This window comes from Pelovirga terrestris, from assembly GCF_014773365.1.
Lineage (GTDB): Bacteria > Desulfobacterota > Desulfuromonadia > Desulfuromonadales > Geopsychrobacteraceae > Pelovirga > Pelovirga terrestris.
Genome location: NZ_JACWUN010000017.1, coordinates 1 through 57671, shown reverse-complemented (window position 1 = coordinate 57671; position 57671 = coordinate 1). Strand labels below are relative to the sequence as shown.

Genomic DNA, 57671 nt, shown 5'->3' with positions numbered 1-57671 from the left:
TTAAAGGGTTACTCCGGAATCTGCTCCAGTTCCTGCCAGCGTCCGTAGGTTGCCTCCAACTCCTTTTCCACTGTTTCCAGTCGATGTTGCGCTGCAGTGATTTTTTCGCTGTTGCCCTGCTGGTAAAGGCCCGGATCAGCCATCGTGGCGTGCAACTCGGCCTGCTCGGCTTCGAGGGTCTCAATGGTCAAGGGCAATTCTGCCAGCTCCCTTTTTTCCTTAAAGGTCAGTTTGCGCGGCCGCTCTTTACGCGCGGGTACTGGTGTTTTTGGTTTTGGTTCGGTGTCAGCCCGTGGCGCCGGCTTCTGCGCAAGCCAATCGTCATAGCCACCGATAACCTCTTCCACCCTGCCGTTACCGGTAAACACCAGGGAACTGGTCACCAGATTATTGATAAAGCTGCGGTCGTGACTGACCAGCAACACGGTGCCCTGGTAATCAAGGAGCAATTCCTCCAATAGTTCCAGGGTTTCCATGTCAAGATCATTGGTCGGCTCATCAAGAATGAGCAGATTCGCCGGGCGGGTAAAGAGTTTGGCCAGCAACAGACGATTTTTTTCCCCACCGGACAGGACCCGAACCGGCGTTCGCGCCCGTTCCGGGGTGAAGAGAAAATCCTGCAGGTAACCATAGATATGACGGGGCTGGCCATTGATGATGACCTGATCATGATCGTCAGCAAGGTTCTGCTTGACGCTGCGATCACCATCAAGCTGCTCACGCAATTGATCAAAATAGGCGATTTCCAGATTGGTTCCCAGGCGCAGGGTGCCGGCAGTCGGCTGCAACTCACCGGTCAGCAGCTTGAGCAGGGTGGTCTTGCCACAACCATTGGGACCGAGCAGGCCGATACGATCACCGCGCATGATCCGCAAATCGAGGTTGTCAATCAGCGGCGGGTTGTCAGGATAGGCAAAAGATAATCCTGCGGTCTCAACCACCATGCGCCCGCTGCGCTGTGCCTCATCGATATTCAGGCGCACCTTGCCGATGCGATCACGACGCTGGCGTCGTTCTTCGCGTAGTTTCAGCAGATCGCGCACCCGCCCCATGTTACGGGTACGGCGGGCCTTGATCCCTTTGCGGATCCATACCTCCTCTTCGGCCAACTTTTGATCAAAACGCTCCCAGGCTTTTTCTTCGGCATGCAGAACATCCTGTCGACGCTCCAAAAAGGTGCCGTAATCACAGCGATAATCATGCAAGTGGCCGCGATCGAGCTCAACGATCCGCGTCGCCAGACGGCGCGCAAAAGCGCGATCGTGACTGACGAACACCAGGGTCTTGCCCAATCTTAACAGCAGTTCCTCGAGCTTGATGATCGCTTCGATATCCAGATGATTGGTCGGTTCATCGAGCAAAATCAGATCAGGTTCAAGAATCAATGCCGCCGCCAGCAGGGTGCGGCGCTGCTGACCACCGGAAAGATCGGTCGGTGGCTCATCCAGCAGCAGTTCCAACCGCCCGGCGAGCTGGTCGATCCGCACCTGCAGGGTGAGGTCATCGAGCCCGTGGGCCTGGCCACTTTGCTGCAGATAGTCACGCACCGTCCCCGGCCAATGGGCAGGGAAGTCCTGCGGCACGTAAGCAGTGTGCACTCCCTGGCGGCGCTGGATTTCACCAGCGTCAAGCGAAATGTCACCGTTGAGCAGGCGCATCAGTGATGATTTGCCGGCACCGTTACGTCCGAGCAGACAGATACGATCACCGGCTTCGATCTGCAAGTTGACAGCATCAAGCAGCTTAGGGCCACCGAACGCCAGACTGACCTGATTAAGAGAGAGAATATTCATGGAACGTGGCGGGAATCCTGACAAAAAGACAAAAAGAAACGGCCGGACCGATCACTGCAGAGCAGTCCGGTCGTTGTAAAAAAGTATCATTGCTGCAACGTGAACACCATCAAGGCAGAGTGACCGCGCTGCAGGATATTTTTCTCCTGAAAACGCATGGCTATCAACAGCTCAAGTTCTCCGTTATCATCCAGATCAGCGACGATAAAATCAGCGATATAACCTTTTTGTGCCGGAGTACGCCAGCGTTCAAGCAACTGCCGGCTGCTAGCGTCCCATTCAAAAGCCACCAGTTGTGCATCGGTAAAGGTACGTAACCCTTTCAGCAATCGAGAGCCCTGATTCTGAACGGTCAGAAGGTCTCCTGCGGCCAGGCGCCCCAGACGCTGCTGGATAGCCACCGGTACCCGATTGGTCGCTTCAGATCCCGGACGATGATAGAAGCTGGTATCCGATCCGCCAAAATAGTCGCTGGATCGCCACAGGCGGTCATTGCTGCCGTTAACCAACTGCAGTCGATCATCAGCCGATAAAGAGACATAGATAGTTTCGCCTGAGGCGGCGGTCACCGGCAACATGCTGAACAGATTGATCCGTGCCGGCAGATCGAGAGCCTCCCCGCGCACCAGTCGATCACGATTGCGCGCAATGCGAAATACCGGTGGGGCAAAGGGCTCATCACTGCGACTCAGACGCTGGCCAAGGAGAACCGGGCCTTCGCCCGGCAGATCAACCACCCGCATGAACCAGTTGACCATGGTAATAACCCGCTCAAAACGACCATTACGGTACTCAACAACCTGGCTGCGCAGATCGCTATCAATAACCGCAGTGAGATAAAGCTCGGCCCGGCCATTGCCATCCAGATCATGAGCATCAATAGCAAGCAAGCGCGTCCCGGCAGGGAAATTGACAACCCCGGCGGCGACAAACCGGCCATCCTCCATGCGCATGATCCGCAGTTCATTCTCAAGGGCTACAGCCACCTCCGTGCGTCCGTCACCGGTCAGATCACCGCTCGCCAGTCCCACTGGATTCTCACCTAAGGGCGGGCTGATCCAGATACCATCGGACTGCTGATGACGAGCAACCCCCGGCGCCTCCAAACGGGTATCGCCACGCGTCAGGCCGACGGTACCAAGCAGCGAATCAACACCGCGATTAAGGGCACTGCGCTCGGGATCAACCGGAGCGACCGGCTCAGTCTGACGAATGGTCGGGGTCAACGGGGCCAACACCTGCCCCTCGCTGTAACGATAACTGCCGACAAACACCCCACCCCGTCCACTGACGCTCAAACGTTCATCCTGCAGACGAAAAATCAGGCCCGTTTCAGCTGTTTCGAGCGGCTGGTCAAACCACTTAAAATGATTAAGGTTACGTTTGAGCTCCTGGGTCAGCGACGCAGGAACAGAATCATCCATATAGGCAGGGACCTGCTCGAAGCGGCGCACCTGATCTCCTGCCTGCAGGCTTAATCCTTCGGTCAACAGCTCAGCATAGGAATAGCCGGATAAAACCCGCGTTACTTCCAGAAAACCCGCTACATGATCAATGCGGCCGACAATATCACGGGTCTGCGGATGGATGATGGTTTCGCCGGCGGTCATAACCGCAAGGATGTCGCCGGGCCGCAGGTTCTGATTGGCATCCAGATCCACCAGCCAGGAGTCACCCATGGCCATCAACACAACCCCATCGACCGGGGCCAGGTCCTCTAACAACTGACCCGGCAGCTGGGCCAGGGCAACAGTCGGCAACAACAGTAAAAACAAAAGGGTACGATACAGCAGCGTCATAGAATCAACCTGTGCTTAGGTTACAAGTTTGAGGAAGCAAACATATAGATAAAAAGAGTCATTCTGCCATCAATCCCCTGATCTAGCCAAGTAAAACCTTGCCGATGCCAGGTAAAACAGCTGATGAAGATGATTGCCCGGCGACCCCTTGCAACCCTTCGAGCAATCTGAGCTGCGTCATGGCATCAGAACAACCGGGATATCCGCCCCAGCGCAGCAATTCGCTAACCAAAGGGATGGGATCGCCGCCACCCTGTCCCAGGCGCGTCAGGAGCTGACGGGTACGCAGCGCGTCAAACCAATGATGAAAGGCACGCAAACGTTGTTCGCTACCGGCGTGATTGCGCTGCAACAGGGCCCAGATAGTGGCAAAATTGCGGTCTTTCAGAAAAGCCGCCAGCTCTGGGGAAATCAGCTGTGCCCGTCTCAGCAGATCATCAACCGAGCCATCGGGCTGCGCTGCTACCACCAGCAACCACTCCCTCAATATGGCAAATGCTTGTGTATCAATAAAACGGTACGCTGGTTTCTCCCCCAACTGATGCTGGGCGACAATGCGCCCGGTACCAAAAGGTACACGAACTGAACAACGGGGCGCGGGATGCACCACCGTTCCTTGTAACGGCACAACCCCACCAACCTTGTTGAGTTGCTGGAGAAAATAGAAATCCTCCCCGGCCAGCCGCCGGTTCATTCCACCGGCCGCAATATACCCCGGCGCCCGACAGGCAAAAGCGCTACCGATGCTGTGATAGGCATAGGGGGATCCGGCCTGCTGTAAGCCGAACTGGTAGCTGCGCAGATAGAGTTCATAGGCGCGGATCGCCTCTTCTTCACCACCATCAGCCCCCGCCTGATGGCGAAAGGGGAGCACCGTGCCGTCTTGTTGTACTGTGGCAAAATGACGGAACAGGGCGGTGAGATAAGACTGATCCACCAGGGTGTCAGCGTCGAGGGAGATCAGGAAGGGCGCGTTGTTCCAGTTAAGCCGGTGCAATGCCGCATCAAACCCGATTTTGCGCGCCAGCCCCACCCCCTGACCGGTCGGCAGTTCCAGTCCGGGGGCTGCAGCATCAATCCAGGCCAGCTGCAACCGTGGACGGGACCGGGATGCCAGCCAGGACAAGGTGGTTGCATTGTTGCGTCGCAGTGCCGATGATGCATCGCTGCGATGATTGACGACAACGATCACCAGGGTACGTTGCAGCAGTTCAGGATCGTTGGACCCAAGCGACTGCAAGGTTGCCGGCAGAGTCTCCGCTTCCGCCAAGGCGGGGATAACAATGGCCGCATCAACCTCCGACGCACGGTGGCCTGCCAGCTGCCAGGGAGTCAGCACCGCCCGGCTATGCAGATATTTTTTCAGCCGACCTTGCATCTACAGGCTAATCCGGTACTGTTCTACCATGCGACACAGTTGGGCAAAAGGATCGTTCTGCGCATTAAGCCAGTTAATCCGGGTCCCGTGTTTTTCCATCCGCCGGAAAAAGGTTTCCTGACGCTTGGCAAACTGACCAATGGCATTGGCCAGCTGCTGAACCATCTCGTTACGGCGCAGCTTACCCTGGAGGTAATGGGCAATATAGCGATATTCGAGCCCATAAAACTCCAACTGTTCCCAGGACACCCCGGCGGCCTGAAGATTCTCCACCTCCGCAATCATCCCCTGCTCCAGACGCTGGTTCAAACGTTCGCGGATCCGGCGGCGCAGCATCTCCCGTGGCCATTTCAAACCAAACACCAGTGGTTGCCAGACAAAGGGATCAATCGGTTCAGCGCGGGCTTCGCCCAGAGCGATTTCGTAGGCCCGCAGCAGCCGCTCGCGCTCAACCAGGTCGGTACGATTGTGTTGCTGCGGCTTGATTTCCAGCAGCTTCCGGCGTAACTGCTCATCACTTAAGGTTGAAACCTGCTCACGCAGCTGCTGATTTAGCGGGACCTCGACCAGATGATACCCTTTCAGCACCGCATCCAGATAGAGCCCGGTTCCGCCGCAAATCAGCGGTAGCCGCCGACGCTGATGGATCGCTTTGATAGCTGCGTAGCAATCGCGCTGAAATTGAAACAGATTATACTCACTGCCGGCCTCAGCGATATCAATCAGGTGGTAGGGAATCTCGGCATATTCCGCCAGGTCCTTACCGCTACCCAGGTCCATGCCACGATAAACCTGACGGGAATCTGCAGAGATGATCTCGCCGTCAAAATGCCGTGCTGCTGCGATTGCCAGAGCAGTTTTGCCGCCGGCAGTCGCTCCCAAAATGACCAGTGCATCCATAGAATTATTCACCATGTTTCACCGTCTTGCTGGATGTTTGCAGCAGAATAATAAAAACCCTGCCATTTTCCCAATCAAAACAGTTTTTTTTAACCTGTTGAATTGCTATAGTCTACCGAATAAACGCAATCAAGCTCCTGACATTGGACCTCCATGGCTTCTGACCTGCCCATTATTCTCGCACGCGACCAGCACCCGATCTCACGCCGACAAGTCGATGAAGACTGCCTGAAGGTTCTTTACCGACTGCACCGTAACGGTTTCAAAAGCTACCTGGTGGGAGGCAGTGTGCGTGATTTACTGCTCGGACGCACACCGAAGGATTTCGACATCGGCACCGACGCCACACCCAACCAGATTAAACGCCTGTTCCGCAACTGCTTTCTGGTCGGCCGCCGCTTTCGCCTTGCCCATATCCGCTTTGCCGGTAACAAAGTCATCGAAGTCGCCACCTTTCGCCGTGAAGTCTCCCCGGAGGAACTGCCCGACGATCCCAGCGATCACCTGCATTTCGTCCAGAATCTTTTCGGTACCCCGGGCGAAGATGCTTTTCGGCGCGACTTCACCATTAACGCCCTGTTTTACAACATCGCTGACTTCAGCGTCATCGACCATGTTGACGGTCTTGCCGACCTTCAACAACGGCTGATCCGTGTCATCGGTGATCCGCTGGTGCGTTTTGTCGAAGATCCGGTGCGCATGTTGCGCGCCATCGAGTTTGCTGCGCGCCTTGATTTCAAGCTCTGCGACGACATCTTCCCGGCCATCGAGCAACATCGGGAGCTCTTGGCAACGGCGGCACCAGCCCGCATTCGTGAAGAGATCATGGCGCTGTTCCGTTACGGCATTGCCGCCCCGGTGCTGCACCAATGCCGCGAACTGGGAATGCTCCCACATCTGCTCGCCGGCTATCCCGGCACCGATGAGGGCATTTCCATGCTGGCACAGGTCGATGCCCGCACTCACAGCGGCATTATCATCGATGAAAGCTTTGCCCTTGCCGCCCTTTACCTGCGCTTGTTTATGGATAGTTGTCCACCAGGCCGCAGCACCCCTATGACCACCGCTCTACAATCCGCCAATGAGATCCTCACCCCTCACTGCCGCTATTTCAGTATCGCAGCAGGCATCCGCCTGCAGGCCCGCGACCTGCTCATCGGTTGTTTCCGGTTGGTTCGCGGCCGCGGCCAGCGCGGCGAACAGAAATTTCTGCGCCACCCTGCAACTGCCACGGCCATGGAACTCTTCACCCTCTGGACGCAAGTACGACCCGATCTGCTCCCGCTGTTGCAGGAATGGAACAGCGCAATCTCCACCTGCGGCAAACCGGTGGAAGCTCCCGTTCGTCGCAAACGCCGGCGGCGCAAAAAAAAGCCTGCTCCACTCATCTAAGCATGACAAAACACCTTTGTTGTCACAGCCCCTCTATTACCTGACGGCATGATTGCCAAACCTCACCATTATTGACAAACTTCCTTGTCTTTCTTTTTTTTGTTGTACTTATCCTGTCTCAATGATAGATTGCAAATGAACGTCAACTAATGCAAATTCATAGCCACTCCATGCAAAGGACGACACCATGAAGTTGAACAGCATTCAGACCAAAGTAGGGGGCGCCCTTGTCCTTATTCTGCTCATTATTCTGGGCATCAGCTTTAGTTTATCAGCACTGCAAACGCGTAAAATTCTAAAGCAGCAAGAAGACGAAGCCCTCGGGGCCCTACAAGAGACGATTATCGAGCAGGCACATGGTGTCTTCACCAGCCTGGAGGTGGGCACCAAGGGATCCCTCGAGCGTGGCGAAATGGATGTTTTTGATGAGCTTATTATGGGACTTGGTGACGTACCCGGGGTCATCGAAGTTGGGCTGACCAACGCGCAAGGGGTTTCCACCCACTCAAGCCAGCGGGACAAAATAGGCACCCGTCAGCCAACCATCAATATTACCCGCACCGACCAGAACTACAGCCTAAAGCAGGAAAGTGCGGAAAGTTATTTCATGGCCAATGGTCACATGTTTGAGCCCCGCTGTATGGGTTGTCATCCTGACGACCAGGAAGGAACCCTGTCCGGGGTTCTTTATGTCAATTTCAGTCTCGACAAGCTCAATCAGGAAAGGGAACATCTCCAACTGATGGCCGCCGCCGGCAATCGTAGCAGCCTGATCAGCAGCGTTGTCCTGGGGTTGAGCTGCCTGATCATCATCTGGCTGGCCCTGCTGTTGATGCTCAGAAAACTTGTTGTTACTCCCCTGACGCGGGTACGCCAGGTGTTGACCGACATCGGTCACGGTCACCTGGATGAGCGCCTTAACCTGACCCAGAATGATGAACTGGGCGAGACAGGAAGAACCCTCGATGCGCTGGCCGACAGCCTGCAACAGGAAGTCGTAACGCCATTGCAACAGCTGTCCAAGGGTGATCTGACCTTTGAGGTGACCCCCCATGATCATCATGACAGTCTACGCAATGCCTTAAAAAGCCTGGGAGAAGATCTTAACCAGGTCATCGCTGAGATCCAGGCAGCGGGGCAGGAAATCGACAGCGGCAGCGCCGAGCTGAGTGAATCGGCACAGCATTTATCCGACGGGGCATCGACCTCGGCAGCCTCGGTAGAAGAAATCAGCAGTTCGATGAACCAGATCGGCAGCCAGACCAATATCAGCGCCGAAAATGCCCGTCAAGCAAGTGAGTTGGCCAACTCTGCCCGAGCTGCAGCCAATGTTGGCAGTGAGCGCATGACGGAAATGATTGACGCGATGAAGGACATCAATGAAGCCGGCCACAATATCAGCAAAATCATCAAGGTTATCGATGAGATCGCTTTCCAGACCAACCTTCTCGCCTTAAATGCCGCCGTTGAAGCCGCCCGCGCCGGTCAACATGGTAAAGGCTTTGCGGTGGTGGCCGAAGAGGTACGCAACCTGGCAGCGCGCAGTGCTAAGGCGGCCGCAGAAACGGCAGAACTGATTGAGGGTTCAGTAGCAAAGACCGCCAACGGTTCCCAAATCGCAGAAAGAACCGCCAAAGCCCTAGCTGAGATCGTTAACTCCATCGGCAAGACATCCGACCTGATCAACGAAATTTCGGTCGCCAGTCAGGAACAGGCGCAAGGGGTTGGGCAAATCAATACCGGTCTGCAACAGATTGATCAAGTGATTCAACAAAACACCGCAACCGCTGAAGAGAGTGCCGCCACCAGTGCCGAACTTGCTGGTCAGGCCGCGCAGCTTAAACATCAACTGAGTCGATTTGTTCTCAAAGATCCTCATTCAAGCTCAAGAGAGATCTCCGGCAGCAGACATCAACTCCCGGAAAAAGCAGGTTAACATGTGATATTCAGCAAACTTGTGCCGATCCAGCTGGATCGGCGCAGGAAAAATCCTGTAATTAATAGCCAGACGCCATTAATACCTTTTCTTTCAAGCACCTGTTCGCTATTATTAGCCGTTGCTTAGCTAACTTTGCAGTTTTCTTTTTTTGGTGAGGGTCCGCCATGGGTATGCAGCTCGACGACGATCAGATCGAAATCATTCAGGAGTTTGTCACCGAAAGCCGTGACATGATCGAACAGCTTGAACCTGCAATCATTGAATTGGGGCAGAACAGCGATCCTGAAACCATGAACGCTATCTTTCGCCTCTTTCATTCGATGAAAGGCAGTGCCGGTTTTCTCGAATTCACCCATCTGACCCGGGTCGCTCATGCCGCCGAAAGCCTGCTTGATCTGGTCCGCAACAACGAAATCGAACTGCTTCCCGAGCATGTCACGCTCTTTTGTGCTGCTTGTGATTTCGCTAAAGATGCCCTCGATGCTGTTGACGCCAGTTTCAGCGACGATACGATGAGTGCTGCTGCCGATTCAATTTCTGCGCAACTCCATCTAGCCATCGATGGTCCTGCCACCAGCGCAGCTGATCCCCAGGAAGATCATCCGACGACACCTGTTGCCAGTGAGCCGGAACCGGTTTTCCCGGAGATGGAAATCACTGAAGAGATGCGCAACAGTTTTGTGCAGGAAAGTGGTGAGTTGCTGCAACATGCGGAACAGGGCCTGCTCGCCTGGGGAGAGCATCCTGAAGATGCTGATTCCATTGGAGATATTTTTCGTCATATCCATAGCTTCAAGGGCAACTGCGGCTTTTTTGGCTTTGCCCACCTGGAAAAACTCAGCCATCAGATGGAAAACGTCCTGGATCGGGTCAAGTCCGGCTCCAGACTTGCGGTGGACAACCCGACCGAACAACTCCTGGTAAGTCTCGATCTACTGCAGCAGGGGCTGAACAACATTGCCGAAGGCAAAGAAGATTTTATCGAGGATCTTGATTCCCACCTTGAGGCCCTGAAAAACCTCATGACCCCCCTGCTTGGTGATCTCCTGGCCGAAGAAGGGGTTGATAAACTGGCAATCTCTTCGGCCGTGGAGATCCAGAAAAAACCGGTCGGTGAAATTCTCATGCAACAGGGAAGCGCCACCCCGGAGCAGATTGCCAACGCTCTTAAACGCCAGCAGGAATCCAGCGATGAGGCCAAAGCCAAGGCCAAACCGGTGACCCGCTCCAAGGTTCCGGCCAAAAGGCAGGATATCCGCGTTGAGCTGGGTAAACTCGACAACCTGATCAACCTGATCGGCGAGATGGTGATTGCTGAAAACATGCTGATCCATAACCCCGACCTCAAAGGGCTGGAGCTGGAGAACTTCGGTAAGGCAGCCCAGCATATGTCGAAACTGGTGCGCGAACTGCAGGAAATGGCCATGTCGATCCGCATGATCCCGGTTTCCGGCCTGTTCCGGCGCATGATCCGGCTGGTTCATGATATCTCGGTGAAAGCTGGTAAAAAGGTCGATCTGCAACTGATCGGCGAAGAAACAGAAATTGATAAAACCGTCATCGAGACCATCACCGATCCCCTCGTTCACCTGTTACGCAACTCCCTCGATCACGGCCTTGAACCTCCCGCTGAACGGATGGCCAACGGCAAATCGGAAAAAGGAACGGTCAAGCTCTCGGCACGCCACGAAGAAGGGGAAGTCTGGGTCACCATCGAAGATGACGGCCGCGGCTTAAACCGCGAAAAAATCCTCGAAAAAGCCATCAGCAAGGGACTGATTGAAGGAGATGGCTCGGACCTGACGGAGAAACAGATCAACAATCTGATTTTTGCCCCAGGCTTCTCCACCGCCGCCCAGGTCACTGATATCTCCGGCCGTGGAGTCGGCATGGATGTGGTGAAAAGAAACCTTGAAAAGATCAAGGGCAAGATCGACATCACCAGCAAGCTCGGTCAGGGCACCCGCATCAATCTGCGCATTCCCCTGACCCTGGCGATCATTGACGGCATGATGGTACGGGTCGGAACCACGACCTGTATCGTTCCCACCTTGTCGATCCTGGAAGCCTATCGCCCTGAGATGGAACAAATCACCGTCACTCCTGACGGTGATGAATTGGCGCGGGTCAGAGAACACTTTTTTCCGGTTGTCCGCCTGCATCAGATTCTTAATAAAAGACCTGACTCAGAACAACTCTGTAATGGCATTCTGATCGTTCTTGAATACCAGGACAGTCGTTTCTGTCTGTTTGTTGACGAAATTCTCGGCCAGCAGCAGACCGTTATCAAGGGATTGTCTGATTTTATCGGTACTGTCCCCGGTGTTTCCGGCTGTACCATTCTCGGCGATGGAGGCGTCAGCCTGATTCTTGATGTCGGCACCCTGGTTGAATCATTTGACAGCAAAAAAGAACTGGCTGATGCCGCAGCAATCAGCAAAGGAGACGAATAAATGGCAGAAGATCTCTCCCTGAATGGCCCGGATAACGAAGATACTCAAAAGGACAAATACCTCACCTTTCACTTAGCTGGTGAAAACTATGGTATTGACATCTGTTATGTCATTGAAATTATCGGCATCCAGTCAATTACCGAAGTTCCCGATATGCCCGCCTTTATCCGTGGGGTGATTAACCTGCGTGGCAAGGTCATTCCAGTCATGGATGTTCGCGCCCGCTTCAAACTGCCGGCACGTGACTACGATGACCGCACCTGCATTATTGTTATCAATGTGGATTCCACCGAGGTCGGCCTGGTAGTAGACGAGGTCAGTGAGGTTGCCGACATTCCTGAAAGCCACGTGGAACCGGCGCCACGCACCAGCAAAAACAGTGACAACAGCTACATCCAGGGGATGGGGAAGATGAACAACCGCGTCATCATTCTACTTGATGTTCATAAGCTGTTATTCAGTAACGAGATGCAACGTCTGATTCAGAGTGACGGCGACGAAGAATAACCGGCCAGCGGATAACCCTCATGGACAACAACAGCCGACAGGCACCACCGTATACCAACACCATGTCGATCTCCGACCGGGAGTTCGCCCAGTTACGCAATTTGATCCACGAACGCTTCGGCATCAACCTGACCGACCAGAAACGTTCCCTGCTCGTCGGTCGCCTGCAAAAGCTGATGCGCAACCTCGGGCTGTCGACCTTTTCGGCGTATTTTGACTATCTGGTCGGCGATAAAACGGAACGGTCGCTGGGTGAACTGGTCGATCTGATCTCCACCAACCACACCTACTTCAACCGGGAAAAAGACCACTTCGACTATTTTGCCGAAACCGCGTTGCCCGCCACGATTAATAAACTCAGGCAGCAGAATTGTAAGGAGTTACGGATCTGGTGTGCCGGCTGTTCCAGTGGCGAAGAACCCTACACCCTGCTGATGTTGATGATGGAGCATCTGGGCACCGACTACAGCAAATGGGATGCAGGCATCCTGGCTACAGACATCTCCGATCGGGCATTGACCATTGCTCGGCGTGGCGTATATGCAACCGAGCGGGTCAAGCAACTGCCTGAGAATCTGCAGCGCAAGTACTTTACTCCGGCCGGGGCGGATAATATGGCGGTAATCGATAAAATCAAGAAAGAAGCGACCTTCAGGCGCTTTAACCTGATGAACACCTGTTTTCCTTTCAAAAAACCCTTCCACATGATCTTTTGCCGCAATGTCATGATCTATTTTGACCAGCCAACCCGGGAAGCCCTGGTCCGACGCTACCATCAGTGTACCGAGCCGGGCGGCTATCTTTTCATCGGCCATTCAGAAACCCTGGGGCGTAGTCAGACCCTTTACAACTATCTGAAACCGGCGCTCTACCAGAAGGGGACCCTGTAAATGAAACGCAAAGTTCGGGTGCTGATTGTTGATGATTCTGCCCTGGTCCGCAATATTCTCAGCCAGGGTCTTGCCCTCGATCCGGCCATTGAGGTGGTAGGGACTGCTTCTGATCCTTATATCGCCCGTGATCGCATCCTTGAGCTTGAACCTGATGTCCTGACCCTCGATGTTGAAATGCCGCGCATGGATGGGGTTGCGTTTTTGCGCAAACTGATGCCGCAATATCCGATCCCCGTGGTGATGGTGAGCTCCCTGACCCAGCGTGGCAAACAGATCACCATGGAGGCGCTGGACGCCGGTGCGGTTGATTTTGTTGCCAAACCGACCAGCAACGTCACGGCTGGGCTCAATTCCATGCTGATGGAGCTGCGCACCAAGGTCAAGATTGCCAGCGGGGCGAATGTTTCTCACTGGAAAGGTAAGCGTGTCGACCCTTTAGCCGGCGGGACGGTCGGCAAATCCACGGCCCTGGCGGAATCCACCGACAAGGTCATTGCGATCGGGGCCTCAACCGGAGGAACCGAGGCGATTCGACGGGTGTTGGAGGGCTTTCCAGCGACAACCCCGGGTACGGTTATTGTTCAGCACATGCCGAGCGGCTTTACCAAAATGTTTGCCGATCGCCTTAATCAGCTCTGCGCCATGCAGGTTAAAGAAGCCGAGCAAGGTGATCGCGTCCGTACCGGTCTGGTGCTGATTGCGCCCGGCGGGGTGCAATTTGAGGTGGTTCGTAGCGGCGGTTTTTACGTGGTACGCTTGGGGGGGCCGGAAAAAGTCAGCGGGCACTGCCCCTCAGTCAATGTCATGATGCACTCAGTGGCCAAACATGTCGGCGCCAATGCCATCGGTGCCATGCTCACCGGCATGGGGTCAGACGGCGCTGAAGGGATGCTGGCAATGCAGCAGGCAGGTGCCCGCTGTATTGCACAGGATGAGGCTTCATCTGTTGTTTTCGGTATGCCCAGAGTGGCCTATGAAAAAGGAGGAGCACAAAGCCTGGTGCCCCTCGATCACATTGCACCTTCCCTGTTGAAGCTGCTGGTGGAGAAAAAATAAGATGGGGCAAATCATACTGGGCGTCGGCGACTTCGGCGCATCAAATATCCCGGAAGACACCATCAAAACCTTTGCGCTGGGTTCCTGCGTCTCGGTGATTTTTCTTGATCCGAAAACACGTTGCGTCGGCATGGCCCATATTGCTCTGCCGGACTCCACCATCAACAAGGCAAAGGCCGCAGAAAAACCCGGCTACTTTGCCGACACCGCGATTCCGGCGCTGCTCGCGCAAATGGCGGAGTTGGGTTGCGACAAGCGTGGCAAGGGGATCATCGTCAAGCTCTGCGGTGGCGCCAACGTCATGGATACCAATGACACCTTCCAGATCGGCAAACGCAATGCGCTGTCCATCAAGAAGATCCTCTGGTCTTACGGCATGGGAGCCATCGCCGAAGATCTCGGCGGCAACTACAGTCGCACGGTATCTATTTCTGTTGCCGCAGGTCAGGTCATATTAAGCTCACCCGGCAAGCCGAATTGGCAGCTTTAGGAGGAACATTATGGTCCATAAAATTAATCCGGCTGAGCTGCAGAAAACTGTTTCATCCGTTCCCATGATCTCGGCCAGCGCCAGCCGTCTGCTGCAGATCACCTCGCAACCTGATCATGAAGTGATGGACGTGGTCAACCTGGTGAAAACCGATGCCAATCTGACCGCCAGGGTTCTCAAAGTGGTCAATTCTGCCGCCTATGGCCTGGTCAATCAAATCAGCTCTGTCGATCGCGCTGTTTCCTATCTGGGACAACAGGTGATCGTCAGTATTGCCATTGAAAGCTGTGCCGGTGAACTTTTTGCCAAGGAACTCTCGGGCTATGAAGCGGTGGGAGGCGATCTGTGGAAACATGACCTGCGTGCCGCCATTGCTGCCCGCGAGGTGGTGATTCAGTCGGGGGCAGACCTCAGCCCTGACCTGGCCTTTACCGCCGGGTTGCTGCACGATATCGGCAAAGCCCTGATCTCTGACTATCTGCGCGGCAGCGCACCGGAGGCGGTTGCGCTGATCAACAGCCACGACAGCCTCGATTATCTTGCTGCAGAAGAACACCTGGTTGGGGTCGACCATACCATTGCCGGTGAAGCCCTTGCCAAAGCATGGCAACTGCCGCCGGAACTGACTGCCGTCATTCGTCACCATCACCAGCCCTCCCAGGCGGAGGAAGCCTGGCGGCCGCTGGTCTACGCTGTCCATCTGGGTGACAGCATCGCCATGATGGGTGGCTTCGGTACCGGTTCTGACAGCATGCGCTATAAACTGGATCCACACTACGCCGACTTTATCCAAATCAATGCTAATATTCTGGCGAATGTTATGCTGGTGGTAGATACAGAGTTTAATAAACTGTCGGAGGGTTTATCCGACACAGGAGAGAAGAGCTGATGAAGCGAATAATTATTGCCGATGACTCCGCCACCGCACGGATGTTCATTAAACGTTGCCTGCAGATTGTCGGCCTTGGCGATGCTGAATTTGTTGAAGCTGAAGACGGCAAACAGGCGCTTGACGCCGCCAAGGAGCAACCGGCGGATCTGTTATTGACCGATCTGAACATGCCGGTGATGGATGGCCAAACCCTGGTCAAATGGGTCAAGGCGAGCCCTAAACTCTGCGGCATGCCGATCATTGTCATCACCAGCGCCGGCAATCCTGCCAAGGAGGCGCAACTCCTTGAACTCGGTGCTTATCGGGTGCTCAACAAGCCGGTTTCACCGCCGATAATGATGGACGCCCTGCAAGATTTTCTGGATTAACCTGACCCCATTGAGGAGACCAGCATGACTCAGGAGCATCAGTTTTACCCGGCCATGATTGAAGCTGTCCAGCAAACCCTGGAAAACATGGTTTTCATGGAGGTGATCGAGGAGCGCGGCGCACCGACCGAGATACCAGCGACGGACCTGACCTGGAGCAGCATGTTGATTAATGATCCGGTTCAGGGAGAAATTCGCCTGGCCATGCCCGCCGGGTTATTAAAAAAAATTTCCGGCAATGTTTTTGGTATTGATGAGGAGGAAGTCACCACATCGCAAGCTTATGACATTCTGAACGAATTACTTAATACCATTGGTGGTCTGTTTATGACCAAACTACTCCCTAACCAGGAATATAAGATCGGCCTGCCCACCCTGGAAGCTGGAAAGCTGCCGGAGGTGGATGAACATACGGTGGTCTGGCATCTGATCAATAGTGACGAGGAACCGATAAAAATTTATGCCGACGGGGAATCGCTGGCGGCCCTGCACCAAAAAGTCGAATAACAAATACTCCCCCAACAATTCATTCTCAAGGAGCTTAACAATGGGTAAAACTGTCCTGATTGTCGACGATTCAAACACCATGCGTAAAATTGTTTCACGGGCACTGCGCCAGGCCGGCATCGATTTCAGCACCATCCTCGAAGCAGGTGACGGCCAGGAGGCCCTCGACGTGCTAAGTGCCAACGACGTCGATGTGATTCTCAGCGATATCAATATGCCCAACATGAACGGCCTCGAATTTCTCAAGGCCAAATCGGAAATCGCCGCCATCAAAGACATTCCGGTGGTCATGATTTCTACCGAAACCGGCGCTGATATTATTGATGAAGCCAAATCCTACGGAGCCAAGGGAGCCATCAAAAAACCCTTTACTCCGGAATTGATCAACGAAACCCTGGGTGCCCTGCTCTAACGGCACACCCCCTTATGGTTGCTTTCTCCGCCGTGAGAGATCAACCGCTACCGCACAGAGGAGAAGATAGTGGAGCACGCACAGGAGATTATCAATTCCACCCAGGAGATTTTTTCCAGCATGATCATGCTGGACGTTACCCCCGGCGAGCCCTTTATTCGCAATAACGACAAATTGATCAACAGCATTTCCGGGATTGTCGGTCTGGCTGGAGCCACCAAGGGAATGCTTGCCATCCACATGACCAATGCTGCCGCCCTGGCTGTGACGACAGCATTTTTAGGGATGGATGTAGAAGAAATTGACGATGATGTCCGTGATGCTATCGGCGAACTGGCCAACATGCTGGCCGGAAGCATCAAGTCGATTCTTGATCCCAGTGGTAGCGACATCAAGCTGTCGATGCCGTCAGCAATCTACGGGGAGGACTATTCAGTTGATTGTCTGGCCGGTGCCGAGGCCGTTACTGTTCCCTTTGCTTTTGACGGATTGGGGTTTGTGGTCGAGCTGCAATTGCGTAAAGACAGCTGATCAGACTAAAAAACCAGGAAAACCACTAACATCAAGGACGTCCATGTGGATTTTGCTAAAATAATCACGGAAACAACCGAAGAGATCTTCAACTGCATGATCTTTATCGATATTGCTGCTTCGCCTCCGCTTGCAGCAGGCAAACAGGCGATGGGCTGTCATGTCTCCGCCATGATCGGTCTGACCGGTGGTCTTTCTGCCATGCTCGGCATTCACTGCCCCAGTGCTGTTGGTCTGGCAGTGACCGGGGCGATGCTCGGCATGGAACTGGAGGAGGTGGATGCCGACGTGAAGGATGCCCTCGGTGAGATTGCCAACATGCTGGCCGGCGGCATCAAGGAACGCCTAAGCACAGAGAATATCGCCCTGGAATTGGCCATTCCGACAGCAGTAACCGGGCAGTCCTACGTTATCTCTGCCCCTAAAGGCAGTCAGCGGGTTGTCATACCTTTTACCATCAGTCAGGGTCAGTTTTTTGTTGAGATCAAATACCAGCTCAACTAGCCCTGCTCTCATCTTCGCAACGCGAGGTTATTTTGAAGCAAAGGGCTCTCATAGATGTAGTCTGTAAAGCCGGCCTGCAAACCCTGGCCGGTGAGATCGGCGCCCTGTTGGGACAAATGCTGAGCTGTTCCGACATCAAGCTTCGCACCTGCTCAAAAGAACAACTGTTCAGCAATCCGGCGCGCCAGAAAACTGCCCTCACGCGCATGACGGTCAGCGGCGAGCGTGAGGGCAACTGCTTTTTGCTCAATCGCATTTCTGCTGCCGCCGTTCTGGCCGGCACCCTGATCATGCTCCCTCAGGATATCATCGAAGAAAATGTCCAATCCGGCAAACTCGACGGAGAATTAACCGATGCCTTTGGTGAAGTAGCTAATATTATCGCCGGTGTCATGACCCAGGCGTTTGTCGACAAATATCCAAAAACCGTACGTTTCGTAAAAAAAACGGTTGAAGAGCTGATTCCTACCAAAATTGACGTGGAAAGTGACGCTCCCTTCCCCCCGGGAGAGTATTATGTTGCCAGCTGTGAACTGACCATCGATGAAACCGATCTGGGAGTTTTTGAATTTGTCGTTCCTCTGCCCATTTTTGATCTGGAAGAAGCCGCGCCTGCTGCGGCAGCACCAACCGCCTCAGCAGCTACCCAAGAAAAAGTAACCGCCCCAACGCCATCCGATGCGGCTGTAGAGCCACCCCCTACCGCCGAACCATCCGCATCAGCTGCACCACCCGCACCAGCTGCACCAACTGCGGCACAAACACCCCCTGCCGCCCAAAAACCGAAGTTTGCCGATGCCAAAAAACTGGTCGATGTGGTCTTTAACACCACCATCGGCCAGATTGGCGAAGAAATCGGGGCCCTGCTCGGGCAGACCCTCAAGTGCAGCGATACCCAACTGGTCATGACCACCAAAGAGGACTTCTTTGCCACTCAATGTCAGGAAAAGTCGATCCTGACTCAGCTGAAGGTCAGCGGTGACAAAAAAGGGGTCGGCTATTTAATCACCCAGGTCCCAGACGCCATTGCCATGGGCGGCACCCTGATCATGCTTCCGGATGACCAGATCGCCGAGCAGATGGGAAAAGGGGAGTTCGACGGAGAAGTTTCCGATGCCTATGGTGAGATCGCCAATATCCTGGCCGGCAGCTTAACCCAGGTTTTTCTCGATCGCTTCCCGAAGCAGCTGCGTTTTGTCCGCACGGAAAGCCAGGCCGTTGTTCCAACCAAGATTGACCCCTCTTCTGATCAGCCGTTTGCTGAAGACACCTATTATCTGGCGTCCTTTGCCATCGCCATGGACGGCTACGAGCTTCATCGCTTGTACCTGATCTTTCCGGCTGACCTCTTTGATCTGGATGCTCCGGCCGCGACAATTGCCGAAGTTCAAGCTGCGGCGGCGGAACCGGTCCAGCCGACCGCAGTTCAACCGGGGGTACAACCACCAGCCGCCGGCGAGTGGGGCGGACCACCACCGGAGACCCCGGTCGGCTCAGCAGCCGTCGCAGCAACAGATGCTGCTTGTGTCGACGGCCCGCCCATTGTTCTGATTTTAAGTGATCAGCCCACTACGGCTCAACCCTTTGTTGACATTCTCACCGGTGCAGCCTACGACTGCCGGTTGCTAAGTTTTCAGGATGATATCAAGGGGCTGCTGCAACAACACCAGGTTCTGGGAATTTTTCTGGTCATGGCTCAGGTGGGGGAAAAAGGATTTGCCGCAGCGATCAAACTGCAATCGGCCGGTCGTACCCTGCCACCGCTGATTTTTGCCGGTGAAGAATGGACGCGTTCGGCAGTACTACGAGCGGTTAAATATGGCGCCAGAGATATTCTGGTAATTCCGGCCAGCACCGACGAAATTCAGGATAAGGTGACCCTTCATTTCAAGAAAGCAAGCTAGACCGGCAAATTCTTCTTCTTGATTTTCTCGATCAGGGTGGTGCGCTTAAGGTTCAGCAAACGTGCTGCTTCCTTCTTGTTACCCCCACTACGGGAAATCGCCTCGAGGATCAGTCGATCCTCAAAATCACTGATCAGCATGTTAAAATCAATCCCTTCATCCCCCCATTGAATTCCGGGGGCAGTAGACTGAGGATGTGCGGCCACCGTCGATATTTCTCCCCCTGGCCCAGCACAGCCGGCATCGGCGCCGTTCGCTACGACATGTTCACAACGATATTTCTCCGGTAATTCCTTCATACTGATCCGCTTGCCGCGATGAAGGATCACCAGCCGCTGAATCAGGTTTTCCAACTCGCGCACGTTACCGGGCCAGTCAAAAGCCATCAAGCTCTGCAGCGCCTGCGGATCCAACATGGTGCGTCGATCGGTTTTGCGCCGGGTAAAACGGTCAATAAAGCGCTCGATCAACAGAGTGATATCGCTACGCCGTTCCCGCAACGGCGGGGCAATAATCGGAATGACGGCCAAGCGATAGTACAGATCCTCACGGAAACGACCCGACGCGACCAGATGATCGAGATTTTGATGGGTTGCGGCGATAACCCGTACGTCGACCTTGGTCGGTCGCACGCCCCCGACCTGCTCTACTTCGCGCTCCTGCAACACCCGCAACAGCTTGGCCTGGAGGGTCGATTTCATGTCACCGATCTCATCGAGAAAAAGCGTGCCGCCATCAGCATGCTGAATCCGACCGATTTTTGACTGCATGGCCCCGGTAAAAGCCCCTTTGACATATCCAAATAGCTCGCTTTCCAGCAGCTCATCAGGGATAGCGGCACAGTTCACCGGCACGAAGTGCCCGGTTCTGCGGGGGCTGTTATCATGAACCGCACGAGCAATCAGTTCCTTCCCGGTGCCGCTCTCTCCCTGAATGAGAACCGTACTGCTACCTTCTTCGGCTACACAGGCAATCAGATCAAACAATTCCAGCATCTGCGGCGAATTGCCGATCATTCCACAATAATCGTCATTTGTTGCCATAACATGGGATCCAATGCGCAAAGGGGGGCAGCTCTTTTCCATCAATCTTTATTGACGGCTGAGTATTTACTTGGGGCCGATCAGTAGCTGAATATAATGATCTTTTGATAATGTGTCAATATTTAGACACATCTTTGTGAAAGTCGTCTAGACCCACAGGAAAGGACGCTGGATTTTTGACATCAATGGCTTGTTGTCATGGCTGCGCTGACTGCATCTTCTGTCACAGCAGGGCGCAAGACCCGTAGTGCTGCGTCACGCTGAGGTAAGGGTAAATCGGCAAGTTCTGTTGCCTTGCGGTAAAAAGCCTGCAAATCACCATCAGATTGCTCAAGGAGGGCAAAAAATGCCGGCACATAATCATGATAGGTTGCCACCAGAGCAAAGTGTGAGTTATTTAAGGGGCGATTGACCCAGGCGTCAAAACGTTCATCCCCGCCCCATTGTTGTTTTAAAAGAGTATAGCCCTGACGGAATTCACGCAACAGCTGCTCCTTGGATGTGAGTTGGACCGACGTTGCATCATTGCGGTGATACACAGCCTCAAGCTCCCGGCGCGTCTGCAATACCAGATCAATAAATTCCTGTTGACGTGCCCGCTGCTGCCGATAGCTGCTGATCTGGTCCTGTTGCTGACGAAATACGAGCCAGCGCTCTACCCCAACCAGCTCCACCATCCGGGCGAAGGATTCGTTAAAGGGACTATCATCCTTAAGGTACAGCTGCTGATGTGCCAGCTCATGAAAAATCAACCCGGCCAGATGGTCCTCCGGGTAGTGAATAAAGGTGTTGAGAACAGGATCATCGAACCAGTTCAGGGTTGAATAGGCGGACACTCCATAGACATGAACATCGTACCCCTTGGCTTTCAAGCCCTGAGCGAAATGGTGCGCCGCGGCCTCATCAAAATAACCGCGATAGGGTACGCAACCGGCTACCGGAAAACACCAGGTGAGCGGGTCAACGGACAGGGAGGGGGCAGCGACAACATTCCAGACCGCATAGGGGCGCTTAAGGTCCGCATAGGTACGATAGCTGCGATTGTCAGGCAACAACAGTTCGGTGCCGGCAAAATCACGGATGGACTGCACCAGTTCCAGACGCTGCTTCAGGTCAGCGGGCGTCTGATCCGCAGCGAGCAGTTCTTCAATATCATGCCGTTGAGCCAGCAAGTGCCATTGACCAAGAGCGGCCTGACGATAATAGTTGATTTCCCCGCAACCGATCAGCAGTAAGCACAAGAGAACAACAAGGCACCACAGTGTCCACCTGTGGCCAGCAGCTGCCTTTTGTAAGCGCCTCAGTTCGTGTTTTTTTGCCATTGCCAGCCCGTAATCATCAGTCCACAAAACTACATCATCAACAATAAACTCAAGGCCATCACCACCATACCAGCGACCAGCCCGATCAAACTGTCATGCCCTTTGCCATAAGCCCGGCTGGTAGGCAGCAACTCATCGAGACTGATATAAACCATAATCCCGGCAACGCCACTGAACAGGATCCCCATGACCTGTGGTGGCACCACGCCGTCAGTCCCACCAAAGAAAAAGATGATGCCCAGATAACCGATGATGGCTCCCAGGGGCTCAGCAAGACCGCTAAGCAATGAATACCAGAAGGCTTTGAAGCGACTGCCGGTGGCATAATAAATAGGGACCGAAACACTGATTCCCTCTGGGATATTGTGTAACGCGATGGCAATAGCGATAGCAACGCCCAGAGCTGGATCCTCAAGTGCTGCAAGAAAGGTTGCCAGCCCTTCGGGAAAATTGTGAATGGTGATAGCCAACGCAGTAAACAAGCCCATACGCAGCAGTTTTTTATTTCCCAGCCCATGATCCTTGATGAATTGTTTCGGCATAGGTTCCGATTCATCTTTAAGAGGGCTGACTTCCGCTTCAGAGTGAACTTCGTGGGGATTGGCTGCAGAGGGAATTAAGGTATCAATCAAGCCAATCAGCAACATGCCGCCAAAAAAACCTGCCGTATTGACCCAGTGTCCCCAATAGGCACCATAGGCCTGGGTTAAAACGTTGGCCCCTTTGACAAAAATCTCAACAAAGGAAACATAAAGCATAACCCCTGCTGAGAATCCTGTTGCTACCGATAAAAAACGATAATTTGTGCGTTTTGCCATAAACGCAATCAAACTGCCAACCCCGGTGGCCAGACCGGCAAAAACCGTTAAACCAAACGCAAACCAGAAGTTTTCCATCAACAAGTCCTCTTTATGTATAAGCGCCCCGTTAAAAAAAGCTCAGGACCATGCGTGTTCCCATCAACAACAGAAAAATGGCAAAGATTTTTTTCAGCCGAGCTACAGGTAACGCATGGGCCAGCCGAACCCCAAAGGGCGCGGTGAAATAGCTCACCACAGCAACGCCAAGCAGTGCCGGCAGATAAATAAAGCCCAGACTGCCCGCCGGCAAACCGCTGACAAACAGACCATTAAGCAGATACCCCAGGGTACCGGCAATAGCTATCGGCAAACCAACCGCCGCTGAAGTGCCCACCGCAGTGTGAATCGGCTGGTTGCACCACCCCAGAAATGGCACCGTCATGGTTCCACCACCGATCCCCACCAGACTCGAAATGCCGCCGATGACGCCGCCAACGCCAAACATTCCGGCTTTTCCCGGCAGACTGCGCGACGGGCTCGGAGCGATATTCAGCAACATCTGAATAGCCACGTAATAGAGAAAACAGGCAAAAAACACGCTTAAAAATTTACTGCTGAGCTGGGCCGCAACCCAGGTTCCCATAAAGGTGCCCAAGAGAATACCGGGAGCCAACCCCTTAACTGCCGGCCAGTTAACCGAGCCGCGGGCATGATGGGCACGAAAGCTGGAGATAGAGGTGACAATAATAGTCGCCAGGGAGGTCCCCAGGGCCAGATGAAGAATGTAGGTTTCAGGGAATTGTTGGGCGACAAAAGTAAAGGTGAGCAGCGGTACGATCACGATCCCGCCTCCAATCCCTAACAACCCGGCCAGCACCCCTACCACCGCGCCGGTCAACGCGTAAATAAACCAGAACATCATCGTTTTTACCTTTGGCTATTGTGTGCTTTGTTCTAGACCTGACCGCGAGCTATTTGCTCGTGACAATCGATCCGATCCGACGACAACTTAGTCAGTTACCCGCAATATTTTTTTGCGGGCAATATAAACCACCCGTTCATTGTCCAGAAATGGCAGAAACCGTACTTTTTGATTGAGAAAATCTTTGACCCGACTTTTATTCCCCGGCAAATTAACAAAAATTCTCGCTTCAATAGCAGCACCAGCAACCGGCTCAACCCGTACGCGATGTTCCTCTCCAAGGGTCAGCAACGGATCAAATTCCAGCTCAGCAGAGAGTGAGACTGAAACCGTCTGTTCCAGATTAACCAGTTGCACCTGACCGTCGCGGCGTAGCGGCAGGAAGGTCTCCTCATCGTTGAGAAGTTCACCGACCCGCTGCGGCCCGGTCAGGTAAACCCCCTGCAACTGCAGGAAGGTTTCACCATGGATGCGCAATCCATTTACCATCACCAGTTCCACTTCGCAGGTTTCAACAATAATCCGTTGATCATCCATTATTGACCTCCAGCCGCGGTATTCTGTGACATAAACTGCCCCTTATTCGTGGCAAAACGGGCTGCTTCTTCGACCGACACCTTCTTGTCATGGATCAGCTTCTGCAACGCCTGATCCATTAACTGCATACCATCCTTGCTGCCGGTCTGAATAATCGAGGGAATCTGGAAGGTTTTTCCTTCGCGAATCAGGTTGGCCGCAGCAGCATTAACCTTGAGAATCTCCAGCGCCGCGCAGCGTTTGCCATCCAGGGTCCGCAATAACTGCTGAGCGACGACACCACGCAACGACTCTGCCAGCATGGTTCGGATCTGTTCCTGCTGGGTCGTGGGGAAGACATTGACCAGGCGGTCGACGGTTTTGGCAGCACTGCTGGTGTGCAGGGTACCAAACACCAGATGACCGGTCTCCGCCGCGGTAACTGCCAGTTCAATAGTTTCCAGATCACGCATTTCCCCGACCAGGATAATATCGGGATCCTCGCGCAAAGCGGCTTTAAGGGCGCTGGCAAAACTACGGGTATGAACCCCGACTTCGCGTTGATTGATCAGACTTTTCTGACCATGGTGGACAAATTCAATCGGATCCTCAACGGTCAGAATGTGCTCACTACGATTGCGGTTGATATGATCAATCATCGCCGCCAGGGTGGTTGATTTACCGCTGCCGGTTGGGCCGGTAACCAGCACCAGCCCCTTTTTGAAATCACAGAAGTCCAGCACCCCCTGGGGCAAGCCCAACTGCTCCACCGTTAAAATATCTGCCGGAATAATCCGGAAAACGGCACTGACACCAAGGCGTCCCATGAAGATGTTGGCGCGAAAACGCGCCTTAATAGACTCAGCTTCGTAGGCAAAATCAAGATCGTGGCGTTCTTCGAAATCCGTTCGCTGGGCTTCGTTCATAATCTCGTAAACCAGGGCACGATTCTGATCACCGTTAAGCACCTGGTTGATGGCCGGTCGCAATTGTCCCGACACGCGGATGAGCGGCGGATTGTTAGGTGACAGATGCAGGTCGGAACCACCTTGCTGCTGAAGAATCTGGAAGAGTTTTTCTATTTTTGCCATGGAAGCACCTCTTTATTGCAAAGCCTTTATCAAACTGGAATCCTATCAGGAAATGCAAAACAAATCACAGCTTGCTATTCAAAAAATTTCAGTTTTTTTCAGCATTGTCCGGTTAGGTTTTTGCGCCACGGCGTTTTCTCTGTTTTCGGTTTCATTGTTTGACCTTGCTCTTTTTATTTTGTGCTTTTGCTATCTGTTCTGCACCGGGTCAGAAATCCTATATCACGGGACGCGATTGTTTCCCGATGGCCCTGCGCAAGGATAGAGCTGCATAGTTACAGTAAAATTAGATGAACTTACTTGCCCTATGTAATTATTTTAATGCAAAACATCGCTATGATAATTATTGCAGACCTTACTGGTAGGGTTTTTGATGTTGTTACTTTGCCAATCTGATCATGTATGTGTGTACTGTGAATCCACTTATTGACAAGTTGTTCGATGGTTATAGGCGGATAAGAAAAGAGAATCGTATGATTGCTGTCGAAGTAGCAAATCATGATCACTCATTGACGATGGATGAAGAGTCGAAGGAAGGAAGGTCCCTGACCTTTGACCAGGCCAGCGAAGGCTACGGCATTGAAATCCGCCATGTCATTGAGATTATCGGCATTCAGCCGATCCAGGTCGCCGATTCCAGTCAGGCCCTGTCGCAAGGTGCCACCGTATCCGCCAGTTCGCTGGAAGAGATTTCAGCATCCCTCAATCAACTCTCGTCGCAAACCGAGACCAATGCCGAGAACGCCAACACCGCCAATCCGCTTGTTGGCGTCACGCACCTCCTTGTCCGCAACGTATTGCTTGCCAGTGCCTGGCGGTGCGTTCTGGAAGCCCGATACCTGGACCCGGATCAAAACTGCCAGGTCACTCCCAGTAGCGGTCCGGACATGGTCACGTCCGCACGAGTACCACCACTTTTATAATCCACGGTCAACTGGCGAAAGCCCGCCGAAGCGTAGAGATGTTGATTGACCTGATAATTGAGGGTCGCGAGCACCTGGCTTGTCATCTTCGAACCTACGCCATAGCCTCCCACATCACCATAAAAAATGGCGGACCACTGCGGCAACAGACGGACATTGGCGCGAGCAGCCACGATCGGGTCGATAAAATTGAAACTTTTAGAATAATTGACGCCGGCAACAGGGATCTTCACAGCACTGTGCAGCCACCAGGCTCTGGCGCCTACCAGGACATCAAAGCGGATGCGCTCGACATCAACCAGGCGATACCCGGCTTCGAGAGTAAGGGATGTCTGGCGTATTTCACCTTCGGCGGGAACACCATTCGGTAAGCGGCCTTTTTTTGATAAGGATGCGTAACTGAAGTCACCGAGCACAACAAGACGGTCATGACGCGCAAACCCGGAAAGAAAAAAGGCACCCTCCAGATCATTAACAATTTCAGAAAAAGAGTCGTCTATCGAGACAGTCGGTCCTCCACGAAAAGGAGTAATGTCTCCGCCGACTCCGGTTGCCCAGAGATAGGGAGTTACTTGACCGCTCCAGCCATCGGCAACCACCGCACTGGCCGTTCCCATGAGAATCCCTAGTGAGAACACCAGCATTAAACTAAGATCACGAAGCCGCAGCAGGCCTGGGGTGATTGGTTTTATCATCTCATTTTCTCCAGAAACGCCAACAAAAACGGATTGTCACCGCTACAGTCCCTGAAACTTAAAAGGAACAGCTTTCTTAAAAGACCTCAGGGCATCACCAGCATATACCTGGCCCTCGTCGAGGCTGAGCTTGAGGACACTGGCCTTGTTACTGAAATCAACCTTTTTAAGATCAACCCACAGTACATTCGGTGTCATGACATTTTCAAAGTAGTAAACAAGCCGCTTCTGGTCGGCAACGACCCGCCACTGCGTGCTGGAAATATGCGGCTGGTCTGCTGAAGATATACCGTAGGGAACGGAAACATTTCTGATCACGCTGAACACGCTTGCTACGGCTATATGGGGATCGCTGGTTTGGGGAATGGCACCAATGTAATAGGAGGCACGAGCAAAACGATCAGCGGGCCTGTTGGTTCCCGGCAAAAACACGGTACCTGGAATGTGTTCCCAATAGCCCTTGATGGCCAACTGCTCCTCATAGACGGGATCGTTTGTCATGACCTGGTACGATGGGTCGTGATGGATAACTAACTTGCCATTGATATATTCCAGAATAGCGCTATCTCCGGTCGGATCGGAAAGAGATAGATGGACAGTAGTAAACTTATCCGTTCCGGGGATAAAATCCGTGACAACAACGAACTCCTCCTTGCCAAGAGAATTCACCGCCTCAGCAACGGTGGCAAAGTTGTCGAGAGCATACTGGGCCCATGCCGCAATTGTAATGCCTTTTTCTTTACCGGACGGGTCAAAAGCAGGATACTGCGATGTCACGAGCCACAGAAGATTGGCGACCAGTCCTTTCTCATTCATGCCGTCCGGCGTGGCAATGTCCCAGGAACTGGCAGCAATACTGCCATAGCGCGATGTCCATTCCAGCGAATTTGGGCCCACCTCACCGCTTCTTTTCATCCCGCGCGGGAAAATCCACAAGTTGGCAGGAATGGCGATTGAAAAATCCATTGTACGCCCGGTAAGCACGTTTTCAGCCGGACCCTTATATACCACCCTGGTACAAGCCAGCAGATCACCCGCAACAAACAAAAAAAGAACGAGCAAACTTAAAAAAGGCATAGCCTTAAAAGGTTTCATCTTGCACTCCTGTAAGGAATTGAAAAAAGCCATAGTTTCTCGATGGGAAATATAACCGCGGCAGTCTTTATTTGTCAATGTGGTGGGCCAGCATTGCCGTGCCATCCATGCCCAAATGCCCTGGGTGTGTTTGACTAGGAAGAACTGACTCCGAAACTGAGGACATTGCTGTAAAGGCTCGCAGGAAATCGCCTGCGAGCGCCTATTCATTGATGAACCGGCTGATATGCCGGGGAGCTATTAACTGTTGAGTACCACCACATCGTGGACACTTTTTAGTGCCGGGACATCGTAGACGCAACGAATAAATTATCGGATTTTGTAGTCAAACTCATCGACCTTGGTTTTTTCCAGATAGAGCTCTAACTTCTGTTCTGTGCCATCGATAGTCGCCACCAGCGTCCGAGCTTTAGTTCCGGCGCAACAGAAAACAGTTCGCCGAGGATGTTGAATTTGAGATCGCTGCGAATCAGACGAACCAAATCGTAACGGCCTGTTTCCGGTTTCTCCAGTCGCTGTTGGGGCTTTTCGTCTGGGTTCAGGAACCTCATATGTGCTTTACTCGCAGAAAGCGCCTTGATGGGAGTCTTTTCTCCAAGTTTACTGTAGCGGTAGGCGCTGTTGTGATGCGGATGAACAAGAAAATATTTGAGGCCGCCCTATTGCCGTCGTCAATCAGTGTTGAAATCTTTTCGCAGGAGAAATTTTTTTCATAACAATAGTTTTCATAGGACGCCTTTGGTTTCGTTGTGGTGACAAAATTATAAGGCATCTGTTTCCACTAAAGGAGGCAAAAATGCCTCCTTTAGTGGAATGTTTTATCCTGCTATCGTTTCGATCCACTTCCCCTGAATTTTCCCTGCGGCTGTCTCCAACAAGCTTATTTTTATAGTAGACAAATGCGTAGCGACCCTACTAATTGGAGCACCATGGTCTTGAGGAAACCCTCACCTCATCACGGTTGTCCGACATAACAAACGGCCCATATCGGCTTAAATCGTTTGATCTTCTCCCTCAAATGGGGCACAGTTGAAAAAGCATCTACTGGAGGGGGCACTCATCATACTCACGATCACTTCCCCTATCGTTTTTCAGAAAATCTGGAGTTCCATCAATGACCAATTCGGAAGATCGCTGGTTATCTATACACGAAATCTGCGAACACCTTGGCATCAGTAGCGACACTGTCTACAAATGGATCAAATTAGGGTTACCCGCCCACCGCATGGGGCGTCTCTGGAAGTTCAAGAAGGACGAAGTGGACGCGTGGATCAAGGCCGGCGGCGCGGCCGAGCCTGCGGAAACCGACAAGAAGCGCAAGGAGCAATAACGGGCTATGAACCATGTGATCCACAACAGCATCGTGAGTTTTATCTGGGGTATCGCCGACGACGTATTGCGCGATGTCTACGTGCGCGGCAAGTACCGCGACGTAATCCTGCCGATGACGGTCATCCGCCGCCTCGACGCGCTCTTGGAGCCAAGCAAGGAAAAGGTGCTCGGCATGAAGAAGCAGCTCGACGGGGCCGGAATCGCCAACCAGCACGCCGCGCTCTGCCAGGCCGCAGGCGAAGCCTTTTACAATGTATCGCCCTTTACCCTGCGCGACCTGAAGAACCGCGCCAAGCAACAGCAACTCAAGGCGGACTTCGAAGCCTACCTGGATGGCTTTTCGCCCAACGTCCAGGAGATCCTCGACAAGTTCAAGTTCCGCAACCAGATCCCCACGTTGATCGAGGCCGATATCCTCGGCCACCTGATCGAGAAATTTCTCGACGGCCGCGTCAATCTCAGCCCCAAGAAGGTAGAAGACGTGGACGGCAACGAGATCCTTCCAGCCCTCGACAACCACTCCATGGGCACCATCTTCGAGGAGCTTATCCGGCGCTTCAACGAGGAGAACAACGAAGAGGCCGGAGAGCACTTCACGCCCCGCGACGTGGTCAAGCTCATGGCCGACCTGATCTTCCTGCCGGTAAAGGGCGACATCGAATCGGGCACCTACCTTGTCTATGACGGGGCTTGCGGCACCGGCGGCATGCTGACCGTGGCGGAGGAGCGCCTCGCCGAGCTCGCCCAGAGCCACGGTAAGGATGTCTCCATTCATCTGTTCGGCCAGGAGGTACAGCCGGAAACCTACGCCATCTCCAAGGCCGACCTACTGCTTAAAGGTGAAGGGGCCGAGGCCGAAAACATGAAGTACGGCTCCACGCTCTCCAGCGATGCCTTCCCGTCGCAGGAATTCGATTTCATGCTTTCCAATCCGCCTTACGGCAAGAGCTGGAAGACCGACCTGGAGCGCCTGGGCGGAAAGGGGGACATCAAGGACCCGCGCTTTGTCACCCAACACGCAAACGACCCGGAATACAAGATGATCACCCGTTCCTCGGACGGTCAGCTCATGTTCCTGGTCAATAAGCTCTCCAAGATGAAGCACACTACCCGCCTCGGCAGCCGCATCGCCGAGGTTCACAACGGCTCATCACTTTTTACCGGCGACGCCGGTCAGGGCGAGAGCAACATCCGCCGCTGGATCATCGAGAACGACTGGCTGGAGGCCATCATCGCCCTGCCGGAGAACACGTTCTACAACACCGGCATCGCCACCTACATCTGGCTGCTGACCAACCGCAAGTCTGATACGCGCCGGGGCAAGGTTCAGCTCATCGACGCCAGCGAATGGTACGTGCCGTTGCGCCGCAACCTTGGCAAGAAGAACTGCGAGTTCTCCGAGGAGCACATCCGCGCCATCTGCGACCTGGTGGTCAATCCAGTTGAAACCGAGAAATCCAAGATCTTCCCCAACGAGGCCTTCGGCTACTGGAAGGTGACGGTGGACCGTCCGCTGCGTCTTGCCGTTGATCTGAGCCCGGCCCGGCTGGAACGGTTCGAGCGAGCGTGCGCCAAGGCCAAGGAAGAGCCGCTGGTGGGCCTTGCCCGCCGCGTGGCCGAGACGCTTGGAGCCGGTCCGCACCTGGATTACAACGCCTTCATGGACACCTGCGACATCGATGCCGACAAGCACGGCGTCAAATTCACGGCCAAGCACAAGAAGCTGCTGCAAGGCGAGCTCTGCAACACCAGCGAGGATGCCGCGCCGGTGCTGAAGAAGGTTCACAGGCCCGGCAAGACCACGCCCGACCCCATCCACGGCCTGTTCGAGGTCGAGGTGGGCGGCAAACACTGCGTGGTCGAGTACGAGCCGGATACCGCCCTGCGCGACACCGAACAGGTGCCACTGCTGGAAGAAGGCGGCATCGAAGCGTTCTTCCGGCGCGAGGTACTGCCCTACGCCCCGGATGCCTGGATCGACCCGGACAAAACTTTGGTGGGCTACGCAATCTCCTTCACCCGCCACTTCTACCGGCCCGCGCCCATGCGCACCCTGGATGAGATCAAGGCCGACATCTTTGCTCTGGAGCAGGAAACCGAGGGGCTGCTGGAACAGATTGTAGGGGAGGCGGGCTGATGAGCGATCATGGCGCAGTGCCCATTGGAGGGGAAGTTCTCGTCTATCAGACCGAGGACGGTAAAATTCGGCTGGATGTTCGTTTGGAGGACGAAACCGTCTGGTTGACTCAGCAGATGATGGCCGAGCTGTTTCAGAGCAGCAAACAGAACATCAGCCACCACATCCAGGCCATTTTTGAAGAGCGTGAACTTGAACCGGAGGCAACTGTAAAAAAATATTTGACAGTTCGCCGCGAGGGCAATCGGGACGTGCGCCGCGAGCTCGAATACTACAACCTCGACATGATTATTTCGGTCGGCTACCGGGTCAAGAGCAGGGTGGCCACCCGTTTTCGCATCTGGGCGACCCAGCGCTTGACGGAATATATCGTCAAGGGCTTCACCATGGACGTCGAACGGCTGAAGAATCCGCCAGTCAAGGGTTCCTCCGTTCCCGACTATTTTGACGAGATGCTGGAGCGCGTCCGAGACATTCGCGCCAGCGAGCGGCGCATGTATCTTCGGGTGCGGGAAATTTTCGCCATGGCCGCGGATTACGATCCAACCTGGAACGAGACCACCCGTTTTTTTAGCGTCATTCAGAACAAGTTGCACTTTGCCGCCACCGGCATGACCGCCGCCGAACTGATTAAAAGCCGCGCCGATCACCTGCTGCCCAACATGGGCCTGACCAGTTGGCAAGGCAGCGAAGTCCGAAAAACGGATATAGGCACGGCCAAGAACTATCTTCGGGTCGAGGAAATCGACGAATTGAACCGCATTGTCGTCATGTGGCTGGATTTTGCCGAAGACCAGGCCCGGCGACGCAAGCAGGTTTTCATGAAGGACTGGGAGCAGCGGCTGGACGACTTCCTCCGTTTCAACGAACGTAGGGTGCTGCCCAATGCCGGCAAGGTCACCAAGAAGGCTGCCGAGGGTCATGCCAGGGCCGAGTACGAGGAATTCGAGGTTCGCCGCCGGGAACATAAGGAAGCCATTGGCGAAGCGGATTACGTGAAGCAGTTGGAGGATGCGGCCAGGCGATTGCCAGGCGGAAAAGGAGGGGCTTAAGTGATGAAGCTGACCCCTTATCCAGAATACAAGGATTCCGGTAGCCCTGCGGCTCCGAACATTCCTGGCCAATGGGCGGTTCATCGTTGCCGATACCTATTCCAAGAGGTGGATGAACGTTCTAAAGACGGACAAGAAATCCATCTGTCGATGAGCCAGAAGCATGGACTTATTGACAGCTCAAAAATCGACAAATGGCGCTTACAGTCAGAATCATATGCCGGTGGAAAAGTTTGCCAGAATGGCGATTTGGTACTGAATAGACTGAAGGCCCACCTAGGGGTCTTTGCTCATGCGAAGCAGTCTGGTGTGGTTAGTCCTGACTACACGGTTCTCCGACCGGTTACCGATGACAATCCGAGGTTTTTTGAGATCCTTTTCAAAAGCCCCCACTTCATCACGGAGTTTACCAAATCAACTAAAGGAATCGTTAAGGGATTCTGGAGGCTTTACACGGACGATTTTTATTCAATTCGTGCCGTTGTTCCCCCACCAGAGGAACAACAACAGATTCTCAAATTTATCGATTCGCTCACCGCACGGGCCAACAAGTTCATCCGCAACAAGCGGCGGCTCATCGAACTGCTCAAGGAGCAGAAGCAGAACGTCATCAATCAAGCCGTGACCCGGGGGCTTGATCCCAATGTCAAGTTCAAGCCCAGTGGTGTGGAATGGATCGGAGATATTCCGGAACATTGGGAGGTGAGAAAGCTAAAGCACATTGCTGCGATGAAGAGTGGCGACAACCTTACTTCCGATCAGATTGCCGAAGCCGGTGCGTATCCCGTTTATGGCGGTAACGGTTTACGCGGTTACTTCACCAATTACAACAAAGATGGGAAATATCTCTTGGTCGGTCGCCAAGGTGCTCTTTGCGGAAATGTTCATCGTGTCGAGGGAAAATTCTGGGCCACTGAACACGCGGTGGTAACAGATGTGCGCTCAGGAATTTTGACCGATTGGTACTACTACATGCTGGCCGTGATGAATCTCAACCAATATTCTGAGTCAGCGGCACAGCCCGGCATCTCGGTTGAGAAAATACAGAATTTACGAACAGCATTGCCTTCGCTCGAAGAACAAGAAGCCATCGTTTCGCATATTGAGAGGGAAACAGCCACCATCGACTACACAATCTCCCGCGCCCAACGCGAGATCGAGCTGATGCGCGAATACCGCACCCGGCTGATTGCCGATGTGGTCACCGGCCAGGTGGATGTGCGCGGCATCGAGGTGCCGGAAGTGGCTGAGGACGAACTGCTGGCGCTGGAAGAGGACACCGCCGATGCCGATGACGTGATCGATGACGAGGGGGACATGGATGAAACCGACTGACAAAACCCCAAAAAACAGCCTCGGCAAACCGCAGGACTATCCGCGCCTGCTGACCGAGATCAAGGAGCGCATCCGCTCCGCCCAGGATGAAGCCCTCAAGGCGGTCAACAAGGAGCTGGTCGGCCTGTACTGGGACATCGGCCGGATGATCGTGGGCCGGCAGGCGGATGCCGAACACGGCGCATCCATTGCGGATCAGCTATCCCAGGATCTGCGATCCGAGTTCCCAGGCATCAGCGGGTTTTCCCGGCGCAACGTCTTTTATATGCGGGAATTTTACCTGCTCTACCGCGATGACGAGCGAGTGCAACCACTGGTTGCACAAATCGGCTGGAGCCACAATCTGGTCATCCTTCAGCGCTGCAAGGACCCGCTGGAACGGGAGTTCTATATCCGCATGACCCACAAGTTCGGCTGGACGAAGAACGTGCTCATTCACCAGATCGACAACCAGAGCTATGAAAAATCCCTGCTGGGCCAGACCAATTTCGACCAGGCGCTCACACCGGAACTTCGCGCCCAGGCCAAGCTGGCGGTGAAGGACGAATACACTTTCGATTTTCTAGAGCTGGGCGAGGAACACAGCGAGCGGGAACTGGAACGGGCGCTCATCGCCCGGATCGAGGATTTCCTCCGAGCTATGGGTGGCATGTTCGCCTTCATGGGCAGCCAGTACCGGCTGGAGGTGGACGGCGATGAATACTTTATCGACCTGCTGCTGTTCCATCGGCGGCTCAAGGCGCTGGTGGCCATCGAGCTGAAGATCGGCAAATTCATACCGGAGTTCGTCGGCAAGATGCAGTTTTATCTGGCGGCTCTGGACCGGCAGGTCCGACAGGATGATGAAAACCCCTCCATCGGTATCATTCTCTGCAAAGAGAAAAACCGCACGGTGGTGGAATACGCCCTGCACGATGCCCGCAAGCCCATCGGCGTGGCCACTTATGAAATCACCAAGACCCTGCCCAAGGCGCTGAAAGGTCAACTGCCGTCGCCGAAGGACATCGCTCACTTGCTGGAGGATCTATGAAACCGACCGACACCAGCGAAAAGGGGTTGGAATCAATCATCGTCACCTCTCTTGTGGAGGATGCCGGCTACGTTCAGGGTGATCCGCAAGACTATGACCGGGAACACGCCGTCGACCTGACTAAACTACTGCAGTTCATCTCCGCCACCCAGCCCGACACCTATGAGGCTCTCGGCATCGACGAGGAAGCCGACTCTTACAACCCTCGGCGCACCCAGTTCCTACACCGCTTGCAGGGCGAGATCGCCAAGCGCGGCGTGGTAGAGGTGCTGCGCAGCGGTATCAAGCACGGCCCGTCCCATGTGGATCTCTTCTACAGCACGCCGACGCCGGATAACGAGAAAGCAGCCGAGCGGTTCGCGGCCAACATCTTCAGCGTCACCCGTCAGCTCCGCTACAGCCGCAACGAAACGGCGCTTTCCCTCGATATGGCCGTGTTCATCAACGGCCTGCCCATCGCCACCTTCGAGCTCAAAAACAAACTCACCAAACAGACGGTGCTCGAGGCCGTGCAGCAGTACCAGCGCGACCGCGACCCGAAGGAGCTGCTGTTCCAGTTCGGTCGCTGCGTTGTTCATTTTGCCGTGGACGATCACGATGTGCGTTTCTGCACCCATCTCAAGGGCAAGGCCTCTTGGTTTCTGCCCCTCAACAAGGGCGCGGGCGACGGTGCCGGCAATCCACCCAATCCCCATGGACTGGCCACCGACTATCTGTGGAAGGAAACCCTCTCCAAGGAGGGCCTGACCGACATCCTGGAAAATTACGCCCAGGTGGTGGAGGAAAAGGACGAGAAGACCGGCAAAAAAAAGCACACGCAGATTTTCCCCCGCTACCACCAGTTGAGGGTAGTGCGCATGCTGCTGGCCGACGCCGCCAGGAGCGGCAGCGGCAGGCGTTACCTGATCCAACATTCGGCGGGTAGCGGCAAGAGCAACTCCATCGCCTGGCTGGCACACCAGCTCGTAGGGCTGGAGCACGAGAGCAAGGCGTTATTCGATTCGGTCATCGTGGTCACTGACCGGCGGGTGCTCGACAAACAGATCCGCGACACCATCAAGCAGTTCGCCCAGGTCTCCGCCACGCCCAGAAAAAGCTGCGCCGCTATGTGGAGTCCCACGAACACGCCATCCGCGAGAAGGCGGAGATCATGGTGGACCACTTCCACGCCCAGGTGATCGGCCATCGCAAGATCGGCGGCCATGCCAGAGCCATGGTCATCACAGGCGGTATCGTGCGAGCCATTCAGTATTATCACGCCTTCAAGAACTACCTCAAGGAGCGCAAAAGCCCTTACGCACCCATCGTGGCTTTCTCTGGTGAACATGAATATGGCGGCAAAAAAGCCACCGAAGCGACGCTGAACGGCTTTCCCAGCAGCCAGATCCCGGACAAGGTACAACAGGACCCGTACCGCTTCCTGATCGTCGCCGACAAATTCCAGACCGGCTACGACGAACCGTTGCTGCACACCATGTACGTGGACAAGGCGCTCTCCGGCATCAAGGCGGTGCAGACCCTCTCACGACTCAATCGCGCCCACCCGCGCAAATACGACACCTTTGTTCTCGATTTTTACAACGACTCGGAGACCATCAAAAAATCATTCGAGCCCTATTATCGCACCACCATCCTCAGTGACGAGACCGACCCCAATAAGTTGCACGATCTGAAGTCGGATCTGGATGGCTACCAGGTCTATTCAAAGGCGCAAATCAACGATCTGGTGGGACGCTATCTGAATGGCGCGGACCGTGACAAGCTCGACCCGATCCTGGACGCCTGCGTGGCCACCTACAACGCCGATCTTGATGAGGACGGCCAGGTCGACTTCAAAGGCAAGGCCAAGGCCTTCGTCCGCACCTACGGCTTTTTGTCCTCGATTCTGTCGTACTCGAATGCCGACTGGGAGAAGCTGTCGATCATCCTGAACTTCCTGATCCCGAAACTCCCCGCGCCCAAGGAAGAGGATCTCTCCAGAGGCATCCTGGAGGCCATCGACATGGACAGCTACCGGGTCGAGGTGAAAACCAGCCTGAAGATCGGCCTTGCCGATCAGGATGCCGAAATCGGACCGGTGCCAACCAGCGGCGGCGGCCGCAAACCGGAACCGGAACTGGATCAGCTGAGCAACATCGTTAAGGCGTTTAACGACCAGTTCGGCAACATCGATTGGAAGGACGGCGACAAGATCCGCCAAGTCATAGCCAAGGAGATCCCGGCTAAAGTGGCAGCAGACGCTGCTTACCAGAACGCCATGAAGAACAACGACAAGAAAACCGCCCGGATCGAGCACGATGCCGCACTGCAGCGCGTCATGATCGACCTCTTATCCGACCACACCGAACTATTCAAGCAGTTCAGCGACAACCCGTCGTTCAAGAAATGGTTGGGTGACACCATCTTCGGTGTGACCTATCAGCAACAAGCCGAACAATCCGCAACCTGGGCGAGCCATGTTGTCAAAGATGGTGGTGTTTTGTTTCAAAGTGCGTCATGAGTGCGTTTTTACCCCCTCCAAAAAAAAACAGGGGCTCAGCTTTTACCAGCTAAGTCCCTGTTTTTATTGGCGGAGGGGGTGGGATTCGAACCCACGGTAGCTTGCGCTACAACAGATTTCGAGTCTGTCACCTTCGACCTCTCGGACACCCCTCCGTGAGTGTCACTATTTGTTGCTTTTCTGTTCTTTCTTTTGCTCCCTGAGTCTGCGGAAAAAATCACTCAGCTGTTGACTGCACTGGTGCTGTAGAATGCCTTCGGTTACTTCAACCCGGTGATTGAAGCGCTCATCTTCGGCCAGATTGTAAATAGAGCCGGCAGCGCCGACGCGCGGGTCACGACAACCGTACACCAGCCGTGGAATCCGCGCCAGAATAATTGCCCCCATGCACATAACACAGGGTTCCAGTGTCACATACAGGGTGCAATCGAGCAGACGCCAGGAATTAAGTTCAGCCGCCGCCTGACGGATGGCGATCATCTCAGCGTGGGTGGTGGGATCATTGCTGGTCTCGCGCAGGTTGTGACCACGACCGACAATCTGATCTGCGTAGACCACAACAGCGCCAACGGGAACCTCGCCGAGTTGCTCAGCGACCAGCGCTTCAGCATAGGCCGCTTCCATAAAATCGCGGTCACGCTCTGTACCCATCATCCCTGTTTCCATGCTGCAGTGCTTCTATCACGATTATCGAAGCGGTTCAAGATCAATTGCCGCCACTCGTAAAATCCAGGTAGGCACACATAAGTTTCCGAATCGGAAATGAGGAATTTTTCGTTATGGCTAGGAAATCAAGGGCTTGAGCTTAAGGCGTAGTACTTTACGCCGCACAAACAAGGCTGCAGATTGACACCGCCACGGCGGAAAAGAACCATTTCGGGACGGAAACTATCTTCCCTCCAGACGTCCGAGCAACCGCAACAAGCCGTCGAGGGTCGTCCAGGGATGCGGGGGGCAACCGGGGATATAGAGATCAACCGGCAACAGATCACCAATACCGTTGTTGACCTCGGGACTGCCGCGAAACGGTCCGCCGCCAATGGCGCAGGCCCCGGATGCAATCACCAGTTTCGGCTCGGGCACCGCCGCATAGGTATCCAGCAGGGCGCTTTTCATGTTTTCTGTGACCGGACCGGTGACCAGCAGCCCGTCGGCATGGCGCGGCGACGCGACAAACTGGATGCCGTAGCGCCCCAGATCAAACACCAGGGTGCCAAGCACGTTGATATCCGCCTCACAGGCATTGCAGCCCCCGGCGGACACCTGGCGTAGCTTCAGCGAGCGCCCAAACAACTTTTTCATGCGCTTATCCAACGCCGCCGCCAGCTGCAGTTCGGCGGGGCCGACGCGCAGATCGTCCCGTTTCCGGGTTGCCAGGCGATGATCACAACTGAAGGTCAATGTTCCAGAAGGGCAGGCTGTGGCGCAATCTCCGCAAAAGGTGCAGAGCCCCAGGTCGATGCCAATCCTGCCCTGGTCAATTTGAACAGCCCCATAAGGACAGGCGTCCCGGCAAGCATGGCAATCCAAGGCGCAAGGCTCGATCGGCAACTGCGGTCGTCCACGAAAGCGTTCCGCTATCACTGGATCTTTTTTTAGATAGGGGAAAGTTCGATAGCCCTGACGAAACCGTTCACGCAAAATCTTGAGCATGGTCAGCCCTTTTACAGATCAAAACCGCAATAGGAGAGATTGAAACTCTTATTGCATAGTGGAAAGTCAGAAATTTGTTCATCGCGCAACGCCATGGCCAGACCACTCCAGTTGCGAAAAGATGGATCAACGATTTTATAGCGGCAAAAAGCGCCTTGCTTGTCCGTCAGGGCGACATGAGCCACCTCGCCGCGCCAGCCCTCCACCAGCGTGACAGCGAGCGACTCGGGGGCGAGCGCTCCGGCCGGAAGGCTCAATTCCGTGTCGGGCAGGGAAGACAGGGCCTGTTTAACCCAGCTGATTGAGTTGACAATTTCGCGCTGTCTGACCTTTGCCCGAGCATGGACATCACCGGTTTCCTCAAATACCGCCTGGTCAAAATTCCTGATGTAGGCTCCCCAGGGGTGATGAAGTCGAGCATCAACCGCCAGACCGCAAGCCCGGCCGGCAACCCCGACCAGACCAAGAGCTTCCGCATCATCCATAGCAACCTGACCTGTTCCTTCCAGCCGCGCCAGCACCGATGGACAGTCAAAAAACAGCGCCAAAGCCCCCTTGGTATCGCGCGTCACCAGCGCGAGTTGCTTGCTCATCTTCTCAGCGCGATCTTTGTCGATGTCGTACGCTACCCCTCCGGGTCGCACCAGCGTCCGGCCAAAACGACTACCGCATAGATCGGCCGTGAGGTTGAGATAATCACCGCGCAGCCGGCCACAGTAAGAGGCGGTCGGCAGGTAACCGATATCGGTGGCCAGACCGCCAATATCGCCAACATGATTGGCCAGGCGCTCCAGTTCCAGCGCCAGGGCCCGAATCGCTTCGGCCCGCGGGGGAACGGCGGTATGGCTCAAAGATTCACAGATCCGGGCATAGGCTGTGGCATGGGCGATGGTGCTGTCCCCGGCGACAGTCTCCAGTCGCTGCATGGTGGCCGGCCCCGGCTTACCCTTCAGCAGAGGTTCCAGACCGCGATGCTGATAGCCCAGAGAGATCTCCATGTGCAGCACCTTCTCGCCGTGACACTGGAAACGAAAATGTCCGGGCTCAATCACCCCGGCATGAACAGGACCAACCGCCACCTCATGGACGTCACTCCCCTCAACCCGGTAGTAGTCCATATCGCCGGGAATCAACGGCTGCTGATCCCGGCCCCAGGCATCGCCGGCGCTGTAGCTGCGATGAAAACGTACCGGCTTAAACCACGGATGCCCTTCGGCAACTACCCCATACTGCTCGGCTATCTCCCGCTCAAACAGATGCACTGCGGGCAATTCCGGCGTCAACGAGGGGTAGCGATCAACCACTCGGGTACGCAACAGGGCCAGGGTTCCCTGCCAGTCATGAGCGATCAGGGCAAACAGATCAAACTCGTCACCGGCTGGTGATGCAAACAGGGCAACAACCCGCCCCTGCGCCGCCGCTTCCTGTTTGACCGCGGTGAAAAATGCGTCCATCTCCAGAATCGTCACTTCGGCCAGCGGAACACTATCGCCATTGCGCAATATCTGCACAGGTTTCAGTCGACTCATGAGGTCACCTCCAGTAACGCAACCCCGGCGTCCAACAACTCTTTCAGCGGATCAGGCATATAAATTCCCAGACAGAGGACCAACGCCAACAACAGCAACGGCGGCGCAACCAGCAGCAAGCGATCACGAAACTGTGCAGAAACCTGTGGAGATTCCCCTTGCGTTGCCGAGAGAACCGTTGCCCCCATACCGATAAAGATCGTTGCCAGCAGGATCAGAAACGCCGCCGCTATCCATGGGTGGCCACCGGCAAAAATCCCTCGCAGGATGGTAAATTCAGACAAAAAAGGACCAAAAGGCGGCGCCCCGGTGATCGCCAGAAAGCCGGTCAGGAAAATACCGGCCGACAGCGGCAGACAGCTAAGAGCACCGCGCACCTCTCTGAGATTTTTACTGGCGTACGATCGCTGAATGTTGCCGGCGGTGAGAAACAGGCAGCCCTTGGTCAGGGCATTGTTGGCCAGGTGCAACAGGGCCCCAAAGGTCGCCAACCCGCCGATGCCGACACCCAGCGCGAGAATGCCCATGTGCTCCACCGATGAATAGGCCAGCATCCGCTTGATATCCGGCTGCCGCACCATAAATATCGCGGCAATCAGCATGGAAAACAACCCCAACCCCATCAGCGCCTGTTGCGCCATGATCAGATCCCCGGCGGCGGACATCACCTGTACGCCGCGCAGAATCGCCAGAAAAGAAACCGTCGTCAACCCGCCGGCCAGCAACGCACCAACCAGCGCCGGCGATTCGGCATAAGCGTCAGGCTTCCAGCTGTGTAATGGTGCCAGCCCCATTTTGGTTCCGTAACCAACCAGCAAGAAGATAAAGCCGGCATGCAGCCAGGGCTTGCTCAACTGCGGCGCCGTATCCAGCAACCAGTCGAGTTGCAGACTCACCTCGGCTTGACCACCCACGGCCGAATAAGCAACAAACATGATCCCGAGCATCGCCAGAGCAATTCCCACCGAACACAACAGCAGATATTTCCAGGTCGCCTCGATCGACAGACGATTGCGATTGTAATAGATCAGCGGGGCACTGACGATGGTGGTCGTTTCTACCGCCACCCACATCAGCCCCAAATGCCGGGAAATAATCGCCAGTGACATAGCCGCCAGGAAAACCAGCAGACAAGGAACAATAATCCGGTTACCGCGATCCTGCCGCAACGCCAGATAGTCTACAGCATAAAATGCGCAGCCCAGATAAAGAATACTGGTGACCAGCAACACCAGAGTGGAAAGGGCATCAAGACCGATCCACTCACCCGCCTGCGGTTTTGCCAGCACGACCAGGACGGCCAGTACCAGTTGAATCATTCCGGCCGTCGGCAACAACCAGGAGCGCAACTGATGCCAGGGCAACACCAGGGACAGCGCCGCCAGGCACACAGGGATCAGAATCAGAGAGATCAGCATCGTGTTATTCCTTCAGTGCCGATAGGCGTTCAATATTGATGGACGAAAACTCCCGATTGACGTGATTCAAAACGATCCCCATAACAAACACGGCCACCAGCAGATCGAGCAGTATCGCAGCTTCGACGACCAGCGGCATGGCCGTTGAGAGAAGAACGCCAAAGATAAAAATGCCGTTTTCCAGCATCAGATAACCGACCACCTGGGTAATCGCTTTGCGCCGGGTCATCAACAACAGAAAACCTGCCAACATGGTGGCCAGGGATGCTGGAACCAGGACCCCCGCCTGAGAAGCATGAATCAGGGGCAACTGATCGGCAAACAGAAACGCTGCCACCGTCGCCATGGCGCCAAGAAACAGGGTCGCGACCAGACTGATCAGGGGCTCGACCTCGCGGCGGATACGCACCTCGCGAATCGCCCGCAACAACAACCAGGGGATCAGCCCCCCCTTAAACAGAAAGGCCCCGCCGGCCAGTCCTAATGAATGAAGGGAAAAGCCGTGAACGATCACCGGCAACAGGGCCAGCAACGCCCCCTGCAAGGCAACGGCGCGAATACAGGCCACCAGTCTGGCACTGCCGAGGATGAAAAAGTTCAGCAGGATTACCACCAGCAGAATGATGCTGTTGATATCAGTCATCGGGGTTTCTCCTTAACGCAGCACCAGGACCAGAGCAAAAACAGAAATCAGGGTGGTACCGATCAGTACCTGAGGAATCCGCACCAGCCGCAGTCGCGCCATAACGGATTCAACGATACCGATCAACATTGCCAGCAGCACCAGTCCTGCCAGATAGAGCAACAGGTTAAGAGCCCACCATGGGGTTGCCCAGGGCAGCGCAAGATTCACGATCAGCGTACCCAGTACCATCAGCTTGAGAGCCGCCCCGTAGAGAATCATGGCGAAGGCCGGACCACTATGATCGAGGACCATCACCTCATGGATCATCGTTAATTCGAGATGGGTATTGGGATCGTCAAAAGGAATGCGCGAATTTTCAACCAGCAGAACGACGAACAAACATACCAGAATCAGTCCCAGCGCCGGGCCGGAACCGCCTCTCCAGGATGCATTTAAGTGATCTCCCAGCAGGATATCGAGTGACAACCCGCCGGATAATTTGGCCAGCACCAGTAACGCAAACATAATAGTCGGTTCCGCCAGGCAGGAGAAAGTCACTTCGCGCGCCGCCCCCATCCCTTCAAAACTCGATCCGGTATCAAGAGCAGCCGCTGCGGTAAAAAAACGCGCCAGGGCAAACAAATAAACAAACAGAATCAGATCGCCGTCAAAAGATAATGGCGCCTGCAGGGTACCAAAAGGAATCATCAAGGCGGCGATCAGCGGCACCACCAGTCCGATCACCGGACCTGCCGCAAACACCCAGGTCGTGGTTTTACTGATCACCGATCCCTTGCGTGCCAGGCGCAACAGATCGAAATAGAGCTGCAACACTGGCTGACCGCGTCGCCCGGCAAACAGGGCTTTGGTACGGGCTATAATCCCCGCCAGCAAGGGCGCAAACAGCAGCAGCAATAGAAGATGTATAAGCATGCCGACGATCATCATTGACTCCATCACATAAACCACAACAGAAAAAATATCAGCGTCAGGGCAATATAGAGCAGATAAAATGCCAAAAGTCCGTTCTGCACCCATGATCGCAACCGCACAAACAACCAGCTGATACCGCTACTTGCCGGTATTATCGCCCGATCCAGAACGATATCCGGCGTGTGGCAAGTCAAATGCTCGCCGACGGGAAACAGTCCGCGGGCCTGCCCGCCATGGCGCCGGGTCCAGAGTCCGAAGTGGAACAGTGCGACTATTGTGTCGGCAAAGGAGCCGGCACTGTATTGCATGCGTTGATTTGGTAGCTGATAACCACAGCCCCAAGTCCCCAGGCTGCGCACCACATGGTGCCGGCGGCGCTGTAACCACCAGATCGACACACCACAGGTCAGCAATAGCACCCAGGCAAAAACACTGATATTGGTCAATGACTGCAGCGGCAAGGCTGTCGGCATTTCCAGGGCTGCGCTGTTCCAGCTGCCCACAGCGTTGAGCAACAACGGGCCCAGCGTCTGCGGCAGCAACCCGATCCAGGCACAAAAGCCCAACAGCACCATCATCGGCGCCAGCATCAATGCCGGTGCCTCCTTGGCCTGCACGACAGCGTCACTGCGGGGATGGCCCAGAAAGGTCATGCCGAAAACCTTGACGAAGCAGGCCAGGGCCAGGGCCCCGGTCAGCGCCAGCACCGGGGCAATCAGCAGAATGGCTATGCCACCGCCAACATCTTTCCCGGCGCTGGAAAAAACACCCGTGTAAATCAACCACTCGCTGATAAATCCATTAAAAGGTGGCAATCCGCTGATCGCTACCGCGCCGCCCAGAAACAACAAAGCCGTCAGCGGTTGATGCTTTGATAAACCGCCATATTGGCTGAGATCACGCGTCCCTGTTGCCTGAACCACGGAGCCGACACTTAAAAACAGTAATGATTTAAACAACCCGTGATTGACGACGTGTAACAAGGCACCCCCCAAACCAAGCATCACCAGCAGGGGCTCTGCCAGACTGCGGCCAACCAGGGCCATGCCGAGACCTAGCGCGATGATGCCGATATTTTCAACACTGTGGTAAGCCAGCAAGCGTTTGATATCATGTTGTGCCAGGGCCAGAACCACCCCGAACACCGCCGACAGGGCCCCCAGCGCCAGCAAGGAGCCTCCCCACCAGAAGGGAATCTCACTGAAAAAGGAGGTCAGACGCATCAGTCCGTAAATACCGGTCTTGATCATCACACCGGACAGCAGGGCCGACGCGTGACTCGGCGCGGCAGCGTGGGCGGCAGGCAGCCAGATATGCAGCGGGATCAAACCGGCCTTCAGCCCGAAACCGAACAGGCCCAACAGAAATATCGCCGCCGCCGACCCGCCTTGAGCAACCAACAGGCCAGCGGCTGGGAAAGTAAAAGATCCGCTGCCCTGTTCCAGCAACACGAACATGGCGAGCAGGGCCAAAACGCCGGTGTGGGAGGCCGCCAGATAAACAAAACCCGCCTTGCGGGCCTCTTCCAATTGATCGTCCGCAGTGATCAGAAAAAATCCGGAAACCGCCATCAACTCCCAGGCAAAAAGAAATAACAAGCTGTTGCCGGCACAGACCACCAGCATCACTGCTGCCACTACCAGGCCATAAAATAAGCGGAACTGTCTGCCGTTTTCAGGGTGGTGGGATTGGGCCATATACATCAGTCCGTAAATGGCCCCCGCTGCCGCGACCAGGCACAGAGGCATCAGGAAAAATGCTGCCAGAGCGTCCAGACGCACAATAAAAGCTGCGCCGGGAATGTTCCACGACCAAGCCAGCAGCAACGGATCACCATCATAAAAAACCTGGACGACGGCGCCGAGGCCGCAGAGTGCGGCAGCAACGATCAAAGCACAAGCGATCCGCTCACCGCCACTGCCATAGCGATTCATAAACAGCCCGGGAACGCCGGACAGTCCGGCTAGAGCCACTGCCGTCAGCAACCAGGGCATCTCAACCTCCCCCAAAAACCCGAAGCGACCAGACCATCAGGCCAATACAGGTCAGAAAAATATAGAGCAGATAAATCGGCAAACGCCCCTGCTGAAACCAGCGCAACCGTTGACACAGATTTGCTATCCTGGTGAAAAACAGTTGCAGCAGACGATTCAGAACCGGATCGGATGACTGTTGCGACAGCTGTACTGCCTGAGGAAAAAATGTGGTTACCGGCGCGGTTACAACTTCCGGGCGCAGGGTACGCGGCAGCAAATGATTGTGAGCAAGCTCGCTAAAAGCCGTGGCATTGTAGGACATGCGATTATTCGGCAGGGCAAAGCCACAGCCCCAGGTTGCTGCGACGACAGCAGGATGGCGGTGACGTTGCACAAAAAACAACAAGGCCATGCCGGCAATCAACGCCAACAGCAACCAGACCCCCCGACCCAGCCCGGTAAATGCGGTCAGCGTCAGCATCGGCAGCAACTCCGTTTTGATCAACAACACCACAGGAGCCCTGAGCAGATCCAGCACCGGCAACGGATTGAGTCCGATCAGCACACAACCAGCCAACAAAATAGCGGGAGGTGCCAGCAGCAAGATGCTCCCTTCATGGGCACTAGCTGCCGCTGCCGAACGCGGATTGCCCAATACAGAAATTCCCACCAACCGGACAAACACCAGGATGGCCATTGCACCAACCAGCGCCAGCAGACTCACCAGGAGCAACAGCGGCAGCCCCATGGCCCGTGGCATCTCCAGTCCACCGTGGAGTAAGCCCAGGTAGATCAGCCACTCACTAATAAAACCGTTGAACGGTGGCAACGCGGTAATCGCGACACTGCCGCCGATCAGCAGCATCGAGGTGGCAGGCAGGCGCTTCATTAAGCCACCTAACTGATTCATGTTGCGCGTAGCGGTTGCGTGTACCAGGTTCCCGGCGCCGAGAAACAGCATCCCCTTAAACAACGAATGGTTCCACAGATGTAATAGCGCTCCGGCAAAAGCGAGCAGGGCGACGGCGGAAAAACCTGCGGCGACGGCATAGATTCCCACACCGAGACCGACAAAAATGATCCCGACATTTTCCACCGTGGAATAGGCCAGACAGCGCTTGATATCCTGCTGAACGGCGGCCAGGGCAATGCCGTACAGCGCCCCTGCAATGCCGAATCCGGCCAGCAACAGCCCCCACCAGGCGGGGGCTTGCGGCAACCAGGTAACAGTCCGCAGGATCCCGTAGATTCCCAGGTTAACCATGACCGCCGACATCAGCGCCGACACGTGGCTGGGAGCCGCCGGGTGAGCTTCCGGCAACCAGACGTGAAAAGGGAACAACCCGGCCTTGATGCCAAAACCCGCCACCGCCAGCAGAAACAGCCCTGTCGCCTGGTGCTGGGGGATTGCCCTTAGCGCCTCAAAGTCAGAGAAGAACAGACTGCCACTCCATTGACTGCTATAGAGAAAGAACCCGAGCAACAAGGTGACCCCGAGGTGACTGGCCACCAGATAGACCCAGGCAGCCTGCTTCACTTCTTTATTCTGGTGATCAAAGGCCACCAGAAAGAACGACGTCAATGACATCAATTCCCAGGCCACCAAAAACAGAAAGACCTGACCTGCGCTTAAGACCAGAACCATCGACGCAACCAGCAGCAGAAAAAAAGCCCAATGAACTCCCAGCAACTTTCCCTTAACCTGGTGCAGATAGGCACCACCGTAAATGGCACACAACGGGGACAGAATAAACACCGGCAACAGAAAAAATGCGCTCACTGCGTCAACGTCAATCTGCAAAGCACCACCGGGCAATGACCAGGCATAAGCAATGGAAATGGGCGGTTGACCGTTCAGCAGGGACATGGCGACGTACACACCGGGAATCGCCGCCAGCACGGTCGTCACAGCAGCAATCCCGGCGCTCAAGGTTGCGTAACGACACAAAGGCAGAACCAGGAGGGCACCGAATACCGGCAGCAGCAAGGATAGCAGCCATAATTCGGCCATCAGAGCACCAGCTTCTGTTCGGCCAGCCGGAGTGCCGCGACAATTTCTTCCCGGCTGCCCTGATTCTGAATGACCTGCTCGAAATTCTTGTTTTTCAAGACAAACGCCAGATTTGACAGCAGATGCAGATGAGAACGCAAGGTTGGTGTGATCAAGGTAAAGAGAATCCTTACCGGCAGACCGTCAAGAGCGTGAAAATCAACCGGATTGTCGAGAAAGCAAAGGGTAACGGTCGGCCTGGTGACATGAAGCAGAACCGGGTTGCGCGGGTGCGGAAAAGCAATACCATTGCCGACGGCGGTACTGGCTATTTTTTCTCGTGCCAGCAACACCCTGAAGAGATAGTCGCGGTCAACCTCATCGGGCAGACGTAAATGATTAACAACATCCAGCAACACCTTTTTTCTGGTGTCACCACCAACTCGATAAAAAATCCCGCCGCTCTCCAACGCTTCGCTCAACGCAGGCAAGGGTTGAGCAACGGTTTCCGGTTCGTTAAAAGCCTCCACCGACACCCCCATCCGGCGCGAGGTCGCCCATTCCAGCAGCTCGGCGCGATTAAAACGATAATTTTCGTTTATTTTATAGGCAGGAACAATGTCCTGTTTAATCCAGCGATAAATAGTTTTTTCTGCAACCGCAAGCAGTTTGGCCGCATCCTTGACTGAAAGATTCATCACTCCTCCATACGACTTATGTCATTTCATGTGACATCTTTGGACATATAATGCTCAATTGTCACCATTGTCAATGGATGTTTTCAAACTTTTAACACTTTTTGGGGTGGGGTAATCTGATAAACAGTCGGCGCCGGCGGCTGAGCAACCCTGTGCCCCGGCAGGGGCTACAGCGCTGGTGACGCCATGGTCTGCGGCCAGTCGGTACAGATAAAGGTCGCTCCGGCGGCGGCAAAAAAACCAAAGCGTTGCGGGTCATTAACTGTCCAGATATTGGTTTTGATACCGGCGGCAGCAAGGCATTGGATCAGTTTTTCGTCAACCAGATCATGACGGGGATGGTAAGCAGCCACCTGCAGCTCTTGCAGGTAGTTGAGCAGATGACGGGGATGGCTTCTTTCGACCAGAGCCGCTGTGGCCAGCGCTGGACTGAGGGTTTTAAGAAGATGCAGGTTGTCATGCTCGAAGGAGGATACCAGGATCAGATCCTCACATCCGGCGCGCTTGATTTCATCCACCAGCAACTCAAGACGGCGGTGCATTTTGGCGCGCGGCAGCTTGCCCTTGATTTCCAGATTAAGGGGAAAATCATGCGTGCGGCAGTGCTCAAGAACCTCTTTAAGCAAGGGGATTCGTTGCTCAGGAATTTGCTGGGTGATGGTTGCAGGAACCTCGTTTTGGACGAGTGTTTTGAAGGGATCCTGCTGCAAAAACCAGCTACCGGCGTCGAGCAACCGCAATTCTTCGTAAGCGAAAGAGGTCAGAGCTTTACGGGCTCTGCCGACAAAGGCCGGGTGATCGGCAACATTGGTGGTGCGCTTAAGGCCACGATCATGAAACAGCACCAGCTGTTCATCAGCGCTCATCTGCACATCGGTTTCCAGCAGATGAGCACCACTGCGCTGAGCCGCCTCGAACGCCAGCAGGGTATTCTCCGGAGCGATGGAACGCGCGCCCCGGTGGGCACAGATGGCACCTGTTGCGGGTAAATGCTCAAAAAAACCACTCAAAATATTTCTCCGGTGGCGAAGAAGGAACAAAATTGATTTGCATCAAAGGTTGACACCATTTTTTACGCTAAGCTCCGGTAACAGCACCTACGAGAAGGTATCGATTTATTTGCCAAGGATGTAACTATTCAGCTCTATCCTTGCCACAGATTCCTGACCCGGTGCTGAACAGATACCCAAGGATAACATGGATGGCACGTCGCAGTTTTCGTATTTCCCGCGCAATTCACAAATATCTGGGCCTGATCCTGGGACTGTATCTGACGGCCATGGGAGCATCAGGCCTGCTGCTTAATCATCCCGCGTGGATCCGCTCCATCGATACGCCGCAAAGCCTGGTGCCGGCAGATTACAGCTACCAGAACTGGAATCGTATGCTGGTTCGTAGCGGCACCATCAGCGCCGACGGCACCTGGTACCTGGCGGGAAAAGCGGGCATTGCGCGCAGTGACGATCAGGGACGCAGTTTCACCGTTGTGGATGAAGGCTTTCCGCCGGCAGCGTATGACCGCGACACTGCCGCGCTGGTGATTCTCAATGAAGATTCCGCTGATCGTACCCTGCTGGCGGCAACCCGCAGTGGACTCTATCAAAAACACGGTAACAATCCCTGGGCGCAGGTCGTCCTGCCGGGCGCGCCATCATCCCCACGGATGGTGGCAGTGGTTGAAACAGGTGAGCGGATCGTCGCCTTTTCCGAAACCGCCGCCTGGCAGGCCGATCCCGGATCACTCAATTTTGCGCCGGTGAACCTTGCCGTTGCCGAGCAGGATGACGCCACTAAAGTGCCGTTGTTCAGGATACTGCACGATATCCATAATGGCGCCATTCTCGGCGCGCCGGGCAAGGTTCTTCTTGATATCAGCGCCATCATTCTGGTGATTCTCGGCTTTAGCGGGCTGGTGATCTGGTTTGTGCCGTGGCGCAACCGCAAGCTGCCAACCCGACGCCGGCCGCCCGGCAGCCTTTTTCGCTGGTGCTGGAAATATCACCTCAAACTGGGCATCTGGATTGTCGTCATCCTGATGATCCTGGCCGGGTCGGGTATATTCCTGCGCCCCCCCTTGCTGCTGGCAACCGTTAGCCACAGCCTTGCTGCTGACAACCCTCTGCTGCTCTTTTCCCCCCGCTCCGGCGGTTTCGGCGGCAAGATTCAGGCCGCCACGGCGAGCAGCAACGGCACCATCGTTATCTCAACCGAGAATGGCCTGTGGCATGGCCCGGCCGATCTGGAGGAAGCATTTCAGCGCCTACAGCTGCCGGTTCCCATCCACGGCATGGGGGTTACGGTACTGGAAGGAATGGCGGATGGACAACTGCTGATCGGCTCGTTCAGCGGGCTGTTTGTGGTCGAAGAGCATCAGGGGCGCGTCTGGCGTCTGCGGCGTCCCGGACTACAGGAAAGCAACCCCTACCAGAGCAATGACCTGGTCAGTGGTGTGGTCATGGCAGGTAACCGGCCCTATGTGCGTTTCGACTACCATGATGGGATGCTGCCGATGACCGCCCACCAGCGCTCATTACCCACCATGCCGGCGGAAATTGCCGCCGCCGCGCCCATGTCACTGTGGCACTATCTCTTTGAATTCCACAACGGCCGCATCTTCGAACCCTGGCTCGGTCCCTGGTATCTGCTGATTATCCCGCTTAGTGGCATCATCCTGTTGCTGCTGTGTCTCAGTGGAACCTATGACTGGTGGTGTCGACGCCAAAAAAAGAAGGCCGAAACAACGACCTGATAGCATATTCAACCCTGGCGCACCACCAGTTTGACAACCCGGCGAACCTGGGGCACGACAATCATAATCGTCGGATAGGCCACCACAAAAGCCTTGATGAAGGCTTCGATCCACAACCCGGCAAACCCTTCAACCAATCCGATATTGATGAAAGTAATCACTCCTGACATAAAGAATGACATACACAGCGACATCAAAAAGGTGAACACAAAAAACTCATACTTTTGCGGAATCATGACAACTCCCGTTGGTGGCAAAAGTGACACAATGAACTCAGCATATGCATAGCGGATCAAGGTGATAATTTCCAGATGAATTATTGGCGCATCATTGTTGCGGTCAATTTATTCGCACTGATCAGCGCCAACTGGCCAAAAACTCTGCAGGAAAGGGCGTCTACTTTTGCTATGCTAAAGGTAACTATTCACTGCTGTCCTGGCGCAGGGTCGGGGTTCCTGTGGCAAGGGTGTTGGTCGCCATGGATGGCGGCAACAGCAGGGCAAAAGGGAGGGCGCACAGCAGATGACATCACCTCGATACAATCAGCAGCGCAGTCGCTTCCAGCAATGCTTGAGGATTGCAGGATTTACTGTTCCAGCGCTGGCGCTGCTGCTGATGTTTGCCCTGTGGCATTATCGCACCCCGCTGCTGAACAACATCGCCAAACCCCGCCTTGAGCAGTTTCTGAGCACAAATCTCGCAGCCCTGGTAACAATTGAACAGCTCGCGTTGGATCGTGGTCAGCTACGCATGCGTGGCTTGACAGTAGATCATGCCGATCTCTATTACGTGACAGTGCCCGCTCTGATCCTGGATTTCAACCTCGGAAACTTATGGCGTGGGCGACTCGATTCCCTGCGGGTGGAACAACCGGAAGTCTATTTTAACCCGACCTTTTTACCTGACAATAACAACTCCACCCCCTTCAGATTGCGCAAACCTCCGATCAGCATCGACCTGTTGACAGTTACCGGTGGTCGCTTTGATCTTGTGTTAACGGATCAGGTGGTTGCAGTGCGCGCCATTGAATTCGATCTGCATCATGCACCATCGCGAAGTTTTCGTCTGGCGGTTACGGTGCAAGGGGAGACGCCACTTAAGCTCTCTACTTCCGGGCAATGGCAATGGGAGACCGATCCGCAACTGCAAGTGCAACTGAATGAAGTGAACATCGATGGCCACTCACTGCTCACAACGCCCTTAACCCTGCGCCCTGCCGTCGAAGGGCTGGCCGCCGGGGGAGAACTGGTGCTGGCTCACGTTGACCGGGCACAACTGGACCCCTGGTTGGCGCTCGCAGGGATGCAACAGCTACTTGCGCCTGACGTCGATTTTTCCGTACAGAACCTGCGCCTGGGGGTAGAAATACGTGGAGGGCAAGTGCAAGGCCAACTTGCCGCGGCAGCGCTGCAACTGACAAAAGGTGACGTGCGTTTTCAGGCAAACAATCTGCGCCTGAGTGGTGCCGGAGATCGGCACCAGTGGCAGGCCGTCGGCGAAGCGCAACTGGCAGAAGGCTCCCCCGTATCTTTTGCTGTGCAGGGAACGGATGGGCATGTGGTTGCCACAGGACAAGGAACTTTCCGCGATCTGGCGCGGATACCAAAGGTCGTAGGCCAAGACCAAGCCCTGCCCGTCAGCGGTGGCCTTGAATGGACAGCACGGACCAGCTGGCTGAACCAGGTTCTAGAGCTGAGCGGCGATTTTCATAGCCTTTGGCCGCAGCCATCCGCCGGTGTTGGGGCTGCGGATCGATCGCCCTTCCGTGGCAACTTCCAGGTGCAGGGCGCTATTGATGCCCTGTCCGGTAACCTCAAACTCGATCTGAGGGGAGCACCCCTACTAACGGTCGAGGGCAATTCCGGGCAACTGGTTGCACAGCTGCACCGAACCCCGGTAGGTTCTTTGGCGCAAATCCTTAGCCCTTCCCGCTGGCCACACCTGGTCGAGAAAAAAGGGTGGCTCGCCGGACAGATCCAGCTGAATCCTACCGCGGACGCGGTCCAGGGACATTTCAACTTGATCGCTGAAGGTCTTCATGCTGCCGGTTTTGACGTCGCGACAAGCCACATCAGCAGCAGCTTTCACTGGCAGCAGGAGCAACTCGCGGTGGCGGATTTGAACATACAAACCACAATAACTGGTCATGGCCTGTCGATTCCCGTTGCGACCCTGCAGGGTGCGGCGCGCTGGCACGCACCGTCGTTGCAAATGAACATTGCAGCACTAACGATCGAGAACCTTGAATATCTCTCCGCCGATGATATGAGCGCGCTGGCCGGGGGTTCCCTTAACCTGGCCGGCACAGTGGCATGGGATGAAGCGCAACAACAGTCGCATGCCAGGCTCCAGGGTTCTGCGCAGATGCAGGAAGCGCTGATTCATTCTTTTTACGGCGACCTGTCACAACTGCCCATCGATTTTGACCTGCAAGCTGCCTGGGATGCCACCCTGGCATCCCTGCAAGTCAATGACATCAGCCTTTTCATACCCGCTATTGGTCAGTTCAAAGGGCAGCTAAAGCGACATTCCGACACACTGGAATTTGGTGGCGAGCTGTTGCTTCCGCACCTTGAAACGGGATTTAACCTGCAGCTGCGACCGTTGCTGGCAACCCTGTTCCCGGGGTTGGAACAACTTGAGCTAAACGGTACTCTGGCAGCCGACAGCACCGGAGTTTGGAGGCCGGACGGGTGGAACGTTAGCGGCGCCCTTCATCCTGACACCCTCGGGTTGAAATACCGCGCTGCAAATATCAGCATGCTCGATCTGGCCGGAGAGATCCCTTTTGTCTTTTCTTCCGGTGGTAAGACTTCAGGCGTTGCGCGCAATGGATTTGTGACCTTCTCGCAACTTCAAGCCGGGCCGGTTAGCAGCGCAGCAAATGATCTCACCCTCACCGCAATGACCAACCGCCTGACCTTTATCGACCCCTGGAAACTCAATCTGGCCGGCGGGAACATCCTGATTGAAAACTTGAGTATTGGTCATGATTCCAGCGATCTCTCTGTCAGTGGTCGCACCCGTATCAACCATATCGATCTTCAGGAACTCACCCAGGAGCTGGAACTGACGCTCCTGCGGGGAAGCCTAACCGCTGATCTTGGCGAATTTGAATATGTTGGCGGCATGCTGCAATCAGAAGGAGAAGCGCGCATCGATGTCTTTGCCGGCACGATCCAGATCCGCAATTTAAGGGCACGCGATATTTTTTCCTCCTATCGTAGCATTGAAGGTGATATCGACTTTCACGGGATTGATCTGGAACAATTGACCAGGACCTTTGCCTTCGGTGAGATCAACGGCATTATGGATGGCTACATTCACGATCTGCGTTTGTTCGGCAAGATACCTTCGGCTTTCGTCGCTGAATTCACCACCCGCGATCAGGGGCAGCGCAATATCAGCGTCAAGGCGCTCAACAATCTGACGGTTATCAGCCAGGGAGGGCTTTCGGCCGCCCTCTCGCGCGGGGTGTATCGTTTTATCGATTTTTATCGCTATCGCAACATTGGTCTGCGCTGTGTCCTGCGCAACGATGTTTTTGTGCTCAAGGGAACCGCCCGCGCCGATTCGGACCTGCACCTGGTTGATGGTGGACTATTACCGCCGCGCATCGATATTCTGGCACCGGGAACGGGGGTGTCGTTTCGTGAAATGTTGCGCCGTCTGGAGCGTATTGATCGGACAACAACGCGCTGATTTACTGCCACACCCATCCTGTCGTGATATAATGATGGTCTGTTCGTTAACCAGCCGGGAGAGAAGACATGAAAAAGCTGATTCGTTCGTTGCTTGGCCTACCACTTCTGGTGATTGCCGCCTGTGTCACTATTAACATCTACTTCCCGGCAGAGGAACTGCGCGGTGCCGCAGATAAAATTGTCGAAGAGGTCTGGGGTGAACGCAACCTTCCACAAGATCCGGCAACCCAGCCGCCTGCAGGTAACCGTGGCAGCCTGCTGCACTGGCTGAGCGGACCCACCACAGCTTATGCGGCCCAGGACATCAACGTGACCACCCCTGAAATCCGTGCGGTGAAGGACACCATAAAACAGCGCTCTGAACGCCTCTTCCCCTATCTTGATTCGGGACATATCGGCATCGGCGTAGATGCCCTGCTCAAGGTGCGGACAACGGAGGGGCTGGACCTGCGAACCAGGGGTGAGGTTAATCGCCTGGTGAGCGAAGAGAATGCTGATCGACAGCGTCTCTACGCAGAGATTGCCCGCGCTAACGGATTCCCCGACCGGGTCGGCGAGGTGCAGGATATTTTTGCAGCATCCTGGCGCGATAACGCACAAAGCGGATGGTTTATCGAACTGGCCGATGGTAGTTGGCGAACAAAATAGGGTTCATGCGGCCACTCCGACCGGATGAACATCCTTTTAGGTTCCCACCCACGCAACCCCAGCCACCTGCCCTTTTGCCTTTTTGCCGGCAACAAAAAGTGCTAACCTTGCCACTCTGCTGATGCTCAGCGATTCAACCATGGCATCTATTGAATTATTCCATCCCCGGGGGCCCCTACCTTTGTTCGAGCAGACCTTTAAAAATATTGGCGATGTCCTGTGGAAGGATGCCGGTTGTACCAGTGAGTTGGATTATACCGAGCAGAGTTCCTGGATACTCTTTCTGAAGTATCTTGATGCCCTGGAGCGTGACCAGGCCACCGGTGCCAACACCATCGAATACAAGATCGGTGACATTTTCGGCGAGATCAAAAACAAGATTCAAAGCGGCTACAACCTGCGTGAGATCATCGACCACATCGACCAACTGCGCTTCGGCTCTCAGGCTGAGAAACATGAGCTGTCGCACCTGTACGAAGCCAAGATCAGGAACATGGGCAACGCCGGACGCAACGGCGGCGAATACTACACCCCCCGTCCCCTGATCCGCGCCATCATCAAGGTGGTGCAACCGCGTATTGGTGAACGGATCTATGACGGTGCTTGCGGGTCGGCGGGCTTTTTGTGCGAAGCCTTCGAATACCTCAAGCAGAAACCGCAACTGACCACCGCTGATGTCAAGATTCTACAGGAGCAGACCTTCTTCGGCAAAGAGAAGAAATCCCTCGCCTATGTCATCGCCATCATGAACAGGACTGATCGACCCGGCCTGTTTTTCACCCTTTCCCAAAAATCCGATTATTGCCCGCTTTTTCAAGGAAATCGGTCGGGCTGATGAGCTTGGCTCAGGAGTGCGCAAGCTGTTCCGTTACTGCCGGGATTACGGCGGCGAGAATCCCGAACTGGTGGAAAATGATATCTTTCGCTTTATTCTGCCGACACCCAGCATAGAGCAATTGCCGGAAAATTCTGCGGGAGTCCGTGTAATAAGTGTTGCGGATACGACGGGGCAAGTTACCAAGCAAACTGACGACGAAACGTCGGAGAAAACGTCGGAGAAAACGTCGGAGAAAACGTCGGAGAAAACGTCGGAGAAAACGTCGGAGAAAATACTTATCAAGATGCGCCAGAATCCCGAAATTACAATTGCTGAATTGTCAAATAACATTGGCGTGTCTGGCCGCTCAATCGAAAGAAACCTTCGAAACCTTCAGAATAACGGATATATCCGTCGCATCGGTCCGGACAAAGGCGGTCACTGGGAGGTTATCGAATGAACGAAGCCGCAACCCGACTTGAGCATATTGATCCGGCCTTGAAAGCCGCTGGTTGGGGCGTAGTGGCTGGGAGCCGGATGCGTCCAGAACATCCCATCACCTTAGGACGTATCGAAGGTAGCGGCAGACGCGGCAAGGCGCTGACGGCAGACTATGTGCTGGAATACCGTAACACCAAGCTGGCGGTGGTCAAAGGAGAGATCGAAGCCGGATGCCGCTACGAGGAAACCGACTTCAACTGGACTATCGAAATCAAGGAGCGCGAGCAGCATCGGGTCAAGCTCTTTATGGGGATGATCGACCAGAAGGACCCCTGTGTCTGCATCAGGGAAAAGAAACCCTGCAACCAGTGCGGTGGGACTCCCTGTATCTGCAAGAAGAAGACAAAAGCCAGGGTCAAGCTGACCGACGGCAAGGACCGCAGCTTCCTGGATTTTGTCCTGGCGCAATACGTCAAGGTCGGGGTCGATGAACTGGCCCTGGAAAAACTCTCCCCCCTGCTCAAGCTCAAATATCACAATTCCATCCCCGATGCCGTCGCTGATCTGGGAATGCCGCAAGAGATCAGCCGCATTTTTGTCGATTTCCAGCAGTATCTGTATCAGCAGGCAGTGGCGTGAGGTACCGCATATGACCAAGAAGATTTGTTACTGCTATAACTACACCGATGACGACATCAAGAAAGATGTCCGCGAAAACGAGGGAGTCTCTCGCGTTCTCGAACAGATATTGGAGAAAAAGAAAATGGGCACCTGTCGCTGTGACCAATTCCACCCGGAAGGGAGATGATGCTTGCCTGACGTTCACCGTGTCGTGAGCGAGGCAAAAGAAAGCATCGGGTAGGAGGCAGGGTCGCCCCTGCCGTCCTCCCACACCACCGTACGTACGGTTCCGTATACGGCGGTTCACGAAGTGTGTTGAAAACGATGGAACTGCTCTATGTAACTGAACAGTCCCGCT

The 57671-nt window shown here is 54.7% G+C and carries 50 protein-coding genes, 1 tRNA gene and 4 pseudogenes; 30 read left to right on the top strand and 25 right to left on the bottom strand.

Annotated features, from left to right (window positions below):
- Positions 1-8 precede the first annotated feature (8 nt).
- The 4 genes from ICT70_RS13110 to miaA all read right to left on the bottom strand — a co-directional run bounded on the left by ICT70_RS13110 (position 9) and on the right by miaA (position 5870).
- The gene (locus ICT70_RS13110; RefSeq protein WP_191157372.1) at positions 9-1793 is read right to left on the bottom strand and encodes an ATP-binding cassette domain-containing protein; all 1785 of its coding nucleotides are present in this window, start codon (positions 1791-1793) and stop codon (positions 9-11) included.
- 86 nt (positions 1794-1879) lie between these two features.
- Entirely contained in the window at positions 1880-3592 is a 1713-nt protein-coding gene (locus tag ICT70_RS13105) for an FG-GAP-like repeat-containing protein (RefSeq protein WP_191157370.1), read from the bottom strand.
- Between the two features lie 82 nt (positions 3593-3674).
- Positions 3675-4970: a glycosyltransferase family 2 protein gene (locus tag ICT70_RS13100; RefSeq protein WP_191157368.1), complete on the bottom strand. Its 1296-nt coding sequence runs from the start codon at positions 4968-4970 to the stop codon at positions 3675-3677.
- Positions 4971-5870, bottom strand: coding sequence for a tRNA (adenosine(37)-N6)-dimethylallyltransferase MiaA (gene miaA / locus ICT70_RS13095; protein ID WP_224747047.1), 900 nt, complete (start codon positions 5868-5870; stop codon positions 4971-4973). It lies immediately after the preceding gene.
- Between the two features lie 153 nt (positions 5871-6023).
- Here miaA and ICT70_RS15310 point away from each other — a divergent pair.
- The 14 genes and pseudogenes from ICT70_RS15310 to ICT70_RS13025 form a co-directional block, all read left to right on the top strand.
- Positions 6024-6713 (top strand): annotated as a pseudogene (locus ICT70_RS15310) (poly(A) polymerase); the annotation flags it as partial.
- A gap of 736 nt (positions 6714-7449) precedes the next feature.
- Positions 7450-9198 (top strand): methyl-accepting chemotaxis protein, encoded by a 1749-nt coding sequence (locus ICT70_RS13085; protein ID WP_191157361.1) that lies wholly within the window; start codon positions 7450-7452, stop codon positions 9196-9198.
- A gap of 167 nt (positions 9199-9365) precedes the next feature.
- A complete protein-coding gene (locus tag ICT70_RS13080) occupies positions 9366-11654 on the top strand; it encodes a chemotaxis protein CheA (protein ID WP_191157359.1) in 2289 nt (762 codons plus the stop codon).
- The gene (locus ICT70_RS13075) at positions 11655-12161 is read left to right on the top strand and encodes a chemotaxis protein CheW (protein WP_191157357.1); all 507 of its coding nucleotides are present in this window, start codon (positions 11655-11657) and stop codon (positions 12159-12161) included.
- A 20-nt stretch (positions 12162-12181) separates the two neighbouring features.
- A complete protein-coding gene (locus tag ICT70_RS13070) occupies positions 12182-13051 on the top strand; it encodes a CheR family methyltransferase (RefSeq protein ID WP_191157355.1) in 870 nt (289 codons plus the stop codon).
- Positions 13052-14110, top strand: a complete 1059-nt coding sequence (locus ICT70_RS13065; protein WP_191157353.1) for a protein-glutamate methylesterase/protein-glutamine glutaminase — start codon at positions 13052-13054, stop codon at positions 14108-14110.
- Position 14111: 1 nt separating this feature from the next.
- Positions 14112-14600 (top strand): chemotaxis protein CheD, encoded by a 489-nt coding sequence (locus ICT70_RS13060; RefSeq protein ID WP_191157351.1) that lies wholly within the window; start codon positions 14112-14114, stop codon positions 14598-14600.
- Between the two features lie 10 nt (positions 14601-14610).
- Positions 14611-15489: an HDOD domain-containing protein gene (locus tag ICT70_RS13055; protein WP_191157349.1), complete on the top strand. Its 879-nt coding sequence runs from the start codon at positions 14611-14613 to the stop codon at positions 15487-15489.
- Complete coding sequence (locus ICT70_RS13050; RefSeq protein WP_191157347.1) at positions 15489-15860, top strand: response regulator; 372 nt, start codon at positions 15489-15491, stop codon at positions 15858-15860. Before ICT70_RS13055 ends, ICT70_RS13050 begins: the two co-directional genes overlap by 1 nt.
- Positions 15861-15884: 24 nt before the next feature.
- A complete protein-coding gene (locus ICT70_RS13045; RefSeq protein WP_191157345.1) occupies positions 15885-16367 on the top strand; it encodes a chemotaxis protein CheX in 483 nt (160 codons plus the stop codon).
- Positions 16368-16407: 40 nt separating this feature from the next.
- Complete coding sequence (locus tag ICT70_RS13040; protein ID WP_191157343.1) at positions 16408-16779, top strand: response regulator; 372 nt, start codon at positions 16408-16410, stop codon at positions 16777-16779.
- Positions 16780-16848: 69 nt separating this feature from the next.
- A complete protein-coding gene (locus ICT70_RS13035; protein WP_191157340.1) occupies positions 16849-17310 on the top strand; it encodes a chemotaxis protein CheX in 462 nt (153 codons plus the stop codon).
- Between the two features lie 45 nt (positions 17311-17355).
- The gene (locus tag ICT70_RS13030; RefSeq protein ID WP_191157338.1) at positions 17356-17814 is read left to right on the top strand and encodes a chemotaxis protein CheX; all 459 of its coding nucleotides are present in this window, start codon (positions 17356-17358) and stop codon (positions 17812-17814) included.
- A 32-nt stretch (positions 17815-17846) separates the two neighbouring features.
- On the top strand, positions 17847-19718 hold the full coding sequence (locus tag ICT70_RS13025) for a hypothetical protein (RefSeq protein ID WP_191157336.1): 1872 nt from the start codon (positions 17847-17849) through the stop codon (positions 19716-19718).
- Here the strand turns inward: ICT70_RS13025 and ICT70_RS13020 are convergent.
- From ICT70_RS13020 to ICT70_RS12995, 6 genes and pseudogenes are all read right to left on the bottom strand, one after another.
- A pseudogene (locus ICT70_RS13020) lies at positions 19715-20734 on the bottom strand (sigma-54 interaction domain-containing protein); the annotation flags it as partial. The gene ICT70_RS13025 and the pseudogene ICT70_RS13020 sit on opposite strands and share 4 nt — an antisense overlap.
- Positions 20735-20943: 209 nt before the next feature.
- Positions 20944-22002, bottom strand: coding sequence for an aminopeptidase (locus ICT70_RS13015; RefSeq protein ID WP_191157332.1), 1059 nt, complete (start codon positions 22000-22002; stop codon positions 20944-20946).
- Positions 22003-22112: 110 nt separating this feature from the next.
- Entirely contained in the window at positions 22113-22979 is an 867-nt protein-coding gene (gene zupT / locus ICT70_RS13010) for a zinc transporter ZupT (RefSeq protein ID WP_191157330.1), read from the bottom strand.
- Positions 22980-23010: 31 nt separating this feature from the next.
- On the bottom strand, positions 23011-23805 hold the full coding sequence (locus tag ICT70_RS13005; protein ID WP_191157328.1) for a sulfite exporter TauE/SafE family protein: 795 nt from the start codon (positions 23803-23805) through the stop codon (positions 23011-23013).
- An 87-nt stretch (positions 23806-23892) separates the two neighbouring features.
- The gene (locus ICT70_RS13000; RefSeq protein ID WP_191157326.1) at positions 23893-24342 is read right to left on the bottom strand and encodes a hypothetical protein; all 450 of its coding nucleotides are present in this window, start codon (positions 24340-24342) and stop codon (positions 23893-23895) included.
- Positions 24342-25412, bottom strand: a complete 1071-nt coding sequence (locus ICT70_RS12995; protein ID WP_191157324.1) for a type IV pilus twitching motility protein PilT — start codon at positions 25410-25412, stop codon at positions 24342-24344. The genes ICT70_RS13000 and ICT70_RS12995 overlap by 1 nt, the downstream gene beginning before the upstream one ends.
- A 413-nt stretch (positions 25413-25825) precedes the next feature.
- On the opposite strand from ICT70_RS12995, the gene ICT70_RS12990 reads away from it, so the two are divergent.
- The gene (locus tag ICT70_RS12990) at positions 25826-26335 is read left to right on the top strand and encodes a hypothetical protein (RefSeq protein WP_337906859.1); all 510 of its coding nucleotides are present in this window, start codon (positions 25826-25828) and stop codon (positions 26333-26335) included.
- Here ICT70_RS12990 and ICT70_RS12985 read toward each other — a convergent pair.
- The 3 genes and pseudogenes from ICT70_RS12985 to ICT70_RS14975 form a co-directional block, all read right to left on the bottom strand.
- Positions 26263-27030 (bottom strand): hypothetical protein, encoded by a 768-nt coding sequence (locus ICT70_RS12985; protein WP_224747046.1) that lies wholly within the window; start codon positions 27028-27030, stop codon positions 26263-26265. The two genes, ICT70_RS12990 and ICT70_RS12985, sit on opposite strands and share 73 nt — an antisense overlap.
- Before the next feature lie 42 nt (positions 27031-27072).
- Entirely contained in the window at positions 27073-28125 is a 1053-nt protein-coding gene (locus ICT70_RS12980; RefSeq protein ID WP_191157322.1) for a linear amide C-N hydrolase, read from the bottom strand.
- A gap of 309 nt (positions 28126-28434) precedes the next feature.
- Positions 28435-28751: pseudogene (locus ICT70_RS14975) on the bottom strand (IS481-like element ISGme9 family transposase); the annotation flags it as partial.
- 488 nt (positions 28752-29239) lie between these two features.
- On the opposite strand from ICT70_RS14975, the gene ICT70_RS12970 reads away from it, so the two are divergent.
- Genes ICT70_RS12970 through ICT70_RS14965 form a run of 7 tightly spaced genes read left to right on the top strand, consistent with a single transcriptional unit; the run spans position 29240 to position 37511 of the window.
- Entirely contained in the window at positions 29240-29455 is a 216-nt protein-coding gene (locus ICT70_RS12970; RefSeq protein WP_191157318.1) for a helix-turn-helix transcriptional regulator, read from the top strand.
- Positions 29456-29461: 6 nt separating this feature from the next.
- Positions 29462-31594, top strand: a complete 2133-nt coding sequence (locus tag ICT70_RS12965; protein ID WP_191157316.1) for a type I restriction-modification system subunit M — start codon at positions 29462-29464, stop codon at positions 31592-31594.
- Positions 31594-32646 carry a virulence RhuM family protein gene (locus ICT70_RS12960; RefSeq protein ID WP_191157314.1) on the top strand — a complete coding sequence of 351 codons (1053 nt, stop codon included), beginning with the start codon at positions 31594-31596 and terminating at the stop codon, positions 32644-32646. Before ICT70_RS12965 ends, ICT70_RS12960 begins: the two co-directional genes overlap by 1 nt.
- 3 nt (positions 32647-32649) lie before the next feature.
- Positions 32650-33981, top strand: a complete 1332-nt coding sequence (locus ICT70_RS12955; protein ID WP_224747051.1) for a restriction endonuclease subunit S — start codon at positions 32650-32652, stop codon at positions 33979-33981.
- Entirely contained in the window at positions 33968-35011 is a 1044-nt protein-coding gene (locus ICT70_RS12950; RefSeq protein WP_191157309.1) for a PDDEXK nuclease domain-containing protein, read from the top strand. The genes ICT70_RS12955 and ICT70_RS12950 overlap by 14 nt, the downstream gene beginning before the upstream one ends.
- A complete protein-coding gene (locus ICT70_RS14970; protein ID WP_224747045.1) occupies positions 35008-36189 on the top strand; it encodes a type I restriction endonuclease in 1182 nt (393 codons plus the stop codon). The genes ICT70_RS12950 and ICT70_RS14970 overlap by 4 nt, the downstream gene beginning before the upstream one ends.
- A complete protein-coding gene (locus tag ICT70_RS14965) occupies positions 36162-37511 on the top strand; it encodes a type I restriction enzyme subunit R domain-containing protein (RefSeq protein ID WP_224747044.1) in 1350 nt (449 codons plus the stop codon). The genes ICT70_RS14970 and ICT70_RS14965 overlap by 28 nt, the downstream gene beginning before the upstream one ends.
- A gap of 67 nt (positions 37512-37578) precedes the next feature.
- Here the strand turns inward: ICT70_RS14965 and ICT70_RS12940 are convergent.
- From ICT70_RS12940 to ICT70_RS12890, 11 genes are all read right to left on the bottom strand, one after another.
- A tRNA-Ser gene (locus ICT70_RS12940) sits at positions 37579-37666 on the bottom strand.
- 10 nt (positions 37667-37676) lie between these two features.
- Positions 37677-38165 carry a tRNA adenosine(34) deaminase TadA gene (gene tadA / locus ICT70_RS12935; protein WP_191157307.1) on the bottom strand — a complete coding sequence of 163 codons (489 nt, stop codon included), beginning with the start codon at positions 38163-38165 and terminating at the stop codon, positions 37677-37679.
- A 234-nt stretch (positions 38166-38399) separates the two neighbouring features.
- On the bottom strand, positions 38400-39164 hold the full coding sequence (locus tag ICT70_RS12930; RefSeq protein WP_191157305.1) for an NADH-quinone oxidoreductase subunit B family protein: 765 nt from the start codon (positions 39162-39164) through the stop codon (positions 38400-38402).
- 11 nt (positions 39165-39175) lie between these two features.
- Entirely contained in the window at positions 39176-40693 is a 1518-nt protein-coding gene (locus tag ICT70_RS12925) for a hydrogenase large subunit (RefSeq protein ID WP_191157302.1), read from the bottom strand.
- Positions 40690-42111: a proton-conducting transporter transmembrane domain-containing protein gene (locus ICT70_RS12920; RefSeq protein WP_191157300.1), complete on the bottom strand. Its 1422-nt coding sequence runs from the start codon at positions 42109-42111 to the stop codon at positions 40690-40692. Before ICT70_RS12920 ends, ICT70_RS12925 begins: the two co-directional genes overlap by 4 nt.
- 4 nt (positions 42112-42115) lie before the next feature.
- The gene (locus tag ICT70_RS12915; RefSeq protein WP_191157298.1) at positions 42116-42754 is read right to left on the bottom strand and encodes a hydrogenase; all 639 of its coding nucleotides are present in this window, start codon (positions 42752-42754) and stop codon (positions 42116-42118) included.
- A gap of 12 nt (positions 42755-42766) precedes the next feature.
- Positions 42767-43678, bottom strand: coding sequence for an NADH-quinone oxidoreductase subunit H (locus ICT70_RS12910; protein ID WP_191157391.1), 912 nt, complete (start codon positions 43676-43678; stop codon positions 42767-42769).
- 14 nt (positions 43679-43692) lie between these two features.
- Entirely contained in the window at positions 43693-45663 is a 1971-nt protein-coding gene (locus ICT70_RS12905; RefSeq protein ID WP_191157296.1) for a proton-conducting transporter transmembrane domain-containing protein, read from the bottom strand.
- Position 45664: 1 nt separating this feature from the next.
- Positions 45665-47656 (bottom strand): proton-conducting transporter transmembrane domain-containing protein, encoded by a 1992-nt coding sequence (locus ICT70_RS12900; RefSeq protein ID WP_191157294.1) that lies wholly within the window; start codon positions 47654-47656, stop codon positions 45665-45667.
- Positions 47656-48333: a PTS sugar transporter subunit IIA gene (locus ICT70_RS12895; protein ID WP_191157292.1), complete on the bottom strand. Its 678-nt coding sequence runs from the start codon at positions 48331-48333 to the stop codon at positions 47656-47658. The genes ICT70_RS12900 and ICT70_RS12895 overlap by 1 nt, the downstream gene beginning before the upstream one ends.
- Before the next feature lie 167 nt (positions 48334-48500).
- Positions 48501-49343: a glycerophosphodiester phosphodiesterase gene (locus ICT70_RS12890; RefSeq protein WP_191157290.1), complete on the bottom strand. Its 843-nt coding sequence runs from the start codon at positions 49341-49343 to the stop codon at positions 48501-48503.
- A 191-nt stretch (positions 49344-49534) separates the two neighbouring features.
- Between ICT70_RS12890 and ICT70_RS12885 the strand changes: the two genes are divergently transcribed.
- A complete protein-coding gene (locus ICT70_RS12885; RefSeq protein WP_224747042.1) occupies positions 49535-51082 on the top strand; it encodes a PepSY domain-containing protein in 1548 nt (515 codons plus the stop codon).
- Between the two features lie 8 nt (positions 51083-51090).
- Here the strand turns inward: ICT70_RS12885 and ICT70_RS12880 are convergent, their stop codons facing one another.
- Positions 51091-51318 (bottom strand): DUF2798 domain-containing protein, encoded by a 228-nt coding sequence (locus ICT70_RS12880; protein ID WP_191157288.1) that lies wholly within the window; start codon positions 51316-51318, stop codon positions 51091-51093.
- Positions 51319-51604: 286 nt separating this feature from the next.
- Here ICT70_RS12880 and ICT70_RS12875 point away from each other — a divergent pair, with 286 nt between their 5' ends.
- The 7 genes and pseudogenes from ICT70_RS12875 to ICT70_RS12850 all read left to right on the top strand — a co-directional run bounded on the left by ICT70_RS12875 (position 51605) and on the right by ICT70_RS12850 (position 57500).
- Positions 51605-54784 carry a hypothetical protein gene (locus tag ICT70_RS12875; RefSeq protein ID WP_191157286.1) on the top strand — a complete coding sequence of 1060 codons (3180 nt, stop codon included), beginning with the start codon at positions 51605-51607 and terminating at the stop codon, positions 54782-54784.
- Between the two features lie 68 nt (positions 54785-54852).
- Positions 54853-55434 (top strand): DUF1318 domain-containing protein, encoded by a 582-nt coding sequence (locus tag ICT70_RS12870; protein ID WP_191157284.1) that lies wholly within the window; start codon positions 54853-54855, stop codon positions 55432-55434.
- A 139-nt stretch (positions 55435-55573) separates the two neighbouring features.
- On the top strand, positions 55574-56269 hold the full coding sequence (locus tag ICT70_RS12865; protein WP_224747041.1) for an N-6 DNA methylase: 696 nt from the start codon (positions 55574-55576) through the stop codon (positions 56267-56269).
- Positions 56190-56711: a winged helix-turn-helix transcriptional regulator gene (locus tag ICT70_RS12860; RefSeq protein ID WP_337906861.1), complete on the top strand. Its 522-nt coding sequence runs from the start codon at positions 56190-56192 to the stop codon at positions 56709-56711. Before ICT70_RS12865 ends, ICT70_RS12860 begins: the two co-directional genes overlap by 80 nt.
- Positions 56708-56911: pseudogene (locus tag ICT70_RS15305) on the top strand (hypothetical protein); the annotation flags it as partial. The gene ICT70_RS12860 and the pseudogene ICT70_RS15305, both read left to right, overlap by 4 nt.
- Positions 56912-56998: 87 nt before the next feature.
- Positions 56999-57331, top strand: coding sequence for a type I restriction-modification enzyme R subunit C-terminal domain-containing protein (locus tag ICT70_RS15300; protein ID WP_420488586.1), 333 nt, complete (start codon positions 56999-57001; stop codon positions 57329-57331).
- 10 nt (positions 57332-57341) lie between these two features.
- Positions 57342-57500, top strand: coding sequence for a bacterioferritin-associated ferredoxin (locus tag ICT70_RS12850; RefSeq protein WP_191157280.1), 159 nt, complete (start codon positions 57342-57344; stop codon positions 57498-57500).
- The last annotated feature ends 171 nt before the right edge of the window (positions 57501-57671 follow it).

Excerpts from the sequence above, each read along its gene's own strand:
- ICT70_RS13045 (WP_191157345.1), top strand. The coding sequence starts at position 15,885 with ATGACTCAGGAGCATCAGTTTTACCCGGCCATGATTGAAGCTGTCCAG.
- ICT70_RS12960 (WP_191157314.1), top strand. The coding sequence starts at position 31,594 with ATGAGCGATCATGGCGCAGTGCCCATTGGAGGGGAAGTTCTCGTCTAT.
- ICT70_RS13060 (WP_191157351.1), top strand. The coding sequence starts at position 14,112 with ATGGGGCAAATCATACTGGGCGTCGGCGACTTCGGCGCATCAAATATC.
- ICT70_RS13000 (WP_191157326.1), bottom strand. The coding sequence starts at position 24,342 with ATGGATGATCAACGGATTATTGTTGAAACCTGCGAAGTGGAACTGGTG.
- ICT70_RS13040 (WP_191157343.1), top strand. The coding sequence starts at position 16,408 with ATGGGTAAAACTGTCCTGATTGTCGACGATTCAAACACCATGCGTAAA.
- ICT70_RS12875 (WP_191157286.1), top strand. The coding sequence starts at position 51,605 with ATGACATCACCTCGATACAATCAGCAGCGCAGTCGCTTCCAGCAATGC.
- zupT (WP_191157330.1), bottom strand. The coding sequence starts at position 22,979 with ATGGAAAACTTCTGGTTTGCGTTTGGTTTAACGGTTTTTGCCGGTCTG.
- ICT70_RS13110 (WP_191157372.1), bottom strand. The coding sequence starts at position 1,793 with ATGAATATTCTCTCTCTTAATCAGGTCAGTCTGGCGTTCGGTGGCCCT.
- ICT70_RS12900 (WP_191157294.1), bottom strand. The coding sequence starts at position 47,656 with ATGGCCGAATTATGGCTGCTATCCTTGCTGCTGCCGGTATTCGGTGCC.
- ICT70_RS12870 (WP_191157284.1), top strand. The coding sequence starts at position 54,853 with ATGAAAAAGCTGATTCGTTCGTTGCTTGGCCTACCACTTCTGGTGATT.
- ICT70_RS13105 (WP_191157370.1), bottom strand. The coding sequence starts at position 3,592 with ATGACGCTGCTGTATCGTACCCTTTTGTTTTTACTGTTGTTGCCGACT.
- ICT70_RS13070 (WP_191157355.1), top strand. The coding sequence starts at position 12,182 with ATGGACAACAACAGCCGACAGGCACCACCGTATACCAACACCATGTCG.
- ICT70_RS12880 (WP_191157288.1), bottom strand. The coding sequence starts at position 51,318 with ATGATTCCGCAAAAGTATGAGTTTTTTGTGTTCACCTTTTTGATGTCG.
- ICT70_RS12995 (WP_191157324.1), bottom strand. The coding sequence starts at position 25,412 with ATGGCAAAAATAGAAAAACTCTTCCAGATTCTTCAGCAGCAAGGTGGT.
- ICT70_RS12865 (WP_224747041.1), top strand. The coding sequence starts at position 55,574 with ATGGCATCTATTGAATTATTCCATCCCCGGGGGCCCCTACCTTTGTTC.
- ICT70_RS12930 (WP_191157305.1), bottom strand. The coding sequence starts at position 39,164 with ATGCTCAAGATTTTGCGTGAACGGTTTCGTCAGGGCTATCGAACTTTC.
- ICT70_RS12920 (WP_191157300.1), bottom strand. The coding sequence starts at position 42,111 with ATGCTGATCTCTCTGATTCTGATCCCTGTGTGCCTGGCGGCGCTGTCC.
- ICT70_RS13100 (WP_191157368.1), bottom strand. The coding sequence starts at position 4,970 with ATGCAAGGTCGGCTGAAAAAATATCTGCATAGCCGGGCGGTGCTGACT.
- ICT70_RS12850 (WP_191157280.1), top strand. The coding sequence starts at position 57,342 with ATGACCAAGAAGATTTGTTACTGCTATAACTACACCGATGACGACATC.
- ICT70_RS13080 (WP_191157359.1), top strand. The coding sequence starts at position 9,366 with ATGGGTATGCAGCTCGACGACGATCAGATCGAAATCATTCAGGAGTTT.
- ICT70_RS14965 (WP_224747044.1), top strand. The coding sequence starts at position 36,162 with ATGGTGGACCACTTCCACGCCCAGGTGATCGGCCATCGCAAGATCGGC.
- ICT70_RS13075 (WP_191157357.1), top strand. The coding sequence starts at position 11,655 with ATGGCAGAAGATCTCTCCCTGAATGGCCCGGATAACGAAGATACTCAA.
- ICT70_RS12925 (WP_191157302.1), bottom strand. The coding sequence starts at position 40,693 with ATGAGTCGACTGAAACCTGTGCAGATATTGCGCAATGGCGATAGTGTT.
- ICT70_RS12905 (WP_191157296.1), bottom strand. The coding sequence starts at position 45,663 with ATGCCCTGGTTGCTGACGGCAGTGGCTCTAGCCGGACTGTCCGGCGTT.
- ICT70_RS12955 (WP_224747051.1), top strand. The coding sequence starts at position 32,650 with ATGAAGCTGACCCCTTATCCAGAATACAAGGATTCCGGTAGCCCTGCG.
- ICT70_RS13005 (WP_191157328.1), bottom strand. The coding sequence starts at position 23,805 with ATGATGTTCTGGTTTATTTACGCGTTGACCGGCGCGGTGGTAGGGGTG.
- ICT70_RS13050 (WP_191157347.1), top strand. The coding sequence starts at position 15,489 with ATGAAGCGAATAATTATTGCCGATGACTCCGCCACCGCACGGATGTTC.
- ICT70_RS12965 (WP_191157316.1), top strand. The coding sequence starts at position 29,462 with ATGAACCATGTGATCCACAACAGCATCGTGAGTTTTATCTGGGGTATC.
- ICT70_RS12980 (WP_191157322.1), bottom strand. The coding sequence starts at position 28,125 with ATGAAACCTTTTAAGGCTATGCCTTTTTTAAGTTTGCTCGTTCTTTTT.
- ICT70_RS12915 (WP_191157298.1), bottom strand. The coding sequence starts at position 42,754 with ATGACTGATATCAACAGCATCATTCTGCTGGTGGTAATCCTGCTGAAC.
- ICT70_RS13055 (WP_191157349.1), top strand. The coding sequence starts at position 14,611 with ATGGTCCATAAAATTAATCCGGCTGAGCTGCAGAAAACTGTTTCATCC.
- tadA (WP_191157307.1), bottom strand. The coding sequence starts at position 38,165 with ATGATGGGTACAGAGCGTGACCGCGATTTTATGGAAGCGGCCTATGCT.
- ICT70_RS13085 (WP_191157361.1), top strand. The coding sequence starts at position 7,450 with ATGAAGTTGAACAGCATTCAGACCAAAGTAGGGGGCGCCCTTGTCCTT.
- miaA (WP_224747047.1), bottom strand. The coding sequence starts at position 5,870 with ATGGATGCACTGGTCATTTTGGGAGCGACTGCCGGCGGCAAAACTGCT.
- ICT70_RS12895 (WP_191157292.1), bottom strand. The coding sequence starts at position 48,333 with ATGAATCTTTCAGTCAAGGATGCGGCCAAACTGCTTGCGGTTGCAGAA.
- ICT70_RS13065 (WP_191157353.1), top strand. The coding sequence starts at position 13,052 with ATGAAACGCAAAGTTCGGGTGCTGATTGTTGATGATTCTGCCCTGGTC.
- ICT70_RS14970 (WP_224747045.1), top strand. The coding sequence starts at position 35,008 with ATGAAACCGACCGACACCAGCGAAAAGGGGTTGGAATCAATCATCGTC.
- ICT70_RS15300 (WP_420488586.1), top strand. The coding sequence starts at position 56,999 with ATGGGGATGATCGACCAGAAGGACCCCTGTGTCTGCATCAGGGAAAAG.
- ICT70_RS12950 (WP_191157309.1), top strand. The coding sequence starts at position 33,968 with ATGAAACCGACTGACAAAACCCCAAAAAACAGCCTCGGCAAACCGCAG.
- ICT70_RS12885 (WP_224747042.1), top strand. The coding sequence starts at position 49,535 with ATGGCACGTCGCAGTTTTCGTATTTCCCGCGCAATTCACAAATATCTG.
- ICT70_RS12985 (WP_224747046.1), bottom strand. The coding sequence starts at position 27,030 with ATGATAAAACCAATCACCCCAGGCCTGCTGCGGCTTCGTGATCTTAGT.
- ICT70_RS12970 (WP_191157318.1), top strand. The coding sequence starts at position 29,240 with ATGACCAATTCGGAAGATCGCTGGTTATCTATACACGAAATCTGCGAA.